This is a genomic window from Acidovorax cavernicola, from assembly GCF_003581445.1.
The window spans coordinates 1-40,923 of sequence record NZ_QXMN01000052.1; the positions used below are offsets into that span (position 1 = coordinate 1).

General features: G+C 69.3%; 34 protein-coding genes and 2 pseudogenes. 16 read left to right on the forward strand and 20 right to left on the reverse strand.

Features of this window, described 5'->3' with window-relative positions; all coding sequences use genetic code 11:
- Positions 1–44 precede the first annotated feature (44 nt).
- Positions 45–1,187 (forward strand): toxin-antitoxin system YwqK family antitoxin, encoded by a 1,143-nt coding sequence (locus D3H34_RS27410; protein WP_119557723.1) that lies wholly within the window; start codon positions 45–47, stop codon positions 1,185–1,187.
- A gap of 115 nt (positions 1,188–1,302) precedes the next feature.
- Here D3H34_RS27410 and D3H34_RS27415 read toward each other — a convergent pair whose 3' ends face one another.
- Genes D3H34_RS27415 through D3H34_RS27425 form a run of 3 tightly spaced genes read right to left on the reverse strand, consistent with a single transcriptional unit; the run spans position 1,303 to position 4,275 of the window.
- Positions 1,303–2,277: a Bug family tripartite tricarboxylate transporter substrate binding protein gene (locus D3H34_RS27415; RefSeq protein WP_119557667.1), complete on the reverse strand. Its 975-nt coding sequence runs from the start codon at positions 2,275–2,277 to the stop codon at positions 1,303–1,305.
- Positions 2,278–2,281: 4 nt separating this feature from the next.
- Positions 2,282–2,518 carry a hypothetical protein gene (locus D3H34_RS27420; RefSeq protein ID WP_119557669.1) on the reverse strand — a complete coding sequence of 79 codons (237 nt, stop codon included), beginning with the start codon at positions 2,516–2,518 and terminating at the stop codon, positions 2,282–2,284.
- On the reverse strand, positions 2,515–4,275 hold the full coding sequence (locus D3H34_RS27425) for an FAD-dependent monooxygenase (RefSeq protein WP_119557671.1): 1,761 nt from the start codon (positions 4,273–4,275) through the stop codon (positions 2,515–2,517). The genes D3H34_RS27420 and D3H34_RS27425 overlap by 4 nt, the downstream gene beginning before the upstream one ends.
- Positions 4,276–4,359: 84 nt before the next feature.
- On the opposite strand from D3H34_RS27425, the gene D3H34_RS27430 reads away from it, so the two are divergent.
- Positions 4,360–5,148, forward strand: a complete 789-nt coding sequence (locus D3H34_RS27430) for a helix-turn-helix transcriptional regulator (protein ID WP_119557673.1) — start codon at positions 4,360–4,362, stop codon at positions 5,146–5,148.
- Here D3H34_RS27430 and D3H34_RS27435 read toward each other — a convergent pair.
- Both D3H34_RS27435 and D3H34_RS27440 read right to left on the reverse strand, forming a co-directional pair.
- Positions 5,135–6,262, reverse strand: a complete 1,128-nt coding sequence (locus tag D3H34_RS27435; protein ID WP_119557675.1) for a zinc-dependent alcohol dehydrogenase family protein — start codon at positions 6,260–6,262, stop codon at positions 5,135–5,137. The two genes, D3H34_RS27430 and D3H34_RS27435, sit on opposite strands and share 14 nt — an antisense overlap.
- A 120-nt stretch (positions 6,263–6,382) precedes the next feature.
- The gene (locus D3H34_RS27440; RefSeq protein ID WP_119557677.1) at positions 6,383–7,483 is read right to left on the reverse strand and encodes a fumarylacetoacetate hydrolase family protein; all 1,101 of its coding nucleotides are present in this window, start codon (positions 7,481–7,483) and stop codon (positions 6,383–6,385) included.
- Between the two features lie 119 nt (positions 7,484–7,602).
- Between D3H34_RS27440 and D3H34_RS27445 the strand changes: the two genes are divergently transcribed.
- Together D3H34_RS27445 and D3H34_RS27450 are read left to right on the forward strand one after the other, a co-directional pair.
- Positions 7,603–8,790, forward strand: a complete 1,188-nt coding sequence (locus D3H34_RS27445; protein ID WP_119557679.1) for a DUF3108 domain-containing protein — start codon at positions 7,603–7,605, stop codon at positions 8,788–8,790.
- 109 nt (positions 8,791–8,899) lie between these two features.
- A complete protein-coding gene (locus D3H34_RS27450) occupies positions 8,900–9,181 on the forward strand; it encodes a BTH_I0359 family protein (RefSeq protein WP_056577200.1) in 282 nt (93 codons plus the stop codon).
- Between the two features lie 68 nt (positions 9,182–9,249).
- On the opposite strand, the gene D3H34_RS27455 is transcribed toward D3H34_RS27450, so the two are convergent.
- Positions 9,250–10,305 carry an AbrB family transcriptional regulator gene (locus D3H34_RS27455; protein ID WP_119557681.1) on the reverse strand — a complete coding sequence of 352 codons (1,056 nt, stop codon included), beginning with the start codon at positions 10,303–10,305 and terminating at the stop codon, positions 9,250–9,252.
- A 64-nt stretch (positions 10,306–10,369) separates the two neighbouring features.
- On the opposite strand from D3H34_RS27455, the gene D3H34_RS27460 reads away from it, so the two are divergent.
- Positions 10,370–11,230, forward strand: coding sequence for a ChaN family lipoprotein (locus D3H34_RS27460; protein WP_119557683.1), 861 nt, complete (start codon positions 10,370–10,372; stop codon positions 11,228–11,230).
- 1 nt (position 11,231) lies between these two features.
- On the forward strand, positions 11,232–11,600 hold the full coding sequence (locus D3H34_RS27465) for a VOC family protein (protein WP_119557685.1): 369 nt from the start codon (positions 11,232–11,234) through the stop codon (positions 11,598–11,600).
- Between the two features lie 23 nt (positions 11,601–11,623).
- Here the strand turns inward: D3H34_RS27465 and aptA are convergent, their stop codons facing one another.
- Positions 11,624–12,958 (reverse strand): omega-aminotransferase AptA, encoded by a 1,335-nt coding sequence (aptA, locus tag D3H34_RS27470; RefSeq protein WP_119557687.1) that lies wholly within the window; start codon positions 12,956–12,958, stop codon positions 11,624–11,626.
- Between the two features lie 70 nt (positions 12,959–13,028).
- Here aptA and purU point away from each other — a divergent pair, with 70 nt between their 5' ends.
- Together purU and D3H34_RS27480 are read left to right on the forward strand one after the other, a co-directional pair.
- Entirely contained in the window at positions 13,029–13,895 is an 867-nt protein-coding gene (gene purU, locus D3H34_RS27475) for a formyltetrahydrofolate deformylase (protein ID WP_119557689.1), read from the forward strand.
- Between the two features lie 29 nt (positions 13,896–13,924).
- The gene (locus D3H34_RS27480) at positions 13,925–15,166 is read left to right on the forward strand and encodes a S1 family peptidase (RefSeq protein ID WP_119557691.1); all 1,242 of its coding nucleotides are present in this window, start codon (positions 13,925–13,927) and stop codon (positions 15,164–15,166) included.
- Between the two features lie 36 nt (positions 15,167–15,202).
- Here D3H34_RS27480 and D3H34_RS27485 read toward each other — a convergent pair whose 3' ends face one another.
- The 4 genes from D3H34_RS27485 to D3H34_RS27500 form a co-directional block, all read right to left on the reverse strand.
- Positions 15,203–15,577, reverse strand: a complete 375-nt coding sequence (locus D3H34_RS27485) for a YXWGXW repeat-containing protein (protein WP_119557693.1) — start codon at positions 15,575–15,577, stop codon at positions 15,203–15,205.
- A 112-nt stretch (positions 15,578–15,689) separates the two neighbouring features.
- Complete coding sequence (locus D3H34_RS27490) at positions 15,690–17,024, reverse strand: GDSL-type esterase/lipase family protein (protein ID WP_205736824.1); 1,335 nt, start codon at positions 17,022–17,024, stop codon at positions 15,690–15,692.
- A gap of 65 nt (positions 17,025–17,089) precedes the next feature.
- Positions 17,090–20,389 (reverse strand): carboxyl transferase domain-containing protein, encoded by a 3,300-nt coding sequence (locus tag D3H34_RS27495; protein WP_119557695.1) that lies wholly within the window; start codon positions 20,387–20,389, stop codon positions 17,090–17,092.
- Positions 20,390–20,401: 12 nt separating this feature from the next.
- On the reverse strand, positions 20,402–22,015 hold the full coding sequence (locus tag D3H34_RS27500; RefSeq protein ID WP_119557727.1) for an AMP-binding protein: 1,614 nt from the start codon (positions 22,013–22,015) through the stop codon (positions 20,402–20,404).
- Between the two features lie 127 nt (positions 22,016–22,142).
- Between D3H34_RS27500 and D3H34_RS27505 the strand changes: the two genes are divergently transcribed.
- The 3 genes from D3H34_RS27505 to D3H34_RS27515 all read left to right on the forward strand — a co-directional run bounded on the left by D3H34_RS27505 (position 22,143) and on the right by D3H34_RS27515 (position 27,550).
- Positions 22,143–22,832 carry a TetR/AcrR family transcriptional regulator gene (locus D3H34_RS27505; RefSeq protein WP_119557697.1) on the forward strand — a complete coding sequence of 230 codons (690 nt, stop codon included), beginning with the start codon at positions 22,143–22,145 and terminating at the stop codon, positions 22,830–22,832.
- Positions 22,833–22,860: 28 nt separating this feature from the next.
- Complete coding sequence (locus tag D3H34_RS27510; protein ID WP_119557699.1) at positions 22,861–24,117, forward strand: branched-chain amino acid ABC transporter substrate-binding protein; 1,257 nt, start codon at positions 22,861–22,863, stop codon at positions 24,115–24,117.
- Positions 24,118–24,331: 214 nt separating this feature from the next.
- On the forward strand, positions 24,332–27,550 hold the full coding sequence (locus D3H34_RS27515) for a bifunctional cytochrome P450/NADPH--P450 reductase (RefSeq protein WP_119557701.1): 3,219 nt from the start codon (positions 24,332–24,334) through the stop codon (positions 27,548–27,550).
- Between the two features lie 76 nt (positions 27,551–27,626).
- Here the strand turns inward: D3H34_RS27515 and D3H34_RS27520 are convergent, their stop codons facing one another.
- The 5 genes from D3H34_RS27520 to D3H34_RS27540 form a co-directional block, all read right to left on the reverse strand.
- Positions 27,627–28,400, reverse strand: a complete 774-nt coding sequence (locus tag D3H34_RS27520) for an esterase/lipase family protein (RefSeq protein WP_119557703.1) — start codon at positions 28,398–28,400, stop codon at positions 27,627–27,629.
- An 84-nt stretch (positions 28,401–28,484) separates the two neighbouring features.
- Positions 28,485–29,120 carry a TetR/AcrR family transcriptional regulator gene (locus tag D3H34_RS27525; RefSeq protein WP_119557705.1) on the reverse strand — a complete coding sequence of 212 codons (636 nt, stop codon included), beginning with the start codon at positions 29,118–29,120 and terminating at the stop codon, positions 28,485–28,487.
- 30 nt (positions 29,121–29,150) lie between these two features.
- Complete coding sequence (locus D3H34_RS27530) at positions 29,151–29,657, reverse strand: phasin family protein (protein WP_119557707.1); 507 nt, start codon at positions 29,655–29,657, stop codon at positions 29,151–29,153.
- 55 nt (positions 29,658–29,712) lie between these two features.
- Entirely contained in the window at positions 29,713–30,264 is a 552-nt protein-coding gene (locus D3H34_RS27535; protein ID WP_119557709.1) for a hypothetical protein, read from the reverse strand.
- A 147-nt stretch (positions 30,265–30,411) separates the two neighbouring features.
- Positions 30,412–32,112 (reverse strand): WS/DGAT/MGAT family O-acyltransferase, encoded by a 1,701-nt coding sequence (locus D3H34_RS27540; protein WP_119557711.1) that lies wholly within the window; start codon positions 32,110–32,112, stop codon positions 30,412–30,414.
- A 233-nt stretch (positions 32,113–32,345) separates the two neighbouring features.
- Here D3H34_RS27540 and D3H34_RS27545 point away from each other — a divergent pair, with 233 nt between their 5' ends.
- Positions 32,346–34,406 carry a prolyl oligopeptidase family serine peptidase gene (locus tag D3H34_RS27545; protein WP_119557713.1) on the forward strand — a complete coding sequence of 687 codons (2,061 nt, stop codon included), beginning with the start codon at positions 32,346–32,348 and terminating at the stop codon, positions 34,404–34,406.
- Positions 34,403–35,341, forward strand: coding sequence for an arginase (gene rocF / locus D3H34_RS27550; RefSeq protein ID WP_119557715.1), 939 nt, complete (start codon positions 34,403–34,405; stop codon positions 35,339–35,341). The genes D3H34_RS27545 and rocF overlap by 4 nt, the downstream gene beginning before the upstream one ends.
- A gap of 12 nt (positions 35,342–35,353) precedes the next feature.
- Here the strand turns inward: rocF and D3H34_RS27555 are convergent, their stop codons facing one another.
- Both D3H34_RS27555 and D3H34_RS27560 read right to left on the reverse strand, forming a co-directional pair.
- Complete coding sequence (locus D3H34_RS27555) at positions 35,354–36,049, reverse strand: DUF2242 domain-containing protein (RefSeq protein WP_119557717.1); 696 nt, start codon at positions 36,047–36,049, stop codon at positions 35,354–35,356.
- 102 nt (positions 36,050–36,151) lie between these two features.
- Positions 36,152–37,426, reverse strand: coding sequence for a Glu/Leu/Phe/Val family dehydrogenase (locus D3H34_RS27560; RefSeq protein ID WP_119557719.1), 1,275 nt, complete (start codon positions 37,424–37,426; stop codon positions 36,152–36,154).
- A gap of 257 nt (positions 37,427–37,683) precedes the next feature.
- Between D3H34_RS27560 and D3H34_RS27565 the strand changes: the two genes are divergently transcribed.
- The 3 genes and pseudogenes from D3H34_RS27565 to D3H34_RS34760 form a co-directional block, all read left to right on the forward strand.
- Positions 37,684–38,139 (forward strand): hypothetical protein, encoded by a 456-nt coding sequence (locus D3H34_RS27565; RefSeq protein WP_119557721.1) that lies wholly within the window; start codon positions 37,684–37,686, stop codon positions 38,137–38,139.
- A 154-nt stretch (positions 38,140–38,293) separates the two neighbouring features.
- Positions 38,294–38,761 (forward strand): Lrp/AsnC ligand binding domain-containing protein, encoded by a 468-nt coding sequence (locus D3H34_RS27570; RefSeq protein WP_062478450.1) that lies wholly within the window; start codon positions 38,294–38,296, stop codon positions 38,759–38,761.
- A gap of 112 nt (positions 38,762–38,873) precedes the next feature.
- A pseudogene (locus D3H34_RS34760) lies at positions 38,874–39,416 on the forward strand (GntR family transcriptional regulator); the annotation flags it as partial.
- A 42-nt stretch (positions 39,417–39,458) separates the two neighbouring features.
- Here D3H34_RS34760 and D3H34_RS27585 read toward each other — a convergent pair.
- Positions 39,459–40,495: pseudogene (locus tag D3H34_RS27585) on the reverse strand (acyl-CoA dehydrogenase family protein); the annotation flags it as partial.
- Between the two features lie 30 nt (positions 40,496–40,525).
- Positions 40,526–40,923, reverse strand: a 398-nt coding sequence (locus D3H34_RS27590; protein ID WP_147400497.1) for a phosphotransferase, incomplete at its 5' end; no start/stop codon positions are given.

A 40,923-nucleotide genomic window follows, 5' to 3' on the forward strand; every position in this document is an offset into this window, starting at 1 on the left:
CTCCCGCCCCTCGGGCGCCCCGGGCGGCCGCGTCCCTCCTCGGCCTGGCCGCGATCACGCTGACGATTCTTCTGGGCGCCCCGGCGGTCCACGCGCAACAGGAGTGCGAACTCAACGGCCAGCACGTGAGCCCGGCCAATGGCAGCACCACCGCCGGCAAGACCGGCCTGATGCGCTGCAAGGACCGCCGCAGCGGCGAACTCCAGCGCGAGCAGCAGGTGCAGAACGGCGTGTTCATGGGCCTGGTGCGCTTCTACGAGAAGGGCAAGCTCGCGCGCGAGCACACCCTCAACGCCAAGGGCAACATGCACGGCCGCGCGCGCGAGTTCGCGCCCGGCGGCCAGGTGCTGCGCGACGCCATGTACGACGACGGCCAGGAGCGCGGCCTGGTGCGCAGCTTCTACCCCGGCGGCCAGTTGCGGCGCGCCACCTTCTACCCTGACCGCGGCACCGAGCGCGCCATGGTCGAGTTCACCGAGCGCGGCCAGATGTCGATGCTGCGCTGCGGCGAGGCCCCCGTGCTGGCGCCGGTCGCCGACGACGCGAAGCTGTGCGGCTTTGTGGGCGGGGCGTCGAGCGTCGACCTGTTCGACGCGCGCGGCACCCTGCGCTCGCGGCTGTCGTACCTGGCGGGCAAGCGCGTGCGCACGCAGGAGTTCTACGACAACGGCAAGCCCTCGGCGCTCGACGAAATCAGCGGCAGCCAGCGCCTGGAGCGCAGCTTTTCGTCAGAGGGCGTGAAGCGGCGCGAAACCGTGTGGCTGCTGGTCGGTCGCTCGTCGATCCGCCAGCGCGAGCAGGAGTTTTCGGACCGGGGAACGCTGGTGCGCGACCAGCGCTGGAACGCGTCGGGCGAGCCCGTGAGCGACGACAGCTACCACCTGAACGGCCAGCCGCGCAGCAAGGCCGTGTACAGCGGTTCGGGCAGCGAGCGCACGGTCGACGTGACCGAGTTCTACGACAGCGGCCAGCGCGCCGCGCAGGGCCGCTACCTCGCGCCGGGGCGCAGCCGGCAGGTGCCCGTGGGCACGCACCAGCGCTTCAATGAAAAGGGCGAGCCGCTGGCCGAGTCGGTCTTCGACGACAAGGGCCGCGTGACGCGCGAGCGCAGCTGGGACGAGAACGGCGAGCTGCAGCGCGACGATGAAGTCTTCGAGGACGGCTCGCGCAAAGCCTTCACCCGCTGACGCGCTCCATTCGCGAGACACCGCAGAACCGGCTTTGCCGGGCTGCAGGTGTCGCCCCCGGTAGGGGGTTGGCGAAGCGACACGAAGTGCGCGAAGCCTGGGGGCGAGCTTTTTTCTAGTCGAGCTTGATTCCCGCTTGCTTGATGATCGGCCCCCAGCGCTTCGACTCCGCGCGCGACAGCGCCGCGAACTGCGCCGGCGTGCCGGGCATGGCTTCCATGCCGAAGTCGTCGAAGCGCTTTTGCACGGCCGGCGTGCTGAAGGCCTTGTTCAGGTCGCTGTTGAGCTTGTTCACCACGGCCGCGGGCAGGCCGGCCGGGCCGAGGATGCCCTGGAACGCGAACACCTCGGTGTTGGGCACGCCCACTTCAGCCAGCGTCGGCACGTCGGGCAGGCGCTTGCTGCGCGCGCCCGAGCCGATGGCCAGCACGCGCACCTTGTTGCCCTGCATGATCGGCAAGCCCGAGGCCAGGTCCAGGAACATGCACGGCACCTGGCCGCCCATCACGTCGGCCATGGCCGGCGCCGCGCCGCGGTACGGGATGTGGGTGATGAAGGTGCCGGTGCGCGCCTTGAACATTTCCATCGCCAGGTGGTGCGGCGAGCCGTTGCCCGGCGAGGCGTAGTTGACCTTGCCGGGGTTGGCCTTCACGTAGGCCAGGAACTCCTTGAAGGTCTTGGCCGGAAAGTCGGGGTGCACCACCAGCGCGAGCGGGAACTTGCCGATGGCGCCGATGTAGCTGAAGTCCTTCTCGGGGCTGAAGGGCAGCTTGCCGAACAGGTGCTCGTTGAAGGCCAGCACGGCGTTGTCGGCCGAGAGGATGGTGTAGCCGTCGGGCTTGCTCTTGGCGACCAGGTCGGCGCCGATGTTGGTCGACGCGCCGGGGCGGTTGTCGACCACGATCTGCTGGCCCAGCGTCTGGCGCATGGCCTCGGCCAGCACGCGCGCGATCACGTCGGTGCCGCCGCCCGCGGGGTACGGCACGACCCACTTGATGAGCTGCGCGGGGTAGTCCTGTGCATGGGCGAAGGGGGCTGCGGCCACGGCGGCGCCGGAGGCGAGCGTGGCGAGAAGGGTGCGGCGATCCATGAGATCAATCTCCTGTTTGTTGTTCGGAAGCGGACAGCGATGGTACGGGCAGCGCGTGCAACGCGTCAGCCAGTGCGGCGCGGCAGCGCGACTCGTCGCCGACCTGCTCGAACAGCAGCAGCGCGAGCCGTGCGAGAAACAGCGATTCGCGTTCGGCACCGGCCTCGGTGACGGCACGCGCGCACTCGGCGTACAGGCGGTCGCGAGCGTCGGGGTGGAGCGAGGGGACGACAGTCGTCATGCGGAAATCTCCTGTGAGGTGGCGACCACGGCGACAGCAGCGCGGGCCAGCGCGGCGGGCAGTGCCCCGGCCGGCAGGCGATGCCAGCGCGCGGCCACGTGGCCGTCGGGGCGCAGCAGGTAGACGGCGCCGTCGCTGGCGCCGAGCGCGGCAAGCACGGCGTCGGACGCCTGCGCATCGGCGCCCTCGCCGTTCGGGCCGGCGATGGTGCGCACCGCGAAAGGCAAGGCGCCTTGCCGAGCCCGCGCGATGTCGGCGGCGGGCAGCGGCACCACGTCCGGCCGCAGCACCAGCAGCGTGAACACCGGGCCGATCCAGTCCGTCAGGTGGCCTTGCGCGAGCGGCTGCTCCGGCATCGCCTCGCCCGGCAGCGGCCCGGCGGGCAGCGTGTCGCCCGCGCTCGACAGTGCCGAGTCGTCGTAGCGCACGGCCTGTGTCTGGCGTGGGTTGATCAGTTGCGCGATGCCGCGGTGCGCCTCGGACAGCGACAGCGCCGCCTCGCGCAGCAGGTCGAAGCCGCGCGAGGGCGGCGACATGAATTCAGTGCTGCGCATCGCGCTCTCGGCGTTGATGTGGAAGGCCGCGATGCGCTCCTGCGAGTACGCATCGAGCAGCGCCGCGCCCGACAGGCCCTTGGCCACGAAGGCCAGCTTCCAGGCCAGGTTGTCGGCGTCGTCGAAGCCCGAGTTGAGCCCACGCACGCCGAAGATCGGCATCGCGTGCGCCGCATTGCCCGCGAACACGACGCGGCCGTGGCGGTAGCTGTCGAGCGTCATCGCGCCCGCACGGTAGACCGAGGTCCACACCGTCTTCCACGGCAGGTGACCTTCGCCGATGGCGTCGAGGTGGCGCTGCACGAACTCGGCCACGGCCGCGGGCTGCAGCGCGTCTTCGGTACTCTGGCCGGCGCGCAGCTGGTAGTCGATGCGCCAGATGTCGTCGGGCTGGCGGTGCATCAGCACCGTGGAGCCGGGGTTCCACGGCGGGTCGAACCACGCGCGGCGCTCGGTCGGCTGGCTGCTCTGGAGTTCGATGTCGATGATCACGTAGCGGCCTTCGTAGCCCGTGCCTTCGAGCGCCAGGCCGAGCGACTTGCGCACGAAGCTCTGGCCGCCGTCGCAGGCCGCGAGCCACTGGCCGCGCAGGCGGTAGGCGCCCAGGGCGTTGCGCACGTCGAGCGTCACACCGCCCTCGTCCTGCGCGAGCGCCGTGAGTTCGGTGCCCCAGCGGATGTCGACGAGCCCCGGCGTCGCCGCGTTGCGACGCTCGATCTCGTCCAGCAGGTACTGCTCGATGTAGTACTGCTCCAGGTTGATCATGGGCGGCAGCTTCTGCTGCGCGTCCTGCGGCATCTCGAAGCGGAACACCTCGGCCGTCTTGTAAAAGCTGCGGCCCACGCTCCACGGCAGGCCCTTGCCCAGGAAGGCCTGTAGCGCGCCCAGGCGCTCGACGATCTCCAGGCTGCGGCGCGAGATGCAGGCTGCGCGGCTGCCCACGCAGACCGTGTCGTCGGCCTCGAGCACCACGCTGCGCACGCCGTGGTTGGCCAGCCCCAGCGCCAGCGCCATGCCCACGGGGCCGCCGCCCGCGATCACGACGGGGTGGCTGCCGGGCTCCATGCCGCCGGCGTCGAGCGCGGGCAGCCGGGGCGCGAAGCGTGTGTAGTGGAAGGCGCCGACCGAGGGCGGCAGCTCGGTCGCGGACATCTGCGGCGGCACGGGGCCGGTGGCGGCGTCGGCGGTACGGGTGGTGGTCATGGAACGGGATTGTCCCGATGCAGCGCCCGCGCCAATGTCATAACTTCGTAGGAGGTATTTACCCTATTCCTCCTTCGAAACCCCATGAAACGCTGGCGCCTCCACCCTGCCGCCGACGCACAGCTCTCGGCGGTCGTCGTCGGCGACGTGCTGGCCGGCATCGGCACGCCGCACCTGGCGGCCAGCTGCCTCACGGCGATGCACCGCGTGATGCCCGTCACCTTCTGCACCGTGTTCGGCGTCGACGCCACCGGCCGCATCGAGACGGTGTCGGCTGCCAGCAGCTACGGCAACACGGCCGAGCGCACCGCCGAGCGCTACGTGGCGCAGCGCTTCGACCTGCTCGACCCCAACATGGCATGGCTGGCCGCGCGCAAGCTGCCGAAGCGCGCGCAGCTGTGGATGGGCCACCAGCACGGCGACGAGGTGGCCGACCCCGCCTATCGCGCGGCCTGCTACGGCGACGTGGGCATCCGCGAGCGCAGCTCGGTGCTGCTGCTGCGCCCCAGCGGCCAGCGCGTGGCCGTGAGCTTCTACCGCAGCCTGGCGCAGCCCGAGTTCGGCGAGACCGACTTCGCCGTCATCGCGGCCCATGCCACGCTGCTGGCCGACGCCGCCAGCGCCCACAGCCGCAGCGCGACGGCCGTGCACGAGGCGGCCGCGCCCACCCTCGCCTCGCGCCTGCTCACGCTGAGCCTGCGCGAGCGCGAGGTGATCGGCCACCTGATGGCCGGGCGCACCGCGAAGGACACGGCGCGCGCGCTGGGAGTCGAACTGAGCACGGTGCGCACCCACCAGTACCGCGCGTTCCGGCGGCTGGGCATCCGCACGCAGAAGGAGCTGCTGCGCGGGGCGGCCGTCACGGCATCGTGACGATCTGCCGGATGGCCTCGCCGCGCTGCAGGCGGTCGAAGCCCTCGTTGATCTCGTCGAGCTTCAGGCGCCCGGTCAGCAGCCGGTCCACCGGCAGCTTGCCCTGGCGGTACAGCGCAATGAAGCGCCCCAGGTCGCGCCGCGGCACGCAGCTGCCGAGGTAGCTGCCCTTCAGCGTGCGCTCCTCGGCCACGAGGTGCCAGACCGGCGTGTTCAGCGTCTGGATGGCCGCGGGCAGGCCGACGGTCACGGTGGTGCCGCCGCGGCGCGTGACCTTGTAGGCGAACTCCAGCGCCTTGGCCGAGCCCACCATCTCCAGCGCGTGGTCGACGCCGCCTTCGGTCATGTCACGCAGCCGCTTGGCCGCGTCGGGGTCGCTGGCGTCGACGCTGTCGGTGGCGCCCAGCGCGAGCGCGAAGTCGAGCTTGTCCTGTGCCAGGTCGACCGCGATCACGCGCGCGGCGCCCGCGGCCAGCGCGCCCATGAGCGCGGCCAGCCCGACGCCACCGAGCCCCACCACAGCCACGGTCTGGCCGGGCCGCACCTGCGAGGTGTTGACCACGGCGCCGACGCCCGTCACCACCGCGCAGCCGAACATGGCGGCGATCTCCAGCGGCAGCTCGCGATCGATCTTGTGCAGCGAGCGGCGCGACACCGTCGCGTACTCGGCGAAGGCCGACACGCCCACGAAATGGTCCATCGGCTCGCCGCGCAGCGACAGCCGCCGCGCGCCGCCCAGCAGCGTGCCCGCCACGTTGGCCGCACCGCCGGGCTCGCACAGCGCGGGGCGCCCCTCGGCGCACGGCGCGCAGTGGCCGCAGCTGGGCACGAATACCAGGATCACGTGGTCGCCCGGCGCCAGGTCGGTCACGCCCTCGCCCAGCGCCTCGACCACGCCGGCCGCCTCGTGGCCCAGCACGATGGGCGTGCGGCGCGGCCGGTCGCCGTTGAGGATCGACAGGTCGGAATGGCACAGCCCCGCCGCCGCGATGCGCACCAGCACCTCGCCGGGGCCGGGCGGCGCCAGATCGACCTCCTCGATCTCGAGCGGTCGGCTCTGGGCATAGGGCATGGGCGCGCCGAGGCGCTGAAGGACGGCGGCACGGACTTTCATGGATCGAGGCTCCTTCGGTCGGATCGCTCCATCCTAGGCAGCACCCGCTGCGCAGGGTTGGGTTTTGTGGAACGGGGGCTTCCGGCCCGCCGAACGGGGAGAAACCCCGACGGGCCCCGGTCAGCCTTCGGCGGCGGGTTCCGCTGCGTTATCGGGGCCGGTGTCGATCTCGAGCTGCGGCCGGGTCAGCGACACCGGCGCCTCCACCGGCCGGCCGGCGGTCGACACGATCTCCTGGTCGATCGCGCCGAACAGCGAGCGCCCGTCCAGGCCCTTCATCTCGATGCGGATGGTGTCGCCGAACTTCATGAAATCGGTGGCCGGCGCGCCGTCCTGGATGGTCTCGATGCAGCGCTTCTCGGCGATGCACGAGTAGCCCTTGGGCCATTCCATGCGGCCGTTCTTCTCGACGCCCTTGTTGCTCACGGTGCCGCTGCCCACGATGCTGCCGGCGCGCACGTTGCGCGTCTTGGCGATGTGGGCGATGAGCTGGCCGAAGTGGAAGGTCATCTCGGGGCCGGCGTCGCACAGGCCGACCTTGCGGCCGTTCCAGCTGCTTTGCAACGCCAGGTGCACGCGGCCGTCCTGCCAGGCGGCGCCGATCTCGTCGAGCGTGACGGCCACGGGGCTGAAGGCGGTGGCGGGCTTGCTCTGGAAGAAGCCGAAGCCCTTGGCCAACTCGGCCGGAATGAGATTGCGCAGGCTCACGTCGTTGGCCAGCATCACGAGGCGGATGCCGTCCAGCGCCTGGTCGGGCGTGGCGCCCATCTTCACGTCGCCGGTGATGACGGCGATCTCGGCCTCGAAGTCGATGCCCATGGCCTCGCTGGGCACGACGACGTCGTCGACCGGGCCCAGGAAGTCGTCGCTGCCGCCCTGGTACATGAGCGGGTCGGTGTAGAAGCTCTCCGGCACTTCGGCGTTGCGCGCCTGGCGCACCAGCTCGACGTGGTTCAGGTAGGCCGAGCCGTCGGCCCACTGGTAGGCGCGCGGCAGCGGCGCCATGCACTGGGCCGGGTCGAACGGAAAGGCGTGGCGCGCGCGGCCGTGGTTGAGCGCGTCGTACAGGTCCTGCAGCTGCGGGCTCATGAAGCCCCAGTCGTCCAGCACCTGCTGCAGCCGGTGGGCGATGCCGGTGGCGTAGTGGGCGAGCGTGAGGTCGCGCGAGACGACGACCAACTGGCCGTCGCGCGAGCCGTCCTTCAGGGTGGCGAGTTTCATGATGCGGGCGTAAGACAGGAACAGGGCGCGGCGCCGCGCCCACTAAACTGGTTGAACGGGCGGCAGTGTACCGAGGCGATCTTCGTGAACCTCGGCGCCGGCGTCCACTCCACACACCCATGTCGTCGACGCACGCCGCGCCTTCACCGCTGTCCCTCGGCCTGCCCGGACGTCCGTCCTGGCGCGCGCTCGCGGGACTGACGCTGGGGGTGGCGCTGGCGCACCTGCTGTTGCTCGGGCTGGCGCCGATGGCCATGGGGCCGGAGCCTTCGCCGCTGGCCAGCAAGTTCATCACGCGCACGATCGTGATCGCGCCGCCCGCGTCGCAGGCGCCCGCGGCACCGGCCGCCGCACCGGTCGAGGCCAAGCCGCCCCCACCGCCCAAGCCCCGGCGTCCGCGCGAAGCGTCGGTGCCCCGGGCCAAGCCGACGCCCAAGCCTGTACCGGACGCGCCAGCACAGACGCCCCCTGAGACACCCGCCGAGACGCCCGACCTGACAGCCCAAACCGCTACAGATTCAGGAGCAACGCCCCCCGAGACACCCGCCAGCGCCCCGGCCGCCGCCGCTGCGGGCAACACGGCCGGCGGAACGCCGGGCGGCACGGCAGCCGCCGGCAGCGAGGCCTCGGGCACCATCGCCGGCACCCAGGCGCTGCGGATTCCGGGCTCGGTCACGCTCGATTTCGAAGCCACGGGCCAGACCGGCGCCTCGCCGCAGCGCGGCGTGTTCGGCGAGCTGGTCTGGCTGCAGGACGGCAGCCGCTACGACGGCCGACTGACGCTCAAGGCGGTGTTCTTCACCCTGCTGAACTGGCACAGCACCGGCAAGATCGGCCCGTCGGGCCTGGAACCCGAGCGGTATTCGGAAAGCCGCAAGGCCGAGGTCGCCTCGCATTTCGTGCGTGACCAGGGGAAGATCATCTTCAGCAACAACGCGCCCCCGGTGCCGCTGCAGCCCGGCGCGCAGGACCGCATGAGCGTCATGATGCAGCTGGGCGGCCTGCTGGCGGCCAGCCCGGCGCGGTACCCAGCCGGCACCCGGATCTCGGTCCAGACCGTGGGCGTGCGCGACGGCGACGTCTGGGTCTTCGTGGTCGGCGACGAGGAGCAGCTGACGCTGCCGGCCGGCGAATACACCGCGCGCAAGCTCACCCGCACGCCCCGCAAGGAATTCGACCGGAAGCTGGAGCTCTGGCTGGCACCCAGATACGGCTATTTGCCCGTGCGCATCAAACAAACCGAGGCAAACGGCGACTTTGCTGACGCCCAATTGCGCAAACCCCTACCCGAAACGCCCGCGAATTGAGGCAAAAAGGCTCACATATCAACGGCCTGACGACAACTGTTCTTGAAACTGGCGCGTTGATTGCTATCTAACCCCCATGAACGCCATCGACATCCTCACAGGGCCCGCCATGAACATGCTTTACGACTCCGAGTCCTTCGTCGTCGTGCACGTGCAGCCGAATGACGGCGACGAGCCCAGCACGAAGCCCAACGGCCCCGTGCTGGAGCGTCACGGCTTCGAGATCGTCGACAAGCGATCGGGCAAGGAGGTCTACCTCGACGGTTCTTGGGCCGAGCTGTTCCAGCAGCAGATCGCCGCCTGGCAGCTCAACACGCCCACGCAGGAAGAGGTCGAGGACACGCTCGAGGGCTACGCCGAACTGGCGCACACCCCGGTGCTGGTGCACTGAGCAGGCAAACGGCCTCGCCTGAATAAAAAAAGCGCCCCGCGGGGCGCTTTTTCTTTACCGGTGCGCCTTCAGCGCTCAGTCCACCGGTACATCGGCCCCACGATCAGCAGCACCGCCACCAGCCGGCACACCTGGAACGCCGTGACCACCGGCACGCCCAGCTGCAGCACCTTGGCCGTGATCGACATCTCGGCAATGCCGCCGGGCGAGGTGCCCAGGATCATCGTGGCCGGGTGCAGCCCCGTCGCCCCCGCCAGCAGCCAGGCCGCGCCGGCGCACAGCACCAGCATGCCGACCGTGCCCAGCGCCACCGAGCCGAGCCATCGCGGCGCCGTGTGCAGGAACTCGCGGCTGAAGCGCACGCCCAGGCTCACGGCGATCACGAGCTGCGCGGTGTTCGACAGCCAGGTCGGCACGGCCGACAGCGACTGCCCCGCCACCGTGAAGCCCATCGCCACCAGCAGCGGCCCCATGAACCACGGATTCGTGCGGCCCAGCGCCCGCATCGCCAGCCCGCCCACGCCGGTGGCCAGCGCCAGCAGGGTCAACCCGGCCGGGTTCACCTCGCGCACGCCGGGCGGGTTGATCTCCAAGCCATGCAGCCCGCTCCACTGCATCGCGAACGGGATCGTCACCGTCACCACCATCAGCCGCAGGCTGTGCGCGGCGGCCACGAGGTCGGTGCGTGCGCCGGCCGATTCGGCCAGCAGCGTCATCTCCGAGGCGCCGCCGATGGCGCCCGCGAAGTAAGTCGTGGCTCTCATGGATTTCGCCGGCACATGCGGCATGCGCGCCGCATGCACCCGGTGCAGCCAGCGGCCGAAGGCCCAGCCCAGCAGCAGCGCCCAGCCGATGGCGAGCAGGATCGCCCACCACACGCCGGCCACCAGCGTCACCACCTGCGGCGTGAAATACAGGCCCAGCGCCGTGCCGATGACCCATTGCCCCATGTTGCGCAGCGGCGTGTGGCTCGCGGTCGGCAGGCCGGCGATCGAGGCCAGCGACACCGCGAACAGCGGGCCGATCATCCAGGGCAGCGGGGTGTGCAGCGCGACACAGGCGAGCGCGGCGGCCAGGGCCAGCAGCAGCGTGGCCAGCACGCGGAGGGGAAAACGGAACGACACGGGCAGGGAAAGCAGCGGAAAAGGACGACATCCCGGGGCGGGGTGCGGGGCATAGTATGGCGGGATGCGTTTTCGCCCTCTTCGCCCTCTGTACGCTTCCCGGCTCGTCGCGCCCCTCCTCGCCGCAGCCCTGCTCGCCGGCTGCGCGGCCTTCTCCGCCGGTGCGCACGGGCCCGACGTGCCTGTGGCGCGCCGCGTCGCCGCCCTGCTGCCGACCGACGTGTTGCTGCTCGGCGAGCAGCACGACGCGCCTGAACACCACGCCCTCGAACGCGAGACCGTGCAGGCCCTGGCCGGACGCGGCCAGTTCGCCGCGCTGGCGCTGGAGATGGCCGAGGAAGGCCGCAGCAGCGCCCGCCTGCCCGCCGACGCGACCGACGCACAGGTGCAGACCGCCCTCGGCTGGAGCGACAAGGCCTGGCCCTGGACGCGCTACGGCCCCAGCGTGATGGCGGCCGTGCGCGCCGGCGTGCCGGTGGTCGGCGCCAACCTGCCGCGCGCGCGCATGAAGGACGCGATGGCCGACGTCTCGCTCGACGTGCAGCTCAACGGCGAGGCCTACACCATGCAGCAGGAGGCCGTGCGCGAAGGCCACTGCAAGCTGCTGCCCGAATCGCAGATCGGCCCGATGACGCGCATCCAGGTCGCGCGCGACCGCGCCATGGCGCAAGCGGTGGTGAAGGCCCGGCAACCGGGCAAGACGGTGCTGCTGATCGCGGGCGCCGGCCACGTCACCAAGGTGCTGGGCGTGCCGCAACACCTGCCGACCGACGTGTCGGTGAAGACCGTCCGCCTGCAGGCCGGCGGCCCGGCCGAGGACGACACCGCCGCCTACGACGCCACCTGGCGCACGCCGGCGATGCCCGAGAAGGACTACTGCGCCGAGCTCAGGCAGCCGACCCAGCCTGCCACCAAACGGCCTTGAGATGAACCCTGTCTCCTACTTCGAGATCCCGGTCCGGGACATGGAGCGGGCCCTGCGCTTCTACGGCGCGGTCTTCGACTGCGCCTTCGAACGCGCGACCGTCCATGGCAACGACATGGCGTTCTTTCCCCATGCCGAGGGCGCCCCCGGTGCGAGCGGCGCGCTGGCGAAAGGCGACAGCTACCTGCCGGGGAAATCCGGCGCACGCCTTTACTTCAGCGTGACCGACATCCAGGCCACGCTGGGCCGGGCCGTCGCGGCAGGCGGCGCCGTCCTCTTTCCGGAAACCGAAGCGGGAAGCTTCGGTCGTGTGGCGGAGTTCGAGGACCTGGAAGGCAACTGCATCGCGCTGCACACCGCACCGCGATAAGGTGAACAGGTCCTCGCCGCCGCTCAGGCGTGCTTCTTGATCGAATCCGCCAGCGTGTTGACCAGCGTGTCGATGTGCTGCTTCTCGACGATGTAGGGCGGCGCGATCACCAGCACGTCGCCCGCGGCCCGCACCAGCGCGCCCTTGTGGAAGCAGTCGAGGAAGACGTCATAGGCACGCTTGCCCGGTGAGCCTGCAATAGGCGCCAGTTCCACCGCCGAGGCCAGGCCCAGGCTGCGGATGCCGATCACGTTCGGCAGGCCCTTGAGGGTGCTGTGGAAGGCATCGCCCAGCACCTTGCCCATTTCGCCGGCGCGCGCGAAGAGGTTTTCTTCCTTGTAGAGATCGAGCGTGGCCACCGCTGCCGCACAGGCCACCGGGTGACCCGAGTAGGTGTAACCGTGGAAGAACTCGACCACGTGCTCGGGCGCGTCGGTCTTCATCATGGCGTCGTAGAGCTTGTCACGGCAGATCACGCCGCCCAGCGGGATCACGCCGTTGGTCACGCACTTGGCGAAGTTCAGCATGTCGGGCACCACGCCGAAGAAGTCGGACGCGAAGTTGGTGCCCATGCGGCCGAAGCCGGTGATGACCTCGTCGAAGATCAGCAGGATGCCGTGCTTGTCGCAGATCTCGCGCAGGCGCTTCAGGTAACCCTGGGGCCCCAGGTACCAGCCGGCCGAGCCGGCCACCGGCTCCACGATGATCGCCGCCACGTTGCTCGGGTCATGCAGCGGCAGGATGCGCGTTTCGAGCTCGACCAGCGGGTCTTCGGCCCACACCGGCTCCTGGTTGTGGATGTAGGCATGGTTCACCGGGTCATGGATGAAGCGCATGTGGTCCACGCGCGGCAGGAAGGCCGAGCCGAACACCTTGCGGTTACCCGGAATGCCGCCCACCGACATGCCGCCGAAGCCCACGCCGTGGTAGCCCTTCTCGCGGCCGATGAAGACGTTGCGGTGCCCCTCGCCGCGCGCGCGGTGGTAGGCCAGCGCCACCTTCATCGAGGTGTCTGCGGCCTCGGAACCCGAATTGCAGAACAGCACCTTGTTCAGGTCGCCCGGGGCCAGCGCGGCGATCATCTCGGCCGCCTTGAAGGCCTTGTCGTTGCTGACCTGGAAGGCGGTGGCGTAGTCGAGCGTGTCCAGCTGCTTCTTGATCGCCTCGTTGATCGGCTTGCGGTTGTGGCCCGCGCCCACGCACCACAGCGACGAGATGCCGTCGATCACCTGCTTGCCGTCGTGCGTGGTGAAGGTCATGCCGTCGGCCGCCACGAAGACCCGCGGGTCTTTCCTGAAATGGCGGTTGGGCGTGAAGGGCAACCACTGGTTGTCCATGTTGAAGTCCTGGAAGGCCATGTCTCGCTCCTGCGGGTTTGTGTGGGGGGAGAATCGCGATTCTGGCACCCCTGCGACAATCCTGCCCCTGATGACGACCACTACGCCCACCTCGCCTGCCTACATCCTGAACCTCTCCTGTCCCGACCGGACAGGCATCGTGCACGCCGTGTCGGGCTTCCTGCTCGAGCGCGGCGCCAACATCGAAGAGGCCGCCCAGTACAACGACCACGGCACCGGCCTGTTCTTCATGCGCGTGCGCTTCGCCTGCGGCGACCACAGCGAAGCCGTGCTGCGCGAAGAGCTCAAGGCCTTCGCCACCGGCTTCGGCATGAGCCTGCAGCTGCACGCCGCCGCCGAGCCGATGAAGACCGTGATCCTGGTCAGCAAGGAAGGCCACTGCCTGAACGACCTGCTGTTCCGCTGGAAGAGCGGCCTGCTGTCGATCGACGTGCGCGCCATCATCTCGAACCACCGCGACTTCTACCAACTGGCCGCCAGCTACAACGTGCCTTTCCACCACATCCCGGTGACGGCCGCGACCAAGGCGCAGGCCGAGGCGAAGCAGCTGGAGATCATCGAGGCCGAAGGCGCCGAACTCGTGGTGCTCGCGCGCTACATGCAGATTTTGAGCAACGACCTGTGCAAGAGCCTGGCCGGTCGCGCGATCAACATCCACCACTCGTTCCTGCCCAGCTTCAAGGGCGCCAAGCCCTACTACCAGGCACACGACCGCGGCGTGAAGCTGATCGGTGCCACCGCCCACTACGTGACGGCCGACCTCGACGAAGGCCCGATCATCGAACAGGACGTGGCCCGCGCCGACCACACCGACACGGTGGAAGACCTCACGGCCCGCGGCCGCGACACCGAAAGTCAGGTGCTGGCCCGCGCCGTGAAATGGCACAGCGAGCACCGCGTGCTGCTCAACGGCCACCGCACGGTCGTGTTCCGCTGACCAGCTAGCAACTCTCTCGCCGCTCCCAGATGCGCCTGCAGCTTCCGCTTTTCGCTCTTGCTGCCGCACTGGCAGCGCCCCTCAGCTTCGCCCAGGACGCACGCGCCGGCGGCGCCCCGCTGGCGCCCGACGCGCTGTTCGCGCGCGTCTCGCCCAGTGTCTGGGTGGTGCAGGCCAGCGACGCCCAGGGCAAGCTCCTGGCCACCGGCAGTGCGGTCGCGACCGGCCCGGGCGCGGCCGTCACCAGCTGCAAGCTGCTGGCCAAGGCGAGCGCCGTGGTGCTGCGTCGCGAGAACGTGAGCTATGGCGCCGTGCTGGAGCACCCCGACGTCGAACGCGACCTGTGCCAGTTGCGCATCGCGAACCTCGCGTCGCCGGCCCTGGGCATCGTGCCCACGGGGGCGCTGCAGGTCGGGATGCCGCTGTACGTCATCGGATCGCCCAGTGGGCGCGAACTGACGCTCGGTGTTTCGATGCTGGGCGGCGTGCGCCGCAATGCGGCGGGCGCGCTCGAGTCGCTGCAGCTGGCCACGCCGACCGAGGCGGGCCTGGCCGGTGCCGGACTGTTCGATGCGCAGGGACGTCTGGTGGGACTGGTCGGAGGCTCGGCCCCGGTGAACCTCGCCATGCCGGCCGCGTGGATCGCGGAGCTGCCGACGCGCGGCCAACGCGCCATCGAGCGCCTCGCCACGCAGCCCGCGCCGCCCAACCTCTTGCGCCCGAGCCTCGTGGAGTACCAGCTGCACGACCGCCTCACCAACTTGCACCGCAAGGTGGTCTACCGCGCGGACGCCGCCACCACGAGCGACGATCGCCTCAGCTTCAACAACGGCGGCTGGGTCGAGAAGCCGGGTGGCGAGGTGATCGGTGTCACGGCGGCCGTGGCCGGCGAGTTCGACGGCGTCATGCCGCCGGGCGGCTGGGCCCGGCCGGGCCCGGAATCCGGCGCCTCCTGGGCCACGAAGTACGACGCCACCACGGGCGGCACGCGCATCAACATGGACCTGCGCGCCAACGTGGTGGACGACGCCGTCATGCTGCCCGTCAACGGCCGCGAGATGAAGGTGATGAAGATCGACTACCGGGGCTACACCCAGCGCTCCGCGAACGCGGGCGCCGCGAGCGGCATCCTGTCCGGGACCTACCGCGCCAGCGTGTGGTTTTCGCCGGAACTGGGCCGCGTGGTCCGCTTCGAGGTGCAGACACGCGGCGGCGCCGGGGGCGGCGCGTTCCAGGTCAGCGAAGTGCTCGAGCTGGTGAACATCCGCTAGCCTGGCATCGCGCCGCGCGCGCTATCGATTCATCGATCAATAGCGATTGGGGTTGTTCGGGCGCCGGTCGTGGCGGTTGGGCACGCCGTCGCCGTCACGGTCCCAACGGCCGCGGTTGTATTCCCAGCGGCCATTGTTCTCGCGCCATTCCGGCGCGCGGTAGGCATAGCCCGGGCGTGCGCGCACATAGACGCCGCGCACCCACACATGGCGACCGCCACGCCACTCGTAGTGACCCGGCGACCACACGTAGCCGCGACGCGGCGGCGGCACGCGCTCGTAGCGCGGCGCGGGCGGCGGCCCCTGGATGGTGATCACCGCCTGCGCCTGCGCGGCCGTGGGGACGGTCAGGGCGCCCACCGACAGCAGCGAGGCGGCACCGATGGAAAGAGCGACTGCGAGTGTTTTCATGAGAAAGCCCTCATGTTGTTGGAGGAGCCTTCATGCTGACGGGACCGTGTGAAGCGCCTGTAAGCGCCGCGCGAAATCTTGTGTAGAGCTGTTTCGCCCCCGTGCGGACGCTTTACTCCTGCAATTCGCGCAGATCGATGGCCGCGGCCATCGCCGCGTGGCCGGCCCGGTTGGGATGCAGGTGGTCGCCGCTGTCGAATGTGGGATTCAGCTGACGCGGCGCGGCGGGGTCGCGCAGCACGGCGTCGAAGTCGACCACGCCGTCCACGTCCTGGCGGCTGCGTACCCAGCGGTTCACAGCCTCGCGCATGGCCTCGTTGGCGTCGGTGCCGTAGAGCGTGTTGCCGAAGGGCGGCACCGTGCCCAGCAACACCTTCACGCCTTTGGCGCGCGCCTGCTTGACGAGCTGCCCCAGGCCCTCGGTGATGCGCTCTGCCGTGGGCACTTCGTGCGACGGCACCTTCAGGCCCGGGATGCCCGCGAAGATGGCGCGGCCGATGTCATTGGTGCCTAGCAGCACGACGACGTGCGTCACGCCGCTCTGGCCCAGCGCATCGCGCGCGAAGCGCGACAGGCCGTCGGGGCCGATGCCGTCCACGAGCAGCCGGTTGCCGCCGATGCCGGCGTTGATCACCGACACCGCATGCGCGGCCTGCGGACTGTCGCGCAGCCGCGTGGCGAGCATGTCGGGATACGCGCCCTCGCCCGACTCGCCGCCGCCCGCGGTGATCGAATCGCCGAAGGCCACGACGGTGCGCACGGGCTTCGTGGTGAGCACGTCGAGGCCGGTCACGATGTGGCTCATCGGCAGCGCCTGCGCCTTCGTCAGCCGGGGCGCCGAGACGGCGTTGCCATGCGCGAGCCAGCCCGTGTCGGAAGACAGCAGGTACATCGTGGCGAACGGCGTCGCGCGATCGAGAAAGAGGCTCACGGCCACGGCCTGGCCCGCCGCGACCGTCAGCGCCACGCCGTCGCTCCAGGCCTCCGCGCCGGGCGCCACGGTGACGCTGGCGCGCCCGCCGAAACGCAGCGTGCGCAGCGAAGCCGGCGAGACGGCATCGCCGCCCGTGCCCAAGGCCGCGGTGGCGGCGGCGATGCGCAGCGGCGCCTTGCCGAAGCGGTTGGACACGCGCACGCGGATGCGATCGCCGTCGAGCGTCGGCCGCATCATCTGGCGCAGGGTCTGGTTGCGGAACACATGGTCGCCCGGCCCGCCGATGGCGTTCGTGGCGGGGTTCGCGTCCAGCTCGGCGAAGTCGAGCGGTGCCACGGCCCAGCTCGCGACCCAGCGGGCCTCGACCGGCTGGCGCGCCGGCTGCTCCGCCTTCTCGGCCCACACCGCCTGCACACCCACGAGCAGCACCGCGAGGCCGAGAACGGCCAACCAGTGTGCAGGGGAGGAAGCGGCGTCGCGCAGAACGGCGCGCCAGCGGGCAAAGAGGTTCATGCGTGCAAAGCGGCCCAGTGTACGGAGCCGCCTTGCCCGCGAAGGTGACGAGGTCTAACCCGGGGTTACCAAGTGTCGACGTAGGCAGAGGCCGCCTCGACAGGCCGCGTCGCCGACGCCAGGCCGCGCACCAGCCAGGTGCGCGTCTCGGCCGGGTCGATCACGGCGTCGATCTCGAGCGTCTGCGCCATGTGGATGCCTTCGCCGTTCGTGTACTGCTGCGCCACCAGTTGCTTGAACAGCGCATCACGCTCGGCGCCTTCGGCCGCGGCTTCCAGCTCCTTGCGATAGCCCAGTCGCACCGCGCCTTCCAGGCCCATCGCGCCGAACTCGCCGGTGGGCCAGGCCACGGTGAACACGGGCGCGTCGAAGCCGCCGGCCGTCATGGCCTGCGCGCCCAGGCCGTAGCCCTTGCGCAGCACCACCGCGAAGAAGGGCACGCGCAGGTGCGAGGCCACCATGAACATGCGGCACACGTGACGCACCTGCGCCTGCGCCTCGACCTCGGGGCCGACCATGAAGCCGGGCGTGTCACACAAGGACACGATCGGCAGCCCGTGCGCATTGCACAGCTGCATGAAGCGCGCGGACTTGTCGGCCGCCTCCACGTCGATCGCGCCGCCCAGGTGGTGCGGGTTGTTCGCCATCAGGCCGACCGGCCTGCCCTCGATGCGCGCCAGTGCCGTGACGATGCCCGCGCCGAAGCCGGCACGCAGCTCGAGCACCGAGCCCGTGTCGGCCACGCCGCGCATCGCGGCGCGCACGTCGTACACGCGCAGCCGGTTCTCGGGCACCACGTGGCGCAGCGTGCGCGGGTCGGCGCACTGCCAGTCGCTCACCGGGCCCTGGAAGTACGAGAGGTACTGCTTCGCGGCAGCCACCGCGGCGGCTTCATCGTCCACGAGGATGTCGATCACGCCGTTGCGCGACTGCACGCTGCTCGGCCCGATCTGCTCGGGCGCGAAGGTGCCCAGGCCGCCGCCTTCGATCATCGCGGGGCCGCTCATGCCGATGTTGCTGCCCTTGGTGGCGATGATCACGTCGGTGCAACCCAGCAGCGCCGCGTTGCCCGCGAAGCAGCGGCCATGCACGATGCCGACGACGGGCACCTTGCCCGAGAGCGCGGCGAACTGGCTGAAGGTGTGGTTGTTCAGGCCCGCGACGATCGGCATGTCGGTGTCGCCCGGCCGGCCGCCGCCGCCTTCGGCGAACAGCACCACCGGCAGCTTGAGCTGGTGCGCCACCGCGAGCAGGCGGTCGGTCTTGTGGTGGTTGCGCATGCCCTGCGTGCCGGCCAGCACGGTGTAGTCGTAGGCCAGCACCGCGCAGCGCGATTTCTCGGGGCCGAACTGCTTCGCGTTGACGCTGCCCAGCCCTGTGACCATGCCGTCGGCCGGCGTGTTGGCGATGAGGTCTTCGAGCGAGCGGCGGCGCGTCTGCGCGGCAATGGCGAGCGCGCCGTACTCGATGAAGTTGCCGGGATCGCCTGCCATGTCGCACAGATCGGCGATGTTCTCGCGCGCGGTACGACCGCCCTGCGCGTGGCGCTTGTCGACCGCCGCCTTGCGGTTGGCGTCGAGCGTGAATGCGTGACGGTCGATGACCTTCTGCAGGTCGGGGCGGATCGTGTCGAGGTCGTGCGCGACACGCGCCTGCGCCTCGACGCCCTGCGCATCGACGGCCTCCAGCCGCACCAGCGACTGGCCTTCGACGAGGTAGTCGCCGGGCGCGGCCAGCAGCGCGAGCACGCGGCCGGCCACGGGCGCGTGCAGCAGGTGCTCCATCTTCATGGCTTCGAGCACGCCGAGCTGCGCGCCGGCGGGCAGCACATCGCCCACCGCGACTTCGAACTGCACCAGCTTCGCGGGCATCGGCGCCTTGACGGTGAGGCCGTCGTCGTCGCCCTCTTCCTGCGCTGCCTGCGCGCCGGAAGCCACGGGCGCGGTCACCTTCTTCGTGTGCTTTTCAAAGGCCTTCGCATCGGCGAGCAGATCGCCCAGGTGCGCCTCGACGAAGCGCGTGTGCACCGCCTGCGTGGCGAACTCGGGCCGTGCGGCAATGGCGCACAGCAGCGGCAGGTTGGTGGCGATGCCTTCGATGTGGCATTCGTCGAGCGCGCGCAGCGAGCGGCGCAGCGCGTCGGCGAAACGCGGCGACGGCGAATGCACGATGAGCTTGGCCAGCAGCGTGTCGTAGTGCGGCGAAGGCGCAAGGCCTGCGTAGCCGTGCGTGTCGACACGCACGCCGGGGCCGGCCGGCAGGTCGAAGCGCGCGAGCGTGCCGCCCGCGGGGCGCGCGTTGCCCTGCGCATCGAGCGTCTCGGCGTTGATGCGCCACTGCACCGCGAAGCCGCGCTGCGCCGCCGTGCGGTCGGCTTCCACGCCGAGTGCCGCCAGCGTTTGGCCGGCAGCGACTTCGATCTGCAGCTGCACGAGGTCCAGCCCCGTCACCGCTTCGGTCACCGTGTGCTCGACCTGCAGGCGCGGGTTCGCCTCGATGAAGACGAAAGGCAAGGTGGTCGATGCGGCATCGACCAGGAACTCGAAGGTGCCGAGGCCGCGATAGCCCACAGCCTTGGCCATGCGCAGCGCGGCCTGCGTGACCTGCGCGCGCAGCGGCTCGGGCAGCGACGGGCTGGGCGCGATCTCCACCAGCTTCTGGAAGCGGCGCTGCAGCGTGCACTCGCGCTCGCCGAGGCTGGCCACGGCGCTGCCGTCGCCCAGCACCTGCACCTCGATGTGCCGCGCGTTGCGCATCAGACGCTCGACGTACACGCCGTCGATGCCGAAGGCCGCCTTGGCCTCGGACATGCAGCGCGCATGCGCCTCGGGCAGCTCGTCGGCCGTGAGCACGGCGCGCATGCCGCGCCCGCCGCCACCGCCGATGGCCTTGACCATCACGCCCGCGCCCTGCGCATGCTGCTCGGCGAAGAAGGCCTGCGCCTGCGCGAGCGTCACCGCGCCCGTGCTGCCGGGCATCACGGGCACATCGCATTGCCCGGCCAGCGCGCGTGCGCGAGCCTTGTCGCCGAACAGGCCGAGCTGTTCGGGCGTGGGGCCGATGAAGACCAGACCCGCATCGGCGCAGGCCTGCGCGAAGTCGGCGCGCTCGCTGAGGAAGCCGTAGCCGGGATGCACCGCATCGCAGCCTTGCGACTTGGCCACCGCGATCAGCGCGGCGATGTCGAGGTAGGCCGAGGGGCCGGTCGCATCGAGCGCCACCGCCACGTCGGCCAGCTGCGCATGGAGCGCGGTCGCGTCGTCGCGCGCATGCACCGCGACGCTCGCGATGCCCAGGTCGCGCAGCGCGCGCACCAGGCGCACGGCGATCTCGCCGCGGTTGGCAATCAGAACTTTGGAAAACACGCAGTCGGCCTTTCAGGTCTTGTCCTTGAGCAGACGCCGCAGCACCTTGCCCGCGCCCGTGGTGGGCAATGCATCGATGAAGCTCACGGCGCGCGGCGCCTTGTAGCTCGCCATGTTCTCGCGCGCCCAGGCGACGAGCGCGTCGGCCTCCAGCGCGGCGCCGGGCTTGCGCACGATGAAGGCCTTCACGACCTCGCCCTTCTCGGGATCGGGCTGCGCGATGACCGCCGCCTGCGCCACCGCCGGATGCTTGATGAGGATGGTCTCGACCTCCTCGGGGAACACGCTGTAGCCCGAGACCTTGATCATCTCCTTGAAGCGGCCGATGAAGGTGAGGTAGCCGTCGGCGTCGAGCTTGCCCATGTCGCCCGTGTGCACCCAGCCGTTGCGCAGGGTGGCGGCCGTGGCTTCGGGCTTGTTCCAGTAGCCCTTGAACGAGCCGGCGCTGGTGAGCACGATCTCGCCGACCTCGCCCGTGGGCATGTCGGCCTGGGTCTCGGTGTCGATGATGCGGATCGTCACGCCCGGCACCGGCACGCCCTGCGTGCCCCAGCGCGGCGCCTCGTGCGGCGTGTAGGTGTCGCAGGTGTGGGTTTCGCTCAGGCCGTAGGCGGCCTCGAACGAGCTGCAGTTTTTCGCATGCGAGCGCCACTGCGCGGCCAGCGGCTCGGTGAAGGCGATGCCGAAGCTGGTCACCGGGTTCATCTTCAGGCTCGACAGGTCGAAGCCGGCGATGTCGGGCACCTGCATGCAGGCCACGTTCATCGGCGCGATGCTGTACCACCAGCTGACCTTGTAGGTGGCCACGGCCTGCAGCACGGCGCGCGGGTCGAAGCGGTGCATCAGCACCGAGGCGGCACCCGAGAGCACGGGCACGTTCACGCCCATGAGCATGCCGGCGATGTGATACAGCGGCGCGATCGACAGCAGCACGTCATCTGGCCCCACGCCGTTGCAGTCGGCCGCGGCGCGCGTCTTGAAGAGCGCGTTGCCGTAGCTGAGCATCGCGCCCTTGGGCAGGCCGGTGGTGCCCGAGGTGTAGGTCATGAGCGCGACGTCGTCCATGTCGATGGCCACGGGCTGCGGCTTCGCACCGGCCTTCATCACGGCGAGGAAGTCCTCGCAGCCTTCGGGCACGGTGCGTTCGGCTGTGCGCTCTGCAGCGAGTTCGGCCGGCAGGTCGATCGTGGGCCCGGCGGGCAGCAGGTCGGCGTAGTGCACCACGAACACGTGCGCCAGTGCGCTCTCCGCCTGCACCTTGCGCACCACCGGCACCAGCGGCGCAGCCGCGACGATCACGCGCGCCTTCAGGTCGTTGACCTGGTAGGCCAGCTCGTGCTCCTTGTTGAGCGGCCCGCTCGGGCAGACGATGGCGCCGATCTTCTGGATGCCGAAGTGCGCCACGAGGTACTGCGGGCAGTTGTTGAGGAAGAGCACCACCGGCTCGCCCTTGGCCACGCCCAGGGCCTGCAGGCGCGCGGCGAAGGCGTCGCTCGCGCGGTCGAGTTCGGCCCAGCTCAGGGTCTGTCCGTACCAGATGCAGGCGGGGCTGTCGCCGCGTTCGCGCGCGTGGCCGCGCAGGTATTCGTGCAGGGGTTGCTGCGGCCGCGCGGGCAGTTCGCTCAGACGTGTCGGCGCAGATGCCGGGGTGGCGGGCGTTGTCTCCATGGCGTCACTTTCTCAGGGTTATCGATAGCCGCCTGCGGGTGGCAGGCGCTTGCCAATGCGGCATCGTGCACGAACAATCCTACCCATGGGTATAACTTCCGCGACACCGAACAAACCCTCTGCCACGCATGCAGGACTGGCGGCGCAGCCGCACCTGCCGCAGGGCACGGGCCGCCAGCGCGCGGCCACGCAGGGCACCGACCTGCAGCGCGAGCGCATCCTGCAGGCGGCCGCGCAGCTGTTCGCGGCGCAGGGCTACGCCAACACGACCATGGCGCAGATCGTGCGCGAGCTGGGCGTGACCAAGCCCTTCGTGTACTACTACTTCCGCGACAAGCAGGAGATCTTCGAGACGCTGTCGTGGCGCCCCGCGGTCGACTGCTTCACCGCGCTCGACTTCGCCGCCACCGACCCGCGCCGCGCGAGCGAGAAGGTGATGGAAGGCATCGAGGGGCTGATCCGCGCCACCATCGCGCACCACCCCGTGGCCTTCTTCGCGTACCGCGAGCCGCAGGTGTACCGGCCCGAATACCTCGAGGCGCAGAAGAAGCTCGCGCACCACTTCTACGATCTGCTGTGCCCGCTGCTCGAGGAAGCCCGGCGCGACGGCGACCTCGACTTCGACGAGACCAAGATCACCGCGCTCGCCGCCTGCAGCCTGCCGGGCTTTCTCTACAGCTGGTACCGCCCGGGCGGGCGCCTCTCGCCCGACGAGGTGGTGGCCCAGCTCACGAAGCTGGCCAGCCGCGTGATCGGGCTGCGCGCGAAGAACTGATCCCTTTACACACCCTCCGGAGACACCCATGAAGCTCACGCATGCGCCCTTGGCGCGGATCGCCCTTGCCTGCCTGTTTGCCACTGCCGGTGCGGCGCAGGCGCAGCAGCCGACCTACAAGATCGCCTACATCGATCCGCTGTCGGGCCCCTTTGCCAACGTGGGCGAGCTGATGCTGATGCACACGCAGTACGCCATCGAGGACATCAACGCCAAGGGCGGCGTGCTCGGCGGCATGAAGCTGCAGCTGCTGCAGTTCGACAGCAAGCTCTCGGCGCAGGAAAGCCAGAGCGCGCTGCAGGCGGCCATCGACCAGGGCGCGAAGGCCATCGTCACCGGCGGCTCGGGCTCGTCGGTGGTGACGGCGCTGGTGCTGGCCGTGGCGCGCTGGAACCAGCGCAACCCGGGCAAGGAACTGATCGTGCTGAACCACTCCTCGATCGACCCCGAGATGACCGGCAAGGGCTGCAGCTTCTGGCACTTCCAGACCGAGGCCAACACGGCGATGAAGATGAAGGCGCTGGCCAACTACATCAAGAAGACGCCGGACGTGAGGAAGGTCTACCTGCTCAACCAGGACTACGCACACGGCAAGCAGTGGGCCAGCTACGGCCGCCAGCTGGTGGGCCTGGCGCGCCCCGACATCCAGTTCGTCGGCGAGACGCTGCACCCCATCGGCCGCGTGAAGGACTTCGCACCCTACATCGCCAACATCAAGCAAAGCGGCGCCGACTCGGTCATCACCGGCAACTGGGGCCAGGACATGACGCTGCTGCAGAAGGCCGCGGGCGACGCGGGCTACAACCTGCGCTACTTCAACCACAGCGCGGGCTCGGTGCCCGGCACCGTCACCGCCGTGTCGCAGGCCAAGACGGGTCAGCTCACCTGGGTGGCCGAATGGCACCCGGGCCAGGCCGACACGCCGAAGGTCGATGCACTCGCCAAGGCCTACAAGGCCAAGACCGGCAAGGACTTCCTCGCGCCGCGCATCGACATGACGCCGCGCCTGCTGGCCGCCGCCATCGCCAAGGCCGGCAGCGCCGACACGGTGAAGGTGGCGCGCGCGCTCGAAGACCTGAGCTTCGACTCGGTGGTGGGCCCGGTACGCATGCGCGGCGAAGACCACCAGCTGCTGCTGCCGCAGGTGGTGAACACCATCGCGCCGGTGGACGGCAAGGCGGTGAAGACGGGCTGGGAAGGCACCAACTACGGCTTCCGCACCGATGCGGTCTATACCGGGAACGAGCTGGCGCAAGGCACCGAGTGCAAGATGGTCCGGCCCTGAGCCCCGGGGCCCACTGCGGGGTGAGTTCTTTCGGGGGACGTGCCCGGGCCACTGTGAATGACGATCACGCTCGCCGCGTGATCGCCTGCTGAGCACCCCCTGAACGCCCCTAGGGAAACCCCGTCCTGCCCACCCCCTGTGCCATCGGGATACTCCGGATTCGCATCCCGGACATCCGAAGCGGGTCATTACCGAAGGCACAACAAGGTACACCATGGCAGGAAAGAACTCGCTCCATCCGATCCCCCATCCGGCGAAGAAACCCTTCGTCGGCAATCTGCTGTCCATCGGCTCCGATTCGCCGGTGCTCGACATGTGGAAGATCGCGCAGGACCTCGGCGGCATCTACTGGCTCGACATGCCGGGCATGCCGGTGATCGTGGTGTCGTCGCCCGCGCTGGTCGACGAGCTCTGCGAAGAAAAGCGCTTCGACAAGAGCACGCGCGGCTCGCTGCGCCGGTTGCGCGCCGCGTCGCACGGTCTCTTCACTTCAGACACGCACGAGGAGACGTGGTCGAAGCCGCACAACATCCTGCTGGCCAACTTCAGCCAGCGCGCCATGCAGGCCTACCACCCGATGATGCTGGACATCGCAGGGCAGCTGGTCACCAAGTGGGAGCGCCTGAACTTCGATGAAGAGGTGGACGTGGTGCGCGACATGACCGCGCTCACGCTCGACACCATCGGCCTGTGCGGCTTCGGCTACCGCTTCAACTCGTTCTACCGCGACGGCTTCCATCCCTTCGTCGATGCGATGGTGCGCACGCTGGAGACGGTGCAGAACCGGCGCGGCCTGCCGCTCGAGGAGCTGATGCTCAAGAAGGAACTGGCACAGCAGCGCAAGGACATCCGCTACATGCACAAGATGGTGGAAGAAATCATCGAGGAACGACGCGCCAGCGGTGCCGACATCGCCACCAAGCCCGACCTGCTGAGCTACATGATCGCGGGCGTGGACAAGAAGAGCGGCGAGAAGCTCACCGACAAGATGATCCGCGACGAGTGCATCGAATTCCTCATCGCGGGGCACGAGACCACCAGCGGCCTGCTGTCGTTCGCCATCTACTTCCTGCTGAACAACCCCGAGGCGCTGGCCAAGGCGCAGGCCGAGGTCGACAGCGTGTTCGGCGGCGACACCACGCAAAAGCCCACCTACGCGCAGGTCAACCGGCTGCAGTATGTGATGCAGGTGCTGAAGGAATCGCTGCGCCTGTACCCGACCGCGCCCGCGATCTCGATGCGCGCGAAGGAAGACACCAAGATCGGCGGCCAGTACACGATCAAGAAGAACAACATGGTCATCATGCATGCGCTCGCGCTGCACCGTGACAAGGGCATCTGGGGCGAGAACGCCGACCAGTTCAACCCCGACAACTTCAGCCGCGAAGCGGAACGCGAACGACCCGTGAACGCCTTCAAGCCCTTCGGCAACGGACAGCGCGCCTGCATCGGCCGCCAGTTCGCCCTGCAGGAGGCGGTGCTCACGCTGGGCATGATCCTGCAGCGCTTCAACCTCGTCGATCACACGGGCTACAAGCTCAAGATCAAGGAAGCGCTGACGATCAAGCCCGAGAACTTCAGGATCAAGGCGTTGCTGCGCGACCCGGCCTCGCGCCCGCGCGGCAATGCGGAGGCCGCGGCCACGCCCGCCACGCAGGCCAAGCCCGCCGCGCGCAAGCCGCAGACGGCGCGCCACGGCACCTCGCTGCTGGTGCTGCAGGGCTCCAACCTCGGCACGGCCGAAGACTTGGCGCGCCAGCTGGCCGAGGCCGGCGAGCTGCGTGGCTTCTCGACGCAACTGGCCTCGCTCGACGACTACGCCGAGCGGCTGCCGGCCAACGGCGCGGTGGCGATCGTCTGCGCCTCGTACAACGGCGTCGCGCCCGACAACGCGGCCGAGTTCCATCGCTGGCTCGACAAGGCCGACGACTCGCTCAACGGCGTGCGCTTCAGCGTGTTCGGCTGCGGCAACACCGACTGGGCCGCCACCTACCAGGCCGTGCCGCGCCGCATCGACGAACGGCTGGAGGCGCTGGGCGCCGACCGCGTGCACGAACGCGGCGAAGGCGATGCGCGCGAGGACATGGACGGCGCTTTCCAGGACTGGAGCGACGCGCTCTGGCCCGCGCTGGTGAAGACCTTCGACATCAAGAACGGCGCCGACACGCCCACCGAGGCCGAGCCCCTGTACACGCTCGAAGAACTCCCGCCGCCGCAGAAGAACGCGCTGGTCGATGCACTGGGCGCCGTGGCGCTGCGCGTGATCGAGAACCGCGAGCTGCAAAGCGCCGGCGCCAACGGCGAGCCCGGCCGCTCCACGCGCCACGTCGAGCTGACGCTGCCCGAGGGCGTGAACTACGTGCCCGGCGATCACCTGAGCGTGGTGCCGCGCAACAGCCCCGCGCAGGTCGAGCGTGCGATGGCGCGCTTCGGTTTCGACCGCTCGGTCCATGTGCGGCTGCAGGCCGTGCCGGGGCGCAAGGCGGCGCTACCGGTAGATCAGGTCATCGCAGTTGATCGCCTGCTCGGCGACTACGTCGAGCTGCAGGACGTGGCCACGCGCAAGCAGATCGCCACACTCGCGGCGCACACCGAGTGCCCGTTCACCAGGCCGAAGCTTGTCGCGCTGTCAGGCAGCGACGAGGCCTCGCAGGCCGCGTACAAGGCCGAGGTGCTGCACAAGCGCAAGTCGCTGCTCGATCTGCTGGAAGAGCACCGCGCCTGCCAGGTGCCGTTCGCGGTGTTCCTCGAAATGCTGTCGCCGCTCTCGCCGCGCTACTACTCGATCTCCTCGTCGCCGACGATGACGCCGGGGCGCTGCAGCGTGACGGTGGGCGTGGTGAGTGCACCCGCGCTGTCGGGCAACGGCACCTTCGAGGGCGTGTGCTCCAACTTCCTGGCGCGCGCCGAGGCCGGCGACACCGTGCACGGCGTGATCCGCGAGACCACGGCCGAGGGCTTCCGGCTGCCGGAAGATGCGAACCGGCCGCTCATCATGATCGGGCCGGGCACCGGCCTGGCGCCGTTCCGCGGCTTCCTGCAGGCACGCGCGGCGCAGGTCGAGCGCGGCGAGGCGCTGGGCGAGGCGATGCTGTTCTTCGGCTGCCGCCACCCCGAGCAGGACTTCATCTACGCCGAGGAGCTGCAAGCCTGGTCGCACCGCGGCCTGATGAAGCTGCACACGGCCTTCTCGCGCGCCGGCGACCGCAAGGTCTATGTGCAGGACCTGATCCGCGAGCAAGGCGCGGCCGTGTGGAAGCTGCTCGAAGCCGGCGCCGTGGTCTACGTGTGCGGCGACGGCTCGCGCATGGAGCCCGACGTGCGCCGCACGCTCAGCGACCTCGCGCGCGAGCACGGGCAGGACAGCGCGGCGTGGATGGACCAGATGATTGCCGAGCAGCGTTACGTGCTCGACGTGTGGGCCGGGGCCTGAGAAGCCCAGTCTGGAGCCCCAAAGAAGAAGACCGGCATTCGCCGGTCTTTTTTTCATGGAGAGCAATCGCCGCAGGTCAGGCGTTTCGATCAGGGTCCGGGTACACCAGCGGCCCCATCAACCCGCGATTGAACGGCTTCCACTGGCCTTCGGGCTGCGCCAGCCGGTCGGCCACCGCATAGAGCACCGCCGGGTGCGCGCCGAGCCCCAGGTGGCTCGCTATGACTTCGATGTTCTCCGACTGCGGGCCGGTCTTCTCGAGACTGCAGCGCCACGCCACGACGCCGTCGGTGCGGCTGAAGATCGAGGTCGTGGGCACGGGCGGCGTGGGTTCGACGAACTTCATGCGGCGCGGGTCGTGCGAGCTCTGGCCGCTCACGCCTTCGTACACGCGCCAGGCGTTGGTGGCGCGCGGGCTGCCCGAGAACGGGCTGCCGAGCGTGATCACGTTGCGGATGAGGTCCTTCTGCGCCGAGGCCAGCAGACGCGCGTACACGCCGCCCAGGCTCCAGCCGATCACGCTGACCTTCTGGCCGCTCTTGTCGGCCAGGGTCTTGAGCTGGTCGACCATGCGGTCTTCCACGCCGGCGCGCGGTCCGAAGTTGCGGCCCTGGCCCCAGCCGTGCGCGTCGTAGCCGCGGCTGGAGAGGTAGCGGCGCAGCAGCAGCGTGGACATGTCGCTGGCCACCAGGCCCGGCAGCACGAGCACAGGGTGCCCGTCGCCGCGCGGTGCGAGCTGCAGCAAGGGCCACATGGCGAGGCCGGCGCCTGTTTCCCAGAGGGCGCGCGCTTCGGCCAGCAGGAGCAGGCGCGACGGCGGGGCGATGGGTTCGTGGGTGGCGGTGGTCATGATGGCGGCTTCCTTTCTGTTCTTTCTTCTGTAGGACGAAGATGGGGGACCGAAGTTGCATCCCCCGTCGGACGGCGACTTCATTTATCCGAGGTATTTGCCCCTCAGGTAATCAAGATAAGCCCTCGATTCGCTGGAAACATACGGAGAAACCAGCGTGAGTGTGTAGAAAGCCGCCAAACCGGGATCGGCTTGCGCCAACGCGTCGCGCCCCGGCACCAGCCGCTCGAACGAGAGCCAGCAGGTGGTGGTGAAGACCATCTGCAGCGCGAGGATGCGCGCCTGCTCGGCGCTGGTCTCGATCACGCCCGAGGCCACCAGCCCTTCGCACAGCGTCTGGGCGGCCAGCAGGTTCTGCGCGGTCATGGCCTGGGCGCGCTGTCCGAGGGCCGGGTACTCGCTGGCCAGGAAGGCCATGTCGCGGTAGATGAAGCGGTATTCGTCGATGGCCTCGAAGCGCAGGTGCAGCGCCAGCCAGAGGTCGTCGATGGCGGCAATGGAAGCCGAGGAGCCGTTGAGCACCTCAAGCCGCTGCTCGAAGCGCCGGAACAGCCATTCGACGATCAGCTGCTTCGTCTTGAAGTGGTAGTGCAGGTTGCCCGGGCTGATGCCCAGCTCTGCCGCGATCTTGTGCGTGGAGACGGCCGGAAGGCCTTGTGCATTGAACAGCGCAAGGCTGGCCTGCAGGATGCGATCGCGCGTGGTGTTGGAGCTGGCCACAAGCGGCGTGGTGCGTGCGTTGTGTGCCGCTCAGCGCTTGCCGCCGGCGCCGCTGGAACTGGCGCGGGGGCCGGACGGTTTCTCGAGTTTCGCGAGGCGTTCGCGCAACTGCGCCACCTCGTCGCGCAGGGCCTGCACCTCGTCGGCGCTTGGCATGCCCAGTCGCTGCAGGGCGGTGGCAACACGCTGGTCGAACACGTCCTCGAACTTGCGGATGCCGAAGGTGTCCAGGCTGGGGAAGCCGCGCGTCAGCGCCGCCTTGGCACCTGCCGGATCGACCTTGCCCTGCCCGATGCCGAGCAGGCCTTCGATCACGTTGGCCTGGCGCTTGGCGACGTCGTTGCGCACGTTGTCCAGCGCCTTGAGGCCGGCACGCAGCAGGGCTTCGGCCTTGTTGGTGCCAGCGTTGTCTGCCGGCGGTGCCTTCGCGGCCGGCGCCGCCTTGCGGGGCGCGGCCTTCTTCTTCGCTGCCGGAGCCTTCTTCGCAGGCGCCGCCCTCTTCTTCAACTTTGCAGTGTCATCGGGACGGGTCGCCATGCGGTGGTGCTCCAGGGGCATGAAAAATGAAAAGGGCGCAGTCAGCGCCCCGGGATCAGGCCGCCTTGCGGGCAGCGCGGCGAACCGGCTTCTTGGCCGCGGCGACCTTGGCCTTCACGGTGCGCACGGGGGCGGCTTCTTCGGTGCCGCTCACACGGGCTTCGATCTGCTTGGTGCCGGCGACGATGCGGTCAGCAATTTGCACCGACACGGTGGCGAAGGGCTGGTTCACGGCCGACAGGGCGTTCAGCACCGAGGTGGCCGCGGGCGATTCGATCTGGGCCACGCGGTTGGCGACGGTTTCGATGCCGCTGGTGGTGCCGGCAGCGACGCGGTCCATCACGTTCACGAGGCGGCTGGTGTCGATGTCCAGGCGGTTGGCCAGGAAGCCGTGCACCTTTTCTTGCGCGCCGATCAGGTTGGCCTTGATCTGCTCGCTCACCAGCGGGATCTGGCGGTTGCCCAGGAACTCGCTGTAGCGCGAAGCGGCACCGCCCAGCAGGCGCTGCACGCCGGTGCGGTAGGCACCGACCAGGGTCTTGCCGGCGTCGTTGTACTGGCCGACGACGTGGATGGCGGCGGAAGCGATGTTGGTTTGCGTGGACATGGTGAGATTTCCTTGAAGTTGAGTGGCTCGCGGGAATCGCGATGGGCCAATCTTCTTCCGCAGGGCCTAGGCCTGAAAAACTAGAACCGTCGGAAAACTAGTCCAACTGCCCCAATTTTCTTTCCAGGCCCGGAACCTGCCCGCCGATCATGCCGCGGCGGCACGGGGCACGGCGGCCTTGCGGGCTGGCGCGGCCTTCTTGGCGGGCACCTTTTTCGCAGGCGCCTTCTTCACCGGAGCCTTCTTGGCCGCGGCCTTCACGGCTGTCTTCGCCGGCGCCTTCTTCGCCGCAACGGCCTTGACCGGGGCCTTCTTCCGGGCGGCCGGCTTGCGCGCGGCTGCCGCGGGTGGCGACGGCGGGGCTTTCTCCTCGTCGAGCGTCCCGGCGGCGATGGATTGCGGCGGCTCCGCCGGTGCACCGGCCACGGCGGGGTGCTTCTTGGCCAGGTCCATCAGCAGCTTGTGCTCGGCGAGCAGGTAGTCGCCGATCTCGGTGATGTCGGGCACGGCGCGGCGGCAGGCGATCAGGCCGTAGTCCATGCGGCCGTTGTAGCTCTGCACGGTGACGTTGAGCGCGGTGCCATGGCTGGCGATCGACACCGGGTAGTAGCAGGTGACGAGCGCGCCCGCGAAGTACATCGGGAACGGCGCGCCGGCCACGTTGGAGATCGCGACGTTGGCCGCGGGCGGCAGCAGATTCACGAGGCCCGAGCGCCCGACCATCGAGGCGATGCCCGACATCAGCCACGGGGCGGCGAAGGTCGGGAAGTCGTCGAGGATCACGGCCTTGAAGCGGTTCATCGTCGACTTGGAGCTGGTCGACGAGGCGTTGATCGCCTTCATCCGCTGCAGCGGGTCGGTGATGTCGGTGGCCAGGCTCACGAGGATCATGCTGGCCTGGTTGTTGGCCGTGTCGTCGCCGGCCTCGCGCAGGCTCACGGGCACGCCGGCCACCAGCGGCTTGGCCGGCAGCTCGTTGTTGTCGGCCAGGTAGTGGCGCAGCGCGCCGGCCACCGTGGCCATGACCACGTCGTTGAGCGACACGCCGAAGTGCTTGGCGATGTACTTGGTCTCGGCCAGCGAGATGGTGCGCCCGGCGAAGGTGCGCTGGTTGGTGATCGACACGTTCAGCGACGTGCGCGGCGCGAACAGATTGAACTTCTTCGGCGCGGCGGCCACGGCCTTGTCGGCCGCCTTCTCGTCGGGCTGGGCCAGGCCGCCGATGGCGCGCGCGATGGCCGGCGCCATCTTGAAGAGCTTGACGTACTGCTGCGCCGTGTTGCGCAGCGCGGCCGTGGCGAGCTCGGCCATGCCGAGCTGGTAGCCGTTGCTGCGCGGACGCGCGCGCGGCGGCTTCACCACGCGGCCCTTGGCCTCCAGGTCGAAGATGGCCTTGCCCACTTCCACGCCGGCCTGTCCGTCGATGCCCGCATGGTGAACCTTGGTGTACAGCGCCACCTGGCCGCTGCGCAGGCCGTCGATGATGTAGAACTCCCACATCGGGCGGCTGCGGTCGATGAGCGAGGAGTGCAGCCGCGCCACGTACTGCTGCAACTGGCGGTTGCTGCCGGGCTTGGGCAGCGTGATGTGGCGCACGTGGTAGTCGATGTCGACGTCGTCGTCCTCGACCCACACCGGATTGGTCATGTCGAAGGGCATCAGCGCGAGCTTGCGCGTGAACACGTCGGCCAGGTGGATGCGGCTGGCCATGAAGGCCTTGGCGTCTTCGTAGAAGTCGCCCTTGTAGCCATCGGGCAGGTCCAGCACGTTCAGAGAGCCCACGTGCATGGGCATCTCGGGGGTTTCCATGTGCAGGAAGGTGGCATCAAGACCGCTCAGGTGTTTCATGTGTTGTCTCCTCGTTGGGGCATGCGCCGTCCGGCAGGATACCGTGGGCATGGTGTTTCGTGGGCCCTCGCGCCTTCAGTGTTTCCACCGGGGAAGGCACGCGCGGGACAGGGGTTTGCCCCAAGGCTGAGTGGGGTGCGCGTCCACATGTAATGAAAAAATCGACGCGCCTTGCGGGCCGCAACAACTGCTCACAGGCGGCGCGGTCACGGGGGCTTCGTACACTGTGCCGCATGACCTCTGCGCACCAAGAAGACCCTCACCTCTGGCTCGAAGACATCGACGGCGAAGCCGCTCTGGACTGGGCTCGCCAGCAGAACGCACGCACCGTGCACACTTACGCGCAGTCCTCTGACTTCCAGGCAATCGAGCAAGGCATCCTCGAAGTGCTCGACTCGGACGCGCGCATTCCGATGGTCAGCAAGATCGGTCCGCTGTACTACAACTTCTGGCGCGACAAGGCGCATCCCAAGGGCCTGTGGCGCCGCACCACGCTCGCCCAGTACCGCACGCCCGAACCCGAATGGGAGACCGTGCTCGACCTCGACGCGCTGGCCGCGGCCGATGGCGAGAACTGGGTCTGGCACGGCGCCGACTGCCTGGAGCCTGCGAACGAACGCTGCCTGATCTCACTGTCGCGCGGCGGCGCCGATGCCGACGTGGTGCGCGAGTTCGACCTGGTCAGCATGACCTTCGTCGAAGGCGGCTTCGAACTGCCCGAGGCGAAGAACCACGTCACCTGGAAAGACATCGACCACCTGTACGTGGGCACCGATTTCGGCCCTGGCTCCATGACCAGCTCGAGCTACCCGCGCCTGGTGAAGCAATGGCGGCGCGGCACGCCGCTGGCCGAGGCGGTCACGGTGTACGAGGGCGCGCACGAGGACATGTCGGTGAGCGCCTGGAGCGACCACACGCCCGGCTTCGAGCGCGACTTCGTCTCGCGCCAGATCGACTTCTACGACAGCGAGACCTGGCTGCGCGCGCCCGACGGCACGCTCGCCAAGCTCGATGTACCCGACGACGCCAACACCGGCGTCACGCGCGAGTGGCTCTTGATCGAGCCGCGCGAGGACTGGAGCGTGGCCGGCCGCACCTACATCGCCGGCTCGCTGCTGGCCGCGCGCTTCGACGACTACATGGCCGGCGCGCGCGAACTCACGCTGCTGTTCGAGCCCGACGACACCACCGCGCTCGACGACTACTCGTGGACGCGGCACCACCTCATCCTCAACGTGATGCACGACGTGGTGAACCGGCTCGAGGTGCTGACGCCGCCGGAGGGCGGCACCGGTGGCACCGGCGAATGGGCCCGCGAAAGCCTGGGCGGCGCGCCCGCGCTCTCGTGCGTGGCGGCCGGCGGCATCGACGAGACCGAGAACGACGACTACTTCCTGACCGTGAGCGGCTTCCTGCAGCCGACCACGCTGTACATCGGCACCCTCGGCCAAGGCGAGCCGCAAGCGCTGAAGCACAGCCCTGGCTTCTTCGACGCCTCACGCTTTCGCGTGAGCCAGCACTTCGCCACCTCGGCGGACGGCACGCGCGTGCCCTACTTCGAGATCGCCGCCAAGGACCTCGTGGCCGATGGCACCAACCCGACACTGCAGTACGCCTACGGCGGCTTCGAGATCTCGCTGGAGCCGAGCTACAGCGGCGGCATCGGCCGCGCCTGGCTCGAACGCGGCGGCGTGTACGTGGTGGCGAACATCCGCGGCGGCGGCGAGTACGGCCCGCGCTGGCACCAGGCCGCGCTGCAGGAGAACCGCCTGCGCACCTGCGAGGACTTCGCGGCCGTGTCGCAGGACCTCATCGCGCGCGGCATCACCTCGCCCGCGCACCTGGGCGCCATGGGCGGCAGCAACGGCGGGCTGCTGATGGGCAACATGCTCACGCTGTACCCGCAGCTGTACGGCGCGATCGTGAGCGAGGTGGCGCTGCTCGACATGAAGCGCTACACGCAGCTGTCGGCCGGCGCCTCGTGGATCGCAGAGTACGGCGACCCCGAACAGCCGGACGAGTGGGAATTCATCCAGACCTTCTCGCCCTACGAGAACGCCCGGGCCGGAGCGACCTACCCGCCCGCCCTGTTCACCACCTCCACGCGCGACGACCGCGTGGGGCCCGTGCATGCGCGCAAGATGCACGCGAAGCTGCTCGCGCAGGGGCACGACAGCAGCTTCTACGAGAACATGGAAGGCGGCCACAGCGCCGCCGCGGACAACAAGGCGTCGGCTTTCATGGATGCGCTCGGCTACGCTTACCTCTGGCACCACATCGGGAGACCGACATGAGCAGCGACAACAGCAGCACCATCACCGCCACCACCCTCGAACTGATCGGCGCGCCGACCGACATCGGCGCCAGCGTGCGCGGCGCGGGCATGGGGCCCGATGCCTTGCGCGTCGCAGGCCTGGCCGAAGCACTGGCGGGCCAGGGCTTCACGGTGCTCGACCGCGGCAACCTCGCGGGCCCGGCCACGCCGTGGGCGCCGCCCAGCAACGGGCTGCGCCACCTGCCGGAAGTGATCGCCTGGAACCGCTCGGTCTACAGCGCCGTCGACGCCGCGCTGGGCGCGCAGCATGTGCCGGTGATGCTGGGCGGCGACCATTGCCTGGCGATCGGCTCGATCAGCGCGGTGGCCTGGCATGCGCGCCAGCGCGGCAAGAAGCTGCGGGTGCTGTGGCTCGATGCGCACTCCGACGTCAACACGGAGACCACGAGCCCCAGCGGCAACCTGCACGGCATGCCGGTGTCGTGCCTGCTGGGCCACGGGCCGGCCGACCTCACGGGCTGGAGCGGCGAGCCCGCGGCGCTGGCGCCCGATGCCATCCGCTTCATCGGCATCCGCAGCGTCGATGCCGACGAGAAGAAGGCGATCCGCACGCTCGGCCTGCACGTGTTCGACATGCGCCACATCGACGAGAACGGCATGCGCACCACCATGACCGAGGCGCTGCAGGACGTGGACGAGGACACCCACCTGCACGTGAGCTTCGACCTCGACTGCCTCGACCCGGCCGATGCGCCCGGCGTGGGCACGGGCGTGCGCGGCGGGCCGACCTACCGCGAGATGCAGCTGTGCATGGAAATGATCGCCGACACCGGCCGGCTCGGCTCGGTCGACGTGGTGGAACTCAACCCGGCGCTCGACGTGCGCAACCAGACGGCCGAAGTGGCGGTGGAGCTGATCGAGAGCCTGTTCGGCAAGTCGACGCTGGTGCGCTGAGCGCGCCGGCCGTTAGCCGCGATTCGGCGACGGCGACACGGGGTAGGTGGTCGCGGCGGGGCGCACGGATGGCTTCGGTGCTTCTTCGGCGGGCTCGGCATCGGCCGGCATGTCGGGGCCGCCGCCCTGCAGGAAGCGCTCGACCAGCGTGAAGAAGCGGTCGTAGAAACGTTCGTCGGAGAGCGTCTCGCTCGCCACCTTGACCATCGCCTCGTTGCTGCCGCCGAAAGGCAACGACAGCGAACCGATGGCGCCCACGCCCAGACTGGCGGAGTTGCTGCCCTTCTTCAGGCCGTAGCGGTCCTGCAGCGCGGTCGCGAAGGCCACGGTGCTGCGTCCGGCCGAGGCGCTGCCGACGCCGCCCTCGCGTGCGCAGACCACGCGGAACTCGACCTCGACGTGCGTCTCGACCCCGGGCTGGAAGCTCTTGCGCGCGGTCACCAGGTCGGCGTTGGCGGCCGTGACCATGTAGCCCTGGCTCAGCAGCGCGCGACGCGCCGCCTCGCAGGTCTGGGCCTCGCTGGCGGCGTAGTTGCGCGTGTGGGTGGTGGTGGAGTCGAACGCGTCCGGCTCGAAGGCCTGGCGTGCGCCGAAGCCGCCGAAGCCCCCGCAACCGGACAGCACGAGCACCGACAGCAGGCTCGGGAACAGAAACGCCGGCACACGGGCCGGCGAAGAGAAGCAATCAGCGAAGGAGTTCTGGGGCATGGCGGGGCGGGAAGGACACCGGATGCTAACCAACCGGTGGCTTCGCTTCGAGCCCCCGGCAGGCCGGGGGTTCCCGAAAGCGCCGCTACCCCAGGGATCGCGTCAGGGGTAGAGACCGCGTTCCTGGCGCGCCATCAGGATGCGCTCGCAGGCCACTGCGTACGTCGCCGTGCGCAGCGGGATCTTGTGCTTGTCGGCCGTGTCCCAGATCTGGTTGAGCGCGTTCATCATGATGCGATCGAGGCGCACGTTGATCTCGTCCTCGTCCCAGAAGAAGGACGAGAAGTCCTGCACCCACTCGAAGTACGAGACCGTCACGCCGCCGGCGTTGCAGATCACGTCGGGCACGACCAGCACGCCGCGCTCGGCCAGGATGTCGTCGGCCTCGGGCACCGTCGGGCCGTTGGCGCCTTCGAGCACCAGCTTGGCAGTGGTCTTCTTGGCGCGGTCCGCCGTGAGCTGGCCTTCGAGGGCGGCCGGGATCAGGATGTCGCAGGGCGTGTTCCAGAAGTCTTCGTTCGGCACGATGTCGCCGCCGGCCTTGAAGCCGACCACGCCGTCGGTGCGCGAGATGGGCACCAGCTTGGCCAGGTCCAGGCCGTTGGTGTTCACGATGGTGCCGGTGTGGTCCTGCACCGCGACGATCTTGGCGCCTGCTTCGGCGAAGAGTTCGGCCGCGACCGAACCCACGTTGCCGAAGCCCTGCACCGCGATGCGCGCGCCGCGCAGATCCAGGCCCAGGCGGCGGGCGGCTTCACGGCCGGTGACGAACACGCCGCGGCCGGTGGCCTTCACGCGGCCCAGCGATCCGCCCAGGTGCAGCGGCTTGCCGGTGACGACGCCGGTGGCGGTGCCGCCGACGTTCATCGAGTAGGTGTCCATCATCCACGCCATGATCTGCGCGTTGGTGTTCACGTCGGGCGCGGGGATGTCGGTGTGCGGGCCGATGATGATGCCGATCTCGCTGGTGTAGCGGCGCGTGACCTTCTCGAGTTCTTGCAGCGAGAGCTTCTTCGGGTCGACGCGGATGCCGCCCTTGGCGCCGCCGTACGGCAGGTTGACCGCGGCGGTCTTGATGGTCATCCAGGCCGACAGTGCCATCACTTCTTCGAGCGTGACATCGGGGTGGAAGCGCACGCCGCCCTTGCCCGGGCCGCGGCTCATGTTGTGCTGCACGCGGTAGCCCTCGAAGTGGGCGATGGTGCCGTCGTCCATCTCGATCGGCACGTCGACGATCAGCGCGCGCTTGGGGCGCTTGAGGGTTTCGACCCAGCGGGCCAGCGGGCCGAGGTACGGCACGACGCGATCGACCTGCGACAGGTAGGTGCCCCAGGGGCTGTTGGCCGTCGGATTGACGAAGGAGAGTTTCTCGCTCATGGAAGATCCCTTGGTTGGAATGGATGGGCGAACGATATGCCTTGTGCGCGGCGCGCGCCATGGCTTATGCATGCCGCGATGGCGGTTATGCAAGAGAAGCTGGAAGGCGCCCCGCCGCCACTCGCGGCACGTCATGGCGCGGCCCGATGCAGGCAGATACGTACATGACAAAACCGTCATCAAGACGTTATCGGTCGCGCAGATGCGCTTCGTACAGTCGTTCTCACCAACCCAACCACCTCAAGGAGTGAACGAACATGAAGCTGTCTTCCACCACCCGCCTGCTGAACACCGCCGCCGTCGCCGCCCTGCTCGGCCTGGCCGCCGCGCCGAGCTTCGCCGGCAACTACGCCGAAGGCGATCCGCGTCCCGCGCAGTTCTCGTCGTCGACGACGCGCGCCGCCGTGACGGCCGACGCCCAGCAGTGGCTGAAGACCGCGCCCACCCAGGGCTACAACGAGACCATGGGCCAGGCACCGGTCGTGGTCTCTGCCAACAGCCGCGCCGCCGTGGCCGCCGACACCCAGCTGTGGATCCGCTCGGGCCTGGCCGCCCAGCAGGCTGGCGAAGCCGGCGCCGACACGTCGCGCCCCGGCTACCGCGAAGCCCAGGCCGCCTACACCAAGCTGCGCGAGGGCCCGGCCTACGGCGCGCTGGTCGACCAGCTCTCGGGCCGCCAGGCCGCCGCGCCCGGCACGACCACGGTGCGCTGAACGCGCGGGACACGCCGGGAGCCACGGCTTCCGGTAGTCCAAATCACTACGAAAGGGTAGTCCAGAGGCATTTCCTTGGTCCTATCTCCTATGGCCGTGGCAGATAGGCCGCATTTCTTGCAGTCGATCGGTGTGTGCGCCGGATAATTCTCGAATGCTTGATCTGGACCGCATCGATCTGCGCCTGCTGAAGATCCTTCAGGAAGACGGCCGCATCACCAACCTCAAGCTGGCCGAGGCGGTCGCACTGTCGCCCACGGCGGTGCTGGCGCGCGTGCAGCGCCTCACGCGCGACGGCTTCATCCTGGGCTACGAAGCCCGCCTCGACCCCTACAAGCTGGGCCGGGGCTTCACCGTCTTCGTCGAGGTGCTGCTCGACCGCACCACCGCCAACGTGTTCGACCAGTTCAAGGCCGCCGTGCAGGTGCGCGACGAGATCATGGAATGCCACATGGTCGCCGGCGGCTTCGACTACCTCCTCAAGACCCGCATGGCCGACATGGCCGCCTACCGCGAGTTCGCCGGCACCGTGCTGTGGCAGTTGCCGGGCGTGCGTGAGACGCGCACCTACGCTGTGATGGAAGAAGTGAAGAGCAGCGCGCGCTTGCCGCTGGGGGTCTGACGCCCGCCCGCCCAGGGCAGTTTCGGTCGCGGAATTGCATGCGACAATCAAATTTTGTCGACAATATGTCGCCACGCACCGCGCGGACGACACGCCCCCGAAGAAGCAAACCATGGAAAACGAGCCTGGAAAAACGCTGTCCCAGACCATCTCGGACCGCCTGGCCGAAGAAATCGTGCTGCGCCGCTTCCAGCCCGGCGAGCGCCTGGACGAACAGACGATCGCGACGCGCTTCGGCGTCTCGCGCAGCCCGGTGCGCGACGCGCTGCGCCAGCTGGCCTCGACCCGGCTGATCGAGCACCTGCCGCGCCGCGGGTTCTCGGTGGCGACGATGGCGCCCGCCGACCTCGACGGCCTCTTCGAAGCCTCCGGCGAACTCGAGGCCCTGTGCGCCAAGCTGTGCGCGCTGCGCGCCGCGCCGTCGGAACGCAAGCGCATCGAGTTCGTCCACCAGCAGGCGGCCCGCGCCGCCGCCGAGGGCGACGCCAAGGCCTACGCCGCGCTGAACGAGGAATTCCACGCCCTGATCTACGCCGGCGCCCGCAACAAGACGCTGCAGGACCTGGCGCTCAGCCTGCGCCAGCGTCTCGCGCCGTTCCGCTCGCAAGGCTTCTTCACGACGGAGAACCGCCTGCAGCATTCGCACATCGAGCACGAAGCCCTCGTCGCCGCCCTGCTGGCGCACGACGGTGAAGCCGCCGCCGCCGCCATGCACCTGTATCGCCCTGTCGATGACCTGGCAGGCCATGCTCGGCGCGACCACCTTGATCATCGCGATCTCGGTGCGCGCGACCTTGTTGCCTGCGGTGTCCATCAGCCAGGCGGCCTTGAGCGTGAGCAGGCGCGCCATGTCGATCTTGCAGCGCGCCTCGGCGATGCGTTCCTGGGTCACGGACTGCTGGGCCACGCTCTTGCCGAACGCGGTGCGCGACGACGCGCGCTTGCACATCAGCTCGAGCGCACGCTCGGCCAGGCCGATCAGGCGCATGCAGTGGTGGATGCGCCCCGGGCCCAGGCGCCCCTGGGCGATCTCGAAGCCCCGGCCTTCGCCCAGCAGGATGTTCGAGACCGGCACGCGCACGTTCTCGAAATGCATCTCGACATGGCCGTGGGGCGCGTCGTCGTAGCCCAGCACGTTGAGCGGGCGCACGATGCGTATGCCGGGCGTGTCCGCGGGCACCAGCACCATGCTCTGCTGCGAATGCCTGGCGGCTTCGGGGTCGGTCTTGCCCATGGTGATGAAGACTGCGCAGCGCGGGTCGGCCGCGCCCGAAATCCACCATTTGTGGCCGTTGATCACGTATTCGTCGCCCTGGCGTTCGATGCGCGTGGCGATGTTGGTCGCATCGCTGGACGCGACATCGGGCTCGGTCATCGCGAAGGCCGAGCGGATCTTGCCTTCGAGCAGCGGCTTGAGCCAGCGCTGCTTGTTGGCCTCGTCGCCATAGCGGGCGATGGTTTCCATGTTGCCGGTATCGGGCGCCGAGCAGTTGAAGGCTTCGGAGGCCCAGGGCACGCGGCCCATGATTTCGGCCAGCGGCGCGTATTCCTGGTTGGTGAGGCCTGCAGCTTGAGCTTTTCCACGGTTTCCAGCGCCGTCCAGCGCTTGCCCGCGGCAGTGTTGGCCGCGAGCTCGGCCGCATAGGTGGCTTCGGCGGGGTAGATGTACTCCTCCATGAAGCGCGGCAGCCGCGCCTGCAGGTCCTTGGTCTTGGCCGAGTATTCGAAGTCCATGCGTTCTCCTTGGTGATTTCCGTGGGCGCTTCAGGCGCCGTTCCTGAGCGCGAACGACCAGGCGAGCTCGGCCATGGGCCGGGCGGTGTCGCCCGAGGCCTTGGCCTGGGCGCTCGACGCCGTGCCGGCTTCGACGCGCTTGGCGATGCCTTGCAGGATGGCCGCGATGCGGAACATGTTGTAGGCCAGGTAGAAGTTCCAGTCGGCGCGCAGTGCCTCGGGCGTGGTGATGCCGGTGCGCTCGCAGTAGCGGCGGATGTAGCTGTCCTCGTCGGGAATGCCCAGCGCGGCGATGTCCATGCCGCCTATGCCGCGGCCCAGCGCGGCCGGGATATGCCAGCTCATGCAGTGGTAGCTGAAGTCGGCCAGCGGGGGGCCCAGCGTCGACAGCTCCCAGTCGAGCACGGCGATCACGCGCGGCTCGGTAG

Bases quoted from the DNA above. Each gene is read 5' to 3' on its own strand.
- D3H34_RS27435 (WP_119557675.1), bottom strand. From the start codon at position 6,262: ATGAAAGTCCGTGCCGCCGTCCTTCAGCGCCTCGGCGCGCCCATGCCC.
- aptA (WP_119557687.1), bottom strand. From the start codon at position 12,958: ATGGCCTTCCAGGACTTCAACATGGACAACCAGTGGTTGCCCTTCACG.
- D3H34_RS27530 (WP_119557707.1), bottom strand. From the start codon at position 29,657: ATGGCGACCCGTCCCGATGACACTGCAAAGTTGAAGAAGAGGGCGGCG.
- D3H34_RS27485 (WP_119557693.1), bottom strand. From the start codon at position 15,577: ATGAAAACACTCGCAGTCGCTCTTTCCATCGGTGCCGCCTCGCTGCTG.
- D3H34_RS27515 (WP_119557701.1), top strand. From the start codon at position 24,332: ATGGCAGGAAAGAACTCGCTCCATCCGATCCCCCATCCGGCGAAGAAA.
- D3H34_RS27430 (WP_119557673.1), top strand. From the start codon at position 4,360: ATGAAACGCTGGCGCCTCCACCCTGCCGCCGACGCACAGCTCTCGGCG.
- D3H34_RS27450 (WP_056577200.1), top strand. From the start codon at position 8,900: ATGAACATGCTTTACGACTCCGAGTCCTTCGTCGTCGTGCACGTGCAG.
- D3H34_RS27460 (WP_119557683.1), top strand. From the start codon at position 10,370: ATGCGTTTTCGCCCTCTTCGCCCTCTGTACGCTTCCCGGCTCGTCGCG.
- purU (WP_119557689.1), top strand. From the start codon at position 13,029: ATGACGACCACTACGCCCACCTCGCCTGCCTACATCCTGAACCTCTCC.
- rocF (WP_119557715.1), top strand. From the start codon at position 34,403: ATGAGCAGCGACAACAGCAGCACCATCACCGCCACCACCCTCGAACTG.
- D3H34_RS27505 (WP_119557697.1), top strand. From the start codon at position 22,143: ATGGGTATAACTTCCGCGACACCGAACAAACCCTCTGCCACGCATGCA.
- D3H34_RS27425 (WP_119557671.1), bottom strand. From the start codon at position 4,275: ATGACCACCACCCGTACCGCCGACGCCGCCACCGGCCCCGTGCCGCCG.
- D3H34_RS27490 (WP_205736824.1), bottom strand. From the start codon at position 17,024: ATGAACCTCTTTGCCCGCTGGCGCGCCGTTCTGCGCGACGCCGCTTCC.
- D3H34_RS27565 (WP_119557721.1), top strand. From the start codon at position 37,684: ATGAAGCTGTCTTCCACCACCCGCCTGCTGAACACCGCCGCCGTCGCC.
- D3H34_RS27560 (WP_119557719.1), bottom strand. From the start codon at position 37,426: ATGAGCGAGAAACTCTCCTTCGTCAATCCGACGGCCAACAGCCCCTGG.
- D3H34_RS27465 (WP_119557685.1), top strand. From the start codon at position 11,232: ATGAACCCTGTCTCCTACTTCGAGATCCCGGTCCGGGACATGGAGCGG.
- D3H34_RS27480 (WP_119557691.1), top strand. From the start codon at position 13,925: ATGCGCCTGCAGCTTCCGCTTTTCGCTCTTGCTGCCGCACTGGCAGCG.
- D3H34_RS27540 (WP_119557711.1), bottom strand. From the start codon at position 32,112: ATGAAACACCTGAGCGGTCTTGATGCCACCTTCCTGCACATGGAAACC.
- D3H34_RS27535 (WP_119557709.1), bottom strand. From the start codon at position 30,264: ATGTCCACGCAAACCAACATCGCTTCCGCCGCCATCCACGTCGTCGGC.
- D3H34_RS27415 (WP_119557667.1), bottom strand. From the start codon at position 2,277: ATGGATCGCCGCACCCTTCTCGCCACGCTCGCCTCCGGCGCCGCCGTG.
- D3H34_RS27510 (WP_119557699.1), top strand. From the start codon at position 22,861: ATGAAGCTCACGCATGCGCCCTTGGCGCGGATCGCCCTTGCCTGCCTG.
- D3H34_RS27555 (WP_119557717.1), bottom strand. From the start codon at position 36,049: ATGCCCCAGAACTCCTTCGCTGATTGCTTCTCTTCGCCGGCCCGTGTG.
- D3H34_RS27570 (WP_062478450.1), top strand. From the start codon at position 38,294: ATGCTTGATCTGGACCGCATCGATCTGCGCCTGCTGAAGATCCTTCAG.
- D3H34_RS27445 (WP_119557679.1), top strand. From the start codon at position 7,603: ATGTCGTCGACGCACGCCGCGCCTTCACCGCTGTCCCTCGGCCTGCCC.
- D3H34_RS27420 (WP_119557669.1), bottom strand. From the start codon at position 2,518: ATGACGACTGTCGTCCCCTCGCTCCACCCCGACGCTCGCGACCGCCTG.
- D3H34_RS27545 (WP_119557713.1), top strand. From the start codon at position 32,346: ATGACCTCTGCGCACCAAGAAGACCCTCACCTCTGGCTCGAAGACATC.
- D3H34_RS27520 (WP_119557703.1), bottom strand. From the start codon at position 28,400: ATGACCACCGCCACCCACGAACCCATCGCCCCGCCGTCGCGCCTGCTC.
- D3H34_RS27440 (WP_119557677.1), bottom strand. From the start codon at position 7,483: ATGAAACTCGCCACCCTGAAGGACGGCTCGCGCGACGGCCAGTTGGTC.